Genomic DNA, 54,244 nt, shown 5'->3' on the forward strand with positions numbered 1-54,244 from the left:
CGTGCCCGAGATCGCCCAGGAGGCGGCGGCACTGCTGGTCGAGTTCGGCGCGCGGGACGATGCGGTGGTCGACGTACTGCTGGGTACGGCCACCGCACGCGGTCGGCTGCCCTTCGACCTGCCGTCGTCGACGGAGCATGTCGAGCAGAGCCATAGCGATGCCCCCTTCGACACCGCCGATCCGGTTTTCCGCTTCGGCGACGGAATCCTCGGCTGAGACAATCTCGAGACCCGAAACAGGTGAGCGCAGCTGAAGTCTGAAGGGAAAGACCGGGAGGTGGCGGGAGGGTTCGACGAACTGGTCGCGGAGGGTGCAGCCGCGGATGTGTCCGGATGGGATTTCTCCTGGCTGGAGGGCAGGGCCACCGAGGAACGCCCTCCGTGGGGTTACTCCGGCCAGCTCGCCGACAGGCTCGCAACAGCCACCGCGTCCCTGGACGTCCAGACCGGCGGTGGCGAGGTCCTCGCGAGCGCGACGCGGTTCCCGCCGACTGCGGTCGCGACGGAATCCTGGCCCCCGAACATCGCCCACGCGGCCAAGCTGCTCCACCCGCGCGGGGTCGTCGTCGTCGCGGACCCGGACGACCCTCCCCTGCCGTTCGCCGACGGGGCCTTCGACCTGGTCACCAGCAGGCATCCGGCCACGATCTGGTGGGAGGAAATCGCCCGTGTGCTGCGTACCGGAGGGACGTACTTCGCCCAGCACGTCGGGCCGGCCAGTGTCTTCGAGCTGATCGAGTTCTTCCTCGGGCCGCAGCCCGAGGCCCGTCGAGGCCGGCATCCTGACGATGAGACGGCGGCAGCACGCGCCGCGGGGCTGGAGATCGTCGATCTCCGCCAGGCGAGGCTGCGGATCGAGATCCACGACGTCGCCGCCGTCGTCTACCTGCTGCGCAAAGTGATCTGGTGGGTGCCGGGGTTCACCGTCGAGAAATACCGGGATCGTCTGCACGACCTGCATCGGCTCATCCAGGCGGAGGGGCCGTTCATCGCCCACTCCACTCGCCATCTCATCGAGGCCCGCAAACCGTAGCGGCGCAGACCCGGCAGGGAGACCCCGGACCAGAGAACTCCGGCCAGAGACCTCCGGCGCCGACGGGTCAACCCCGCGTCGCCCCTGCGGTGTCCTGCAAGTGAAGCCTGGCCGCATCCGCGAGCCACGACGTGTACCGCTCCTGCCCCCACCCGCTCTGCAGCACCAATTGCTGGTGTCCCTCCGGCGACCAGAGGAACGACAGGGTCGCCGCTGCTGTGCGGATATCCGTACTACCGCTGGCGACGCCGCGTTCCACGAGGGCCTCCACGAGGGCCTTGTAGTCCAGCGCGCGGCGTTCGAGCAGCCCGTTCAGGGCTTCCTCGATCTTCTCGTCGGCGTTGGCCGCGCTCATGAACTCACCCCACAGAATGCTCGTGCGGGCGTTGGCCGAGGCGACGAACGCCGCCACCTCGAGGAGCATCGCCTGGCCGTCGGCGATCCCCGCGATCCTCGCACCGGCCTCGCTCTCGGCGATTCCCCCCTCCCCCTCGGCGCCGGCGAAAGCCTGTTCGAAGGCGTTGAGCAGCAGGCCCCTCTTGGGTCCGTTGGCTTTGACGGTCTCGGGTGAGACCTCCGCTCGGGCGGCGATCCCCGGAAGGGAGGTCCCCGCATACCCCGATTCGGCGAAACATGCCGCGGCTGCCTCGAGAACGCGCCGCCGGGTCTGCGCCGCCTGCTCGGTCCGCAGAGCGGATCGGTAACTCCGTTTTTTCTCTTGTCGAGTCATGAGCCCTCACTATTGACAACCCTATTGGGGTGGTGAACACTTCACCAGTGTAGCCGATATTTCAGTGTATCGGCCCAGCCCTGAGGATCCGCCATGACTTCCGTGCTCATCACCTCCACCCCTGTCCGAGGCCACATCACGCCCCTCCTATCCATTGCCGAGGCTCTCGTCGCCGCCGGTGACCGGGTTCGCTTCCTCACCGGGGGCCGGTACCAACGGGAGGTGCTCGCCACCGGCGCCGATTTCCTGCCCCTTCCGCCCGAGGCGGACTACGACGACCGCGACCTCGACACGGCCTGTCCCGGACGCCGCGGGCGCTCAGGCCCGGCGGGGATCCGCTACGACATGATCGAGATCTTCCTCAAGCCGGTGCCAGCCCAGCTGCGCGCCGTCCGGGAAGCGCTCGGCTCAGAGCCCACCGACGTGATCCTCGCGGAGACCATGTTCGCCGCAGCCTCCGTCCTCGCCGACCTTCCCCGCTCCCAGCGGCCGCTGATCGCCAGCCTCGGCATCGTGCCACTGGCCTTCAAGCATCCGGACGTGGCGCCCTACGGGCTCGGTATCCGCCCGCTGCCGGGCCCCCTCGGCCGGCTGCGCAACGCGGCCCTGACGGTTGCCGCCGAACGGGGCGTCTTCGCGCCGGTGCAGCGTTTTGCCGACGATCTCACCCGGGAGGTCACCGGCCGCCCCATGCAACGGTTCTTCCTCGACTGGCCGGCGGGCTGCGATCTGCTCGTGCAGTTCACGGTGGCGGAGTTCGAGTACCCCCGGGCGGGGCTTCCGGATCACGTCAGATTCGTCGGCACGGTCTCCAGGTCGGCCGCCTCGACGATTCCCCTCCCGGACTGGTGGAGGGACCTCGACGGCCGGCGCGTCGTCCACGTCACCCAGGGAACCGTGGCCAACACGGAGTGGGGCCTGATCGGAACAGCTCTGGAGGCCCTGGCGGACGACGACGTGCTCGTGGTGGTCAGTACCGGCGGGCGCCCGGTCGACACCCTGCCCCCTCGCCTGCCCGGCAATGCTCGGGTCGCTCGTTTCCTGCCCTACGACTGGCTGCTGCCGAGGACCGACGTCCTGGTCACCAACGGAGGCTACGGCGGGGTGCACCACGCCCTCGAGCACGGCGTGCCGATCGTGACGGCAGGTCGGACCGAGGAGAAGGCCGAGGTCGGTGCCCGCGTGTCCTGGTCGGGCGCCGGCATCGACCTGCGCACCGACCGGCCTTCTCCCCGCAGGCTCCGCCGCGCGGTGCGAGCAGCGCTGGACGAGCCGCGTTACCGCGCTCGGTCAGCCGCCATCGGTGCGGCGATCGGCCGGTCGCCGGGGCCCGGCGCCCTCCACGGCATCCTCGCCGAGGCTCTGGACGCGGACGCCTCGACCGCCGAACACATCTGAGCTATCCAGCCACCATCCACACGCACCATTCGCACTCACCATCACGCAGAGGAATACGCCATGAACACCGCACCCCGGCAACCATCCACCGGCTCCACCGTCCCCGATACCGTCGGCTCCGGGACCAGCACCCCGCAAGCCGGCAACGACGGCGGCGACGGCGGCGACCGCGAGCTGCGCCCCATCCGCAACCTCGATGATCTCCGATCCGTTCTCGGCGGGCGTCTGTCCCGCCCATCCGATGCCGACTGGGACCAGGCACGCGCAGCCTGGCAGCTGCTGGTCGACCAGCAGCCGGCCGCCGTCGTGCACGCTGCGAGCCGGCACGATCTCGCCGTCACGGTGCGCGCGGCGGGTGCGCTCGGCATGCGGGTCGCGCCGCAGACGACCGGGCACAACGCCGCCCCGCTCGGCGATCTCTCCGCCACGATCCTGCTGCGCACCGGCTCCCTGGACGGCATCGAGATCGACGCCGCCGCGCAGACGGCCCGGATCGAGGCGGGGGTCAGCTGGGGCGATCTGGCCACGGCGGCGGCCCCCTACGGGCTGGCAACCATCGGGGGCTTCGCTGCGGGAGTCGGGGCGATCGGCTCGCTGCTCGGAGGCGGCCTGGGCTGGTTCGCCAGATCACGCGGGCTGGGCAGCTCGTGGGTCCTGGAACTGGAGGCGGTGACGCCGGACGGCGTCGTGCGCCGAGTGGCACCCGGGGATCCGCTGTTCGACCTGCTGCTGGACGGTGCCGACATCGCCGTGATCGCGGGAGCCACCCTCCAGCTGCACCCCATCGATACCGTGTTCGCCGGGGCGCTGTTCTGGCCCGCCGAATCCGCCGGTGAGATCTTCCGAGCCTGGACCGCCTGGACCACCGAGGTCCCCGAGACGGTCACGAGCCTGGTCAGGGTGCTGCGCATCCCGGACATGCCCGGTGTGCCCGAGGTATTCGCGGGCCGCTCCTTCGCCGTGGTCGAAGCGGCCATGGAACTGGCCCAGGAGCAGGCCGAGGCCGTGCTGGCTCCCCTGCGGAACCTGAACCCGCAGATCGACACCTTCGCGATCACCCCCGTCCCGGCGCTGGCCGCTCTCCACATGGACCCGCCGGATCCCATGCCGTCGCTCAGCTGCAGCGCCCTGCTGGCCGAACTGCCGGAGGACGCCGTGGACGCACTGGTCGATGCCGCCACCCGCGGGCCGGGGGCCATGCTCACCTCGGTCGAGCTGCGGCAGCTCGGTGGCGCTCTCGACCGTGGCCGGCGCAACGCCGTCGCGGGCTGCCGGGCGCTGCTCTACGCCGTGGCGATCACGCCGGTGCCCGAGGCGGTCGCGGCGGCACAGGCGGCTTGCGCCGCGGTGTCGGAGGCGGTGAGGTCGGTGCGCTCACCGATGGAGGTGAGGACGTTCACCGAGACACGCATCGCCCCCGAGCGCCTCTTCGACGACGACTCCGCCCTGGCCGCGGCGAAGCGCGAATGGGACCCCGGCGATCTCGTCCATGCAGCGCACTCCGTGCTCCCCCACCAGGAAGAGCTCCTGGTGTCCTAGCTCCAGCAGACCACGGACCCGCCGAGCAGCGAGTTGGGCCGCCCGTCAGCGCTGACGGGCGGCCCAACTCGCTGCTCGCTGGATCAGGTCCACCGGGTCGGAACTCCTCCCCCGGCGTCGCCGGGTCTGGACCTTCTCAAGGCCGATCCCCTGGCGTACTGTGCCACTCGTGAGCGACCCTCCTCCCCATGTGCCGCACCCGAACGCCGATCCCGACGGCGGCGCGGGCTTCAAAACCGACTTCCCGGCCACCGCCGCCGAGGAGATCGCGCTGACGGATCCCGGGGCCGTCGACCGCGCCCTGAGGAGCCCGCAGCAGCGCCACCACACGTTCCTCTCGATCCTGGTCAATACCGCGGTCGCCTCGCTCTCGACGAGCTATCTGTGGTTCGCCTGCACCTTCTGGATCTATCTGGAAACCCGCAACGTGATCGCCACCGGCGCCATCGGTGGCGCCTTCATGCTGCTGATCGCCCTGACCTCCATCAGTTTCGGGACGCTCGTGGACCGGTTCCGCAAACTCGACGTGATGCGAGCGGCCACGTTCTTCGCGCTGATCATGTTCCTCATCGCCGGCGTGGTCTATCTCATGGCCCCGGACGACGAGCTGCCGCGGCTGGACCGGCCGTGGTTCTGGGCCTATGCCCTGCTGATCCTCGTGGGGGCGGTGGTGGAGAATATCCGAGCCATCGCCCTGGCCACCACGGTGACCATCCTCATCGACCCCGACAAGCGAGCCAACGCCAACGGCCTGGTGGGCATGGTCCAGGGGATGGCGTTCATCGTGACCTCCGTCGTGGCCGGGCTGTCGATCGGCCTGCTCGGCATGGGGTGGACGCATCTGATCACGGTGGTGCTGACGGCGGCCACGCTGGTGCACCTGCTGTTCCTGAGCATGCCCGAGGAGCTCAGGCCCGCCGCCACCGATGCCCACGGCGGCTTCGACCTGAAGGGGTCGTGGCGAGCGGTGGCCGCGGTGTCGGGGCTGTTCGCGTTGATCCTCTTCTCCACCTTCAACAACTTCATCGGCGGGGTCTACATGGCCCTGATGGATCCCTACGGCCTGGAACTGTTCGCCGTCGAGGTCTGGGGAGTGGTCTTCGCGCTCGGCGGCACCGGCTTCATCGTCGGCGGCGCCCTGATCGGGAAATTCGGCCTGGGCCGGAACCCCCTGCGGACCCTGCTGCTGGCCGTCCTGGTGATGGGAGTGCTCGGGGGCCTCTTCACCGTCCGGGAATGGGCCTGGCTGTACGTGGTGGGGATCTGGCTCTACATGATGCTCGTGCCCGCCGTCGAAGCGGCCGAGCAGACGGTGATCCAGCGCGTGGTGCCGCTGGAGCGGCAGGGACGGGTGTTCGGCTTCGCCGGTGCGTTCGAGGCCTCGGCCGCACCCGTCACCGCCTTCGTCATCGCCCCCATCGCGGAACTCTGGATCATCCCCTGGTCTCGCTCGGCCGACGGCGCCTCCGCACTGTCACCGCTGCTCGGGGACGGGACCTCGCGTGGCATCGCCCTGATCTTCCTGGGGGCCGGGATCGTCATGGTGATCGCGGCGCTGGTGGCCTTCCTCACCCCCGTGTACCGCAGGATCTCCCGTGAATACGCCGTGGCGGCCGAAGAGGACGAGCACGCGGAGAAGGCCTCCGCCCCCGGCGCTGCGCCCGGCGAGCGCCCTTCACCGTCCTCGGGTGACTTGTAGGCGTTGACTAAGGTGAGGCCATGACGGATGTGACTCTGCTCGAGGACGGATCCTGGTCGCGGGTGCTGTGCATCGTGGCCCATCCGGACGATATGGAATACGGCGCATCGGCGGCGGTCGCAGCATGGACCGGCCGTGGCATCGAGGTGGCCTACCTGCTGCTGACGGCAGGCGAGGCCGGGATGCAGCGCCCGCCGGAAGAGACGGGCCCGCTGCGCGCGGAGGAGCAACGGCGTGCCTGCGCCGCCGTCGGCGTGGACGATCTGCGGATCCTGGACCACCCGGACGGGATGCTCGTGTACTCGCTGGACCTGCGCCGGGACGTGGCGCGTGCCATCAGGTCGTTCAAGCCAGACGCGGTGGTGACCGCCAACTTCGACTTCGAGGCGTACGGGAACCTCAACCAGGCGGATCACAGGGAAGCCGGCAAGGCCGTCGTGGACGGCGTGCGTGATGCCGACAACGCATGGGTGTTCCGCGAACTCGCGGAGGAGGGCCTGGAGAAGTGGTCGACCAGGTGGCTGCTGATCGCCGGTCATCCCCAGCCGACCCATGCCGTGGGACTCGACCAGGGTGCGGTCGACGCGAGCGTGGAATCGCTGAAGCGCCACCAGGCGTATCTGGCCGATCTGCCATGGCATCCTCGGCCCGAGGAGTTCATCCCGGAGATCCTGCGGGCAGGCGGCGTGGCGATCGGCACGGACTACGCGGTGACGTTCCGCGCCTTCGACCTGAACTCTTTCGGCGACGACTGAGGGGGTCCTCGCCCCTGCAGCCGGTTTCAACACGGAAAAGGGCGTTTCGCGGTTCGATTCGTGCACTTTTCCGTGTCGGGAACGCGGACCGCCCGCGTGAGCTCCGTCATCACGGCCGCGGAGGCGCCCAGTCCTGGAGCCGGTCCATCGCCGTGACCGCGAACGACGCCGGGACGGCTCGAAGGGCGGCGTCCCGCAGACGCGTCGCCGTACGGCCCGAACTCTGCGCGATCCGGCCCATCGTCCTGGATCGCCGCCAGATTCCGCGAGTACGCGCCCGGCGCAAACGGTCGTAGCGCCCGAGTACCGTATCGAGGTCCTGAACACGGGAACCCCGCAGGAGCGTCACCAGAGTCGCCGCATCCTCGATCGCCTGGCCGGCTCCCTGGCCGAGATCGGGGGTCATCGCATGAGCGGCATCGCCGAGCAGGGCGCCGCGGTGGCGGATGAACGATGCGGGGAATCCGGCGAGGTCGTAGATATCGTGCCGGAGGATCGACTCCGGTGCGGTGGCCTCGATGAGTTCGCCGATCGGATGGTGCCACTGGCCGAACAGGGTTCGAAGCGTCGCATGCGGGTCGGCGTCGTCCTTCCCCGGCGCGACGGAGCGCGTGGCGAACCAGTACACCCTCCGGTCGGGCAGGGGAACGATCCCGAAGCGTTGCCCGGCGCCCCAGGTCTCCCCCGCCTCATCGGCCAGATGGCCGCGCGAGGTCGTCACTCCTCGCCAGGCCGTGTACCCGGCATACCGCAGGCCGCCGTCCAGCCCCCACCGGCGTCGCGCGTCGCTGCGCAGCCCATCGGCGGCGATCACCAGGTCATAGCGTTCTTCGCACCCGGCCACGACGACCACCGGCGCCCCGGTCGAGGAGACGATCCCCTCCTGCCCTCGCCGGATGGTCGCGCCGGGGAGCTGGTCCACCAGCGCCCGGTGAAGGTCTGAACGATGGAGACTGCGCACCGAGGGCGCCTCCGACGGCGGCAGGGTGAGCAGCCAGCGCCCCGAAGGCTGGCGTTGCCCGGAGCGGAGCCGTCCCGCCGCATCGGTGCTGATCTCCCGGACGGCCTCGCCGAGGCCGAGCGCATCGAGGGCGGCGAAGGCATTGCCGAACAAGGTCAGCCCTGCGCCGACCGCCTGCGGAGTGGCCCGTCTTTCGTAGACGGCGACCTCGTGTCCATCCGTGTGCAGTCCAGCGGCAGCAACCAGGCCCCCGATGCCCGCACCGATGATCGCGATTCTCATACGCCCGGGCCGCCTGAGTCAGCGCTCGCGCGGCGGCCTGCGCGACCAGATGCCGGCGATGATCGAGCCGGAGACGTTGTGCCACACGGAGAAGATCGCCCCGGGCAACGCGGCCTCGGGCGAGAAGTGCGTGCGGGCAAGCCCCGCGGCAAGGCCGGAGTTCTGCATGCCCACCTCGATGCTCACCGCACGCCGCGCGCCTTCGTCCAGACCCACCAGGCGGGCCGCGAAATAGCCGAGCAGCAGTCCGATGGCGTTCAGCGCGATCACCACACCGGCCACCAGTAGCCCTGAGGTCAGGATCGTGGCGGCGCTGCCCGCGACGACGGCGAGCACGATGAGCGAGATCCCGGTGACCGAGATGAGCGGCATCCACTCCACGACGCGTTCGACGATACGCGGCAGGAACCGGCGCAGGAGGATCCCCGCAACGACCGGGATGAGCACGATCTGCACGATCGAGAGGAACATGCCGGCCGCATCCACCGGAAGATAGGACCCCGCGAGCCAGAGAACCAGCAACGGGGTCAGCAGAGGGGCGACGAGGGTGGAGACCGAGGTCATCGCGACCGAGAGCGCGACGTCGCCCTTCGACAGGTACACCATGACGTTCGATGCGGTGCCGCCCGGGGCAGCGGCCACCAGGATCACGCCGACGGCGATGGCCGGATCGAGCCGCAGCACGGAGACCAGAGCCCACCCCGCCATAGGCATGATGATGAACTGCGCGAGGATACCGATCAGCAACGGGACCGGACGCCGCGCCACGACCGCGAAATCCGCGGCACGCAACGTCAACCCCATGCCCAGCATGATGAGCATGAGCAGCGGGTTGACCAGGGCGCCCAGGGGCAGGAACGGGCCCGGGATGATCACCGCCACGGCACCCGCAGCCAGCACGATGAGCGGGAACCAGGTGCCCGCTACCCTCCCGATACGCACCCCGATGTGCTCAGGCCGATTCTGAACGTCGTCATTCGTAGCCACCGGCACAGTGTACGCGCGCCCTGCACGAGGGCGCTGCTTCCGCGGATGACCGGAACCCGGCCTACCGGCCGCCCAGCACCTGCTCGAGCGGAATGCTGTCGTCCTGCCACGGTGTCAGGACCCAGATCAAGAGGTAGAGGCCGATCCCGACGACTGGCAGCAGGAACGAGAGCAGAACCAGAAGGCGGACCAGCCACACGTTGATCCCGGTTGCCGCGGCGAGCCCGCCCGCTATTCCTCCGACAATGCGGCCCGGGCCACGACGGAAACCGAGGTTTCTGATGGAATCGAAGAGTTTTCGCATACCCCGACGATACGCCGGTGCAACCGCCCGAGCCGATACCTGGCTGAACTATGGCCTCTCCGCGCGGTCATTCGTACCGGCCCAGGAGGGGCCTGGGCCATCCCCCGAGCGCGAGCACGGACAGGCATGTCTGAACCAGGCCGGTGAAGAAGTAGATACCCTGCAGCGGCGACCAGACGAGCATGATCGCGATCTCCGCGAAGATCCAGATCATCATGGTCAGGCCGGCCATGGCATGCAGGCCCCAGGCCAGACGATATCCGCGGTAGTGCGCAGCGAGGGCGATGGCCTGCACGCCGCCCACGACAAAACCCAGGATGATCCCCGGCCAGAAATACGAGTCGAAGACGGTCCCGTCCAGCCATTGCAACGGTATGCCGACTCCCCCACCGATGGTGAGCCCGGCCATCCCCGCCAGCGCCGAGAGCAGGTTGAACCACGCCACGACAGACAGTGCGAGGCGGTATCTCCGAGGCGGGACAGGGGCTGACCTCATGGTTCCAGGATAGAGCCGCCGCAGCGGCTCCGCTCGATCGCCCGCTCCAGGCGCCTCATTCTGCAGAACATCCTTTCCTATCGTTTCTCTTGAAGAAAAGATCGAGAAACGATAGATTCTAATCGTCTAACGAGGAGGAGTCATGCGGAACCTATCGATCGTGGTGCTCAAGGGAGTGATCGCACTGTCCCTGGCGGGCTCGGTGTTCGTGCAAGTCGTCCTGCTTCCACTGACCTGGGTCGACCTTTCACAAGCCGGAGTGCCCCCATGGGGAAGGGTCGTGCTGGTCTCGATCGCCGCGGCCGTCGTGCTGACCATGCAGGTCTTCGCGATCTGCGTCTGGAGGCTGCTGACCATGGTGCGAGAGGGCTCCGTCTTCTCGCGGGGCGCCTTCCGCTACGTCGACGTCATCATCGGCGCGATCGCCACGGCGGCCGCCCTCGTCGTCGTCCTCGCCGTGGTGCTCGCGCCCGGTGACCTCGCCCCCGGCGCCGTCGGGCTCATCTGCGGCGCATCCCTGGTTCTCGCCGGAGTGGCCTTGCTCGTCGTCGTGATGCGGCAGCTTCTGGTCCAGGCCGTCGGCCGCGAGGTGGAAGCTCGTGCACTGCGCACAGAACTCAGCGAGGTGATCTGAATGGCGATCGTGGTGGACATCGATGTCATGCTGGCGCGCCGGAAGATGTCGGTCGGCACGCTGGCCGGGCTGATCGGGATCACGCCGGCGAATCTCTCCGTCCTGAAGAACGGGCGCGCGAAAGCCGTGCGGTTCTCCACCCTGGACGCGCTGTGCGAGGCGCTGGACTGTCAGCCGGGTGACCTCCTGAGATGGGCCTCGGACGAGGGGGCGCCCGCAGACTCCCACGAGGAAGCGCGTTCCGGGAGGTAGAGGCAGGAGTCACACGGGTCCACGGCAGGTCGGGCGGAGTGGCTGGCGAGCACTCGGAATCGCGCACCGCGGTCGTTAAGCTGAGGAGAAGCACTTCGAGGGACTTCCGAAGGAGGCCTCGCCATGAATGCGCTCTCCCCGCGCCTCACCGCGATCGTCGATGCTCTTCCCCTGGAACCTGGCATGCGGGTCCTTGAGATCGGCGGCGCCCCGGGCGCGGCGGCCAGAGCCGTCGCGCGTCGTATCAAAGATGGCCACATCGTCGTGATCGACCGATCCGCCAAAGGTGTCGCCTTGATCCAGCGCAACGCCGCCGATGAGATCGAAGCGGGCTTGCTCAGCGCCCGCTGCGTCGCCGCAGAGGAGTTCGTCCGCCTACCCGGCGAGGCTCCTTTCGACCTCGCCTTCGCCGTCCGGGTCGGCGCTTTCGACGGGCGGCACCCCAAGGCCGGCATCCTGGCGAGAGCGCGGGTCGCCGCCGCCCTCGCGCCCGGTGGGCAGTTCTTCATCGACGGCGGCAGCCCGCTCAAGAGAATCGACCTGACGGGCGCTCTTCCGGCCTGACCAGCAGCAATGGCCTTGACGACGGCGGGGATCCCGCTCTGCGACAATGGTGCGCATGGGCCATGACGATGCAGGGGCACAGCGGTTACGGGAGATCGTTGTCATCCGCAGGGTCCGTGATCGGATCGATCGTCAGTACGCCCAGCCGCTGAACGTCGAGGAGCTGGCCCGGGGTGCGCACATGTCGGCGGGCCACCTGAGCCGAGAGTTCCGCCGCATCTACGGCGAATCGCCGTACGCCTACCTGATGACCCGGCGGATCGAACGCGCGATGACACTGCTGCGCCGCGGGGATCTGAGCGTGACCGAGATCTGCTTCGCCGTGGGTTTCTCGTCGCTGGGGACCTTCAGCACCAGGTTCGCCGAACTGGTGGGTGTTCCGCCCAGTGTCTATCGCCGGGACCACTCCCAAGCCGTCGCCGGCATTCCTCCCTGCCTGGCCAAGCAGGTGACGAGGCCGCTGAGAGGCCGCTGAGAGGCCAAACGATCAGGAATCGAGAAGCGCCCGCGAGGTCGCCGCGTCTAGCGTGAACGGCATGAGTATCACCATTCACTACGCCTTCCTTCCGCACACCGATGCCCAGGCCGCGCTGGGCTTCTACCGCGACATCCTGGGCTTCGAGGTCCGCCAGGACGTCGGCTACGAGAACATGCGCTGGATCACCGTCGGACCGCCCGATCAGCCCGGCACATCCATCGTGCTCCACCCGCCGGCGGTGGATCCGGGGGTGACCGAGGCGGAGCGAGCCACCGTCATGGAGCTCATCGCCAAAGGCGCGTACACCGCCATCACCCTGGCCACGGACGACCTCGACGGCCTCTTCGCCCGGCTGGAAGCTGCCGGCGCCGACGTCGTCCAGGAACCCATCGACCAGGACTACGGCGTCCGCGACTGCGCCTTCCGGGATCCCTCCGGCAATCTCATCCGCATCAATCAGCTCACCTGAGTTCACCTGATGCCTTTCATCGAGGCCATCGCCTCGGGGCGGCCAGGATGGGTGCGCCGCTCAGACGTCCTTCGTGAGCGCGTCGATGAACGCCGCCCGGACCGCTCTCTCGTCGAGCTCGGCGATACGCGAGATACCGGCGCCGCCGGGTGCGCAGACCCTGGCGCGCAGCTCGTCCGGGGCCTCGGACTCGCGCTGCAGCCACGCGGCGCTCCCCGCCATGGCCTGCGCCACGAGCCGGCGACCGAGATCGCGGTTCACTCCGCGGATCGCCGCTGCCTCGATCATGGCGGCGGCCACGTAGAAGAAATACGCCGGTCCGCCGCTGCTGAGGACGCTGAGATCGGCCTGCTGTTCCTCATCGACCTCGAGGACCTCCCCGGATCGTTCGAACAGGGCGGTGACGGCATTCCTCTGCTCATCGGCGCATCCCCGCTCGAACGTGAGCAGCGTGAGCCCGGAGCCTACCTCCGCCGCCAGGCTCGGCATGGCCCGGGCGACGGACACGGTGCCGGGCAGCCCGCCGCGCAGATCCTCGAGGGAGATGCCGTCCGCGATGGACACGACGACGGCGCCGTCGGTCAGGTGGCCGGCGATCTCCCCCAGCACGTCCGGGATGCTCGCCGGACCTACCGCGAGGACGACGACGCTCGCGTGAGTGGCCGCTTCGGCGTTGTCGGTCGTGCCCCGTACGCCGTGGGCGGCCACGAGCTCGTCCACACGGCTCTGGCGGCGCGCCGTCACCCGCACGCTCCCGGCATCGAGCCCGCCGTCCAGCGATCCCTTCAACAAGGCACCGCCCATGGTGCCCGTCCCCAGGAACGCGACCATCGTCTTGTCGTCCATGTGCCCGCCTTTCGTGTCCACGCCCGTTCGTATCCGTCCGTTCGTGTCCATCTTGCACGGGTTCCTCCCTGCCGCTTCCCCGCGTGCCTGAGAAAATCGAACTGGAGGACATCACGAGTTCGGCAATGAGGCGGAGGGCGCTTCAGCGTCGCCCGGCCCGCCGCTCATCCCGGACGCCGTCTGCTGGGTGACGCTTCCGGCATAGTCGTTGCTCGGATCGCGGTAGATGGTGTGGATGTGCCCCCATCCAGCCGTGACGTAACCGTCGACATCGGCACCGGCGGAACCCTGTTGGTTGGAGAACTCGATGTAGACGTCCGGGCCGGATATCTGGAAATAGATCCCCTCTCCCTCCGTCATGTCGTAGACGGTGGCCCCGGACCAGTTCACGTAGGTCTCATCGAGCGTCGCCTCGATCTCGGCCAGGCGCGCGGCGGTCGTCTCCTCGTCGGACAAACCCACCCAGTTCGCGATGACGTCCAGGAGGAGCTGCTTCTGCTCGTCGGTCAGGTCCGCGCCGGAGAGCCCCGTGCCTGTCGGATAGTCGCAGGAGTCCCCCGGCGCGCAGGTCAGGTCGCCCACCTGCTCGCCCTGGTACAGCTCGGTCATCTGCTCTTCGGTGAGGCTGTCGTAGAACGCGAACGCGGTCTCGTACATCCCGGCCAGTGGCTGCACCTCGTTGCCGTCGTCGTCGGTGTAGACAGCCGGCTGGGAGCCCAGATGGGTCGGGGCGAAGGTGATCTCCTCGCTGCTGCCGTCCAGTGTCGCGTTGATCCCCAGGTGATGCCCGCCGAACTGCACGCTCCACGCGCTCGTGTCGGACGGGTCGCCGAAGAAGGCGATGTAGTACTGGCCCAGGGAGTCCTCCGTGCTGCTGCTGTTCTCCAGCAGGAACTCGTCGCCGCCGATGATGCCGGTGACGGTCTCGTAGCCCTCTTCGCTCAGCAGCGCTTCCAGGACGTCCATCGCCGCGGCTCTCTGCTCCTCGGTCAGGTCCTCCAGGTTCAGGCCGGCCCGTTCGACGAACGTGACCGGGAAGTTCGACCACGAGGTGCTCTTCGTCTCGTCGTCGTAGTCGTACACGAGCGACTCGCGCTGCTCGTCGGACAGCGTCGCCAGGAACGCCGTCGCCGCGGTCTCCGTGTCCGAGATGGTCGCCGCGGTCCCCGAGGAGGAATTGTCCGCGCCCGACGTCGAGGCCGCCGAAGCATCCGAGGACGTCGTACTCAGGTCCGTGGCCTCCGTCGTCGTCGCGGCGCATCCGCCGAGCAGCAGGCTGGCGGCGAGGACCGCTGCCGTGAATCTCGTTCTCCGACGTCCCGGGTTTGTTCGTTCATGTTTCGCGCTCTTGATCATGAAAGAGACGGTAGAAAGCGGAGCTATCGCCTGACTATGACCAGCCTGTGCCGGTGCATAGCTTTCACGCGAGACCCGATGGCGAGGCTATGCCCCGGCGGAAGCGGGAACGGTCACGATGAAGGTCGTCCCCTGTCCAGGAGCACTGTCCACGCTGATCGCCCCGTGATGGGCCTCGACGACTCCCTTGGCGATGGCCAGCCCCAGCCCCAGCCCGGGGATCGTGGATTCCCGCACGTTGGAGGAGCGGAAGAACTTGTCGAAGATCTGGATCTGCTCCTCCTCCGTGATCCCCCGGCCCGTGTCCACGACCCGGACATTCAAGGAGCCTCCTTCCTCCTCCGCCTCGACGGTGATCGAGTCCCCCGCCGACGAGTACTTGATCGCGTTGGAGATCAGGTTGTCCAGGACCTGGTGCATTCGATCGGGATCGAAGACGCCCCAGAGCGCCTGCGGCGCCCCGTCGACCAGGGTGATGCCCGCCGCCTCCGCCTGCGGCCGCGCGAGGTCGAGACTCGACCGGATCACGACGGCCAGGTCCGCCGTGCGCACCTCGATGGTCGGCCCGGAGGCCGTGGCCAGCAGGTCCGAGACCAGGGCGAGCAAACGGATGGCGTTCCGTTCTGCGACCCGCAGGCTGTCGTTGAGGGTCTCCGACGACGGCATGGACTCCGTTTCCTCCAGGGCGAGGTCGATGTATCCCAGGATCGAGGTCAGCGGAGTGCGCAGTTCATGGGTCACGCTGTGGAGGAAGCCGTCCTTCGCTTCCAGCGCCTCGACGAGTTCCGTCACGTCGTTGAACACGATGACCGACCCGGCCGGGGCGTCCGCGGAGTCCTTCATCCCGCTGGCGGAGGCCGAGAGCGCCCGCCGTCGATGGTGGTCCCCCATCCAGATCAGCTGATGGGTGAACGACGACCCGTCGATGGCCCGTCGCACCGGTCGCTCCGGGGCGGGGACCGCTGTGGTCTTGTCGCGGCCGAAGATCAGCAGCTGATCTTCACGCGGGTCCGGCACGTCCTCCGGGATCGCCAGCTCGTGGAGCTTGCGCTGGTGACTGTTCATCAGCTTGTCGTTGCCCTCGGCGTCCACCACCACGACGCCGACGGGAACGGTCTCGATGACGGCGTCCAGCAGCTGCGCGTGCTCTTCGCTCTTCGCCACCGCCTCACGCAGCTCCTCGTCCTTGATCCGGAGCTCGTCCTGCTGGGCGTCGATGCTCTGGCTCACGTTCACCGTGAACATCCCGACCACCCATAGCAGGACGGGAATCAGGAGCGGCGCGGCCAGGGTCTGCACGGTCAGCCGGTCCTGGTCGAGGAAGATGGGCAACCACACGATGACCAGGGAAGCGGCGAAGTTCACGGCGTGCACCGCCGCCGGATGCCTCGCGAACCACGCCAGCCAGATGACGGGGAAGACCGCGATCATGCTCAGGCCCAGCAGGACGTCCCCGCCACCGGCACGCAGCGCGGCGATGGCGGCGAACTGCAGCAACGGTATGAGCCAGTACAGCAGCGGGCCGAACGTCTGCCAGGAGAGGACGGCTCCGGGAAGCCTGCTGAGCATTGCGAGGGTGAGCCCGAGGAGGAAGAGGCCCTCCGAGAAGACACCCGGGGAGACGAGAAGCGCGATGACACACGCGAAGGCGACCGCGATGAGGAAGGGACGCTGGTTGGCCACGGCACGTTGTCCTTCGTCGAGGCTGTGCAGTTGCCTGCCGGCACCGATCAGGGCCGGAAACAACCGGAGCAGGGTATCTTTCATCGGGCCTCCGGACGCATAAGGTCTGTACGATACGAATACAAACACATTGAATTGGTTCGTTGGCCCAGAAAGCGGGTTCAGTGCACGACTCATACGACGCACAGACTGGCAGCGCGTCCCGCGGGGCGGTCGTCATCGAGGACGATCCGGATATCCGCGACCTGATCGCCACGGTGCTGCAGCAATCGGGCTTCACCGTCCACGGCGCCACGGGCGGCGCGGACGGGGTGGAGCTGGTGCTCCAGCACCGGCCCGCCGTGGTGACCCTGGACATCGGCCTTCCGGATATCGACGGCTTCGAGGTGGCCCGGCGCATCCGTCTGGCCAGCGACTGCTACATCGTCATCGTCTCTGCGCGCACGGACGAGACCGAGACCCTCATGGGCCTGGCCGCGGGGGCGGACGACTTCATCACCAAGCCGTTCCGCCCCAGGGAGTTGAGGGCCCGGATCGGGGCATGCTGCGCCGTCCTCGTGTCTTCGATACCGCTACGGCCACGGAGGAGCCTCCCCGTCACGAGGACGGCGGGGAAGAACCGGCCACGACCGGGGCGCCGGCGACCACGACGGCGCCCGGCGCCGTCTCCGCCGATACCGCTCCCGCACCAGGTGCCTCCGCGAACGGGACCGATGTGCTCGAACGCCAGGGCCTGCGCATCGACCCCCAGATGCGGTCCGTGTGGCTGGACGACGACGCCCTGGAGCTCACCCGCACCGAGTTCGACCTGCTGCACACGTTGATGGGCAGCGGCCGCCGGGTGCGGACCAAGGCGGACCTGGTCCGGCACCTGCGCGCCGACTCTCTGATGTCCGAGGCGTACGTCAGCGAGGCCGACGAGCGCAGCGTGGAGGTGCACATCGGCAACGTGCGCCGCAAGCTGGGACGCACGGGGCAGTCCGCCGTCTGGATCGAGACCGTGCGCGGCGTCGGGTATCGCATGGCGGCCGGCCCCGCCCGGCCCCTTAAACCGTGAATCCATGATGGCGCCGCACTGCCTTGCGGATCATCAGCAGGGTCATCACCAACGTGGTGATGTAGAGCATCGGCCAGCCGAGCGAGAGGATCCCCGACTGGATGGCCGGTGACTGCTGGAACCAGGCGTACATCGCTCCCCCGACCACGACGGCGCCGATCGCCAGCGGAGCCAGGTACGCCGCTTCGCGGCCGCGCTCGGCTTTGGCCTGGGCCGCCCAGTTGTCCGTCTGTGCCTTGCCGAAGAACTTCGCCCAGGCGCGCAGGAAGTGCCCCATCCGCATCCACAGGTAGATCTCCGCGGGGAAGAAGAGGAGCGCGAACCAGATGTCCCGGGCGCCACGGCCCTTGATGGACAAAGCGATGCGGAGATTCAGCAGGGTCGCTACAGCGGGCGGGATCAGCCACCAGGGACTGAAGACGAAGGCCCCGATGCTCAGGGAAGCACTGAGCAGCAGCAGGAATCCCAGGCGGATGGTGATGTTGAAGAACATGGACGCGTTCTCGATCCACCGCAGCCGGAGGTTCGGATGGAAGGGCTGCCCAGCGGTGGTGGAGCGCTGCCCCGGCCACATCAGGTCGATGGCCCCGAAGTTCCATTTGACCTGCTGCCCGTCGAGGGCGCGCACGGTGTGCATGCCGCCGACGGAGGCGCGCGCAGTGGCGCTGACCTTGGTGGCGGCACCGATGCTGCGCAGCTGGAGGGACAGCAGGGAGTCCTCGACCTCGCTGTCGCTGACCCAGGGAGTGGACTGCCTGTTGGCGGTCATCACGTCTTTGAGGGCCTGGATCGAGAACAGGGAGCACTGACCGCCGAGCACCGCCATGTTCCGGCCCCGCAGCAGGTTGTCCATGGTGAACGCGGCGAACTGAGCGCGCTGGCCCGTGGTGAGGAACGACGAGACCAGACCACGGCTGGAACGAGGGTCCACCGTGTAGATCGCGGAGATCCCGCCGATCCGGGACTCGGTCTCCGCCTCCGCCTCCAGGCGTTCGACGGCGTCGGGCTCAAGGATGGTGTCGCCATCCACGCCGAGCAGGTAGTCGAAGCTGTCCGCGACCTTGGCGAAGCCGTAGTTCAGGGCGCCCACCTTCTTGTCGAGATTCTTGCCGATGTCGTGGACGAACACGTAGGTGGTGAAGATGTCGTCGTGATGAGTGGAGACGTGCTCCCCGGCGTAGCGGCGGGCGATGTAGAAGGTCTCGTCGGTGGTGTTGTTGATCACCACGTGGATCACCTCCGGCGGGCGGGTCTGGCTCAGCAGTGCGTCGAGTACGCCGGCGATGGTCTCCTCCTCGTTGTAGGCGGGAATCACGCACGCGATCGAGTTGCGATGCACCAGTGCGAGATCCCATGCCCTCAGTGGTCACCGTGACGAATCCGCTGTCGATGGCCGTGGCCGTGATGCTTTCCATGATTTTCCCCCTTGCTGTCCTCCCCCCGGAGGACTTCATGATCAATCCTGGATCCCTCACCTCAAGATGAACCTTCATATAGACGCAAGATTCGGGCAAGAGTTCCGCAGGGAAAGCAGCGGCCCTGAGGATAAAGTTGGCGGGGTGACCTATTTCGATGCGCCCGTTCTGGAAAACGAGTTCGTGCGGCTGGAACCCCTGAGCCTCTCGCATCACGACGACCTCGTGGCCGCCGTGCGGGTGGGCGAGCTGTGGCGGACGTGGTACACGAGCATTCCGTCCCCCGAGGCCATGGCCGATGTCATCACCCAGCGCCTCGCACTGCACGGCAAGGGTGCCATGGTGCCGTGGGCGGTGATCGATCCCCGTTCGGGGGCCGCCGTCGGCATGACCACCTACCTCAACATCGATCCGGTCAACAGGCGCCTGGAGGTCGGGTCGACCTGGCTGGGCAAGGCGGCGCACGGGACCAGGATCAATCCCGCCGCGAAGGTGCTGCTGCTGAGCCGGGCCTTCGAGGATCTGGGCTGCGGCGCGGTCGAGCTCCGCACGCACTGGCACAACCGGCAGTCCCGCGCCGCGATCGAGAAGCTAGGGGCCAAACAGGACGGGGTGCTCCGCAATCACATGGTTCTCAGCAACGGCACCGTCCGGGACACCGTGGTCTACTCGATCATCGACGGGGAGTGGCCAGCGGTGAAGGTCGCCCTCCAGCAACGCCTCGGGATGTGAGGCGGAAGGAGGCCATCCGATGACCGACGGGACGCCGGGGCCCGGCGATCGGCAGGCAGTGCCGGCCACGAACGACGATGGCCGGCTGCCCCGAGCTGCCCGTGAAGCACTCGAAGCGGCGTACCGGGCCTATGCGGATGCCCCGGCGCGTTCGGCGGAGCAGAAACGATGGTCCGCGGAGATCTCAGCGCTGGCGGCAGCGGGGCGAGCTGCGGGATGGCCGATGCGCCTCCTGGCGCAGGTGTGCGGGGTGTCGGCGGAACGCATGCGCCAGTTCGCGGCCGGCCGACTCAGGGATCTGCCGCCCGAGGCGAAGGCGCTGTTCCCTCAGTACAAACGACCGCGCCCGGCTGCTCGCAAGGCCGTGGAGCGGGCGCATCTGAGCGTCGATGAGGCCGCCGAGCTGCGCGAACTGGCCAAGCTGGCCGGACAGAACACGGGGTCCCATGCTGCGGACTCCCCCGCCGCGCAGGCGAGCCGCCGCTTCACCGCGCTGGTCCGCGGCCATCACGACCGCGGCGTGATCTGGGCGGAGATCTCCGATGCCACCCGCATGTGGACGGCGTGGCCCTTGACCGAAGGAGAGACGGGTCTGGAGCCGCTCGTGCGGGTCAGCGGGCTGCGGCAGCGCATCGCGCGCGCCCAGTAGGGCTCCGAGGGAGATAATCCTCGTCACACTCCGCCTTGAGGCGCGTTTTCCCGGAAGATCGCACCGGCAGGCAACGTTGGAGTCGCCAGACCTACCACCGGCTAACCGCGAAAGAGTGATCTGGATGAGCATCGACCAGGCAGTTCTGCCCACCACCTTGGAGACCGCCGCATTGGACCGGCTGTTCAGCAGGGCGCACACGACGAACAGCTTCAGCGACGAGCCCGTGGACCCGCAGCTGATCCGGCGAGTATACGAGGATCTGCGCTGGGCGCCGACGGCCTTCAACGCACAGCCGCTGCGGCTGACCGTGCTCACGCCCGGCCCTACCCGTGATGCCGTCATCGAGCACCTGATGCCCGGCAACCAGGCCAAGACCCAGGCCGCACCGCTGACGATCGTGGCCGCCTACACCGCCGATTGGCACGAGTACATGCCCACGCTCGCGCCCCAGCGTGCCGGCGCCCGGGAGTCCTTCGCCGAGAAGGCCGGCATGCGCGAGACCGTGGGACAGCAATCGGCCGACATCCAGATCGGCTACCTCCTGCTGGCCCTGCGGGCGCACGGCCTGGAGGTCGGCCCCATGACCGGCCTCGATGCAGCCGGAGTGGACTCCGTCGTCCACCAGGAGAACGGGTGGAAGACCAGGGTGGTCATCAATGCGGGCCATCGAGCTCACCCCGACGACGAGACCGCCGTGGCGCCGCGCGGCGGCCGGCTCGAATTCACCGACGCCGCCCAAGTGCTCTGAAGCGAGTGCCCTGAGGCGCGGCGACGGCACGTCCTCGGCTCGGTTCGTTCTGGGCTTCCTGACCTGCTCGCGCCGGATGGAGCGGGCACGGATGTCTTTCCTGAAGCAGCGCGGACTCTCGGACGGGCGCATGGGCGCCCTGCTCGCGATCAGCGCCGCACCGGGGATCACTCCGACTGAACTGGCCGACCAGCTGGAGGTCACCAGGGCCACCGTCACGAGTCTTACAGAGGGCCTGGTCAAGCAGGGCTTGATCAGCCGCGAGATGCCTGCAGGCGATCGCCGCGCCCTGTCCCTGAAAACGACGGAGACGGGCGAGCAGGTCCTCGACGACCTGATTCCCGAGCTCCTCGAATGGCTCACAGGTAAGGCATCCGAGATCCTCGAGCAGGAGCGAACGCTCACGTGGGATGTCCTCGAGCGCCTCCAGCGCGGGCTCGACGAGACCGACGCGTCGTCGTGATTCCCGCCCAGGCCGCGGCGATCACCGCGATGCTCCAGATCGCCGCCGCCTGGGCGGGAATCCTCCTGGCCGGGCAATGGTGGATCGTCTTCCCGCTCCTGCTCGTCAGCTTCTTCGCGGCAGGCATGCTGCGATCCGTGGCGATCGGGATCAGCATGCGCTGGCTGGTCATCACCATCATTTTCCTGGCCTTCGCCGAATTCACGCCGACGCTGGCGGTCGAGCCCACCACCGCGCTGCTCTACTTCGCGGTCGGGGCTGCGATCATGATCGCCGCTCAGCTGCTACCGCCTTTCAGCTCCCGTCATTCCGGGCAGCGGCGCGCGGTGAGCGCCTTCTACCGGCAGATCGCGGCGGGCGGCCCCCTGGGGCCGGCGCTGTTCTCGGCCGATCAGAGCCTGGCCCTGCTCCATCGGCGCACCAGCGGCCGTGAGCTGGAGCGGCTGACCCAGCTCGTCGAACGCGGCGAGCAGATCGCCCAGCTCCTCCTCCTGCTGGACAACAGGTCCGAGGAGGAGGCCCGGCGCTGGCGCGATATCGCTTCGAGCAGGCTGTCCGAGATCGCCGAGCACATCGCCCGCGGTGACAGAGCGCCGCTGCCCGCACCGCCTGCGTGGGATCGCGAAGCGGCTGACCCTGCCGAATCCGCGCTCATGGAGGCCATCGATGCCGCCGCACGGGTCGCGGGCGGTCTCGGAGCCCAGGCGCCATCCGAGGAACGTCGTGCCCCCCGCCCCTGGGAGCTCGTCCGCGCCGAGCTGCGGCCCCGCTCCCCGATCCTCCACCATGCCCTTCGCCTGTCCATCGCCTGCGTGATCGCCCAGATCACCGGAATGCTGGTGGCGAGCTGGGTCGGGACCTCGGCCATGCTCGCAGGCCACGGGTTCTGGGTGGTCGTGGCCACCGCCCTCATCGTCTTCCCCGACTACGGTGACACCTTCTCCCGCGGTATCGGGCGCACCATCGGCACGGTCCTGGGCGCACTGCTGGGGATCGGGCTCTCTTTCCTGCCGCAGAACCCGTTGCTGCACATCATCATCCTGGTCCTGCTCTTCTTCGGCTACCTCGCCTTTCGCAGCTGCGGCCAGGCGTGGACGATGTTCTGGGTCGTGGCCTGGATCGCTGCACTGACCCCGGGGCCCCTGGGCGCGATCACACGCGGGGCGGACACTCTGATCGGCTGCGTGATCGGTTTCGCCGTCTTCCTGGTCGCTCCGACCTGGCACCGGAATCAGCTCAGCGACAGGCTCAAGGACTGGTCTCAGGCCGAGGGCGAGCGCCTGGAGTCCCTCAGCACTCTGTGGCAGCTGGATTCCGAGGAGCACCGCCTGGCCGTCGCGCATGCGACCGTCAGGAGCCGGGTGGCACGACTAGAGTTCTTCAACGCAGCGCACAGCGCCCGCACCGAGCCCCGCAGCAAGCGCGAGCAGTGGGAGAACGACGATCTTGATCCCGTGTCCGATCGTGTCCTGGAGGTCAGCCGGCAGGTCGCCGTCCTCTCGGTCTCCGTACCCCAGTGGCCCGAGGAGGCCCGCTCACGAGCCTGTTCGCAGGCCGACGCGTTGGCCACGGCACTGCGCCGGCTCGGGGCCGGCGAGCAGGAAGCCAGCGCCGACGGCGGGTCGCAGCGGATCCAGCCGGTCCGCACCGAGGAACCCGGCGGTCCGGGCGTTGCAGATGCGCAGCTGGCGTTCACGCGGGCAGCCGAGGCTCTCGACTGGCTCGCTCACGAAGAGTCGCGGCAAGCCCAGAGGGCCTAGTGTGTCGGATAAATGCTGTAACCAGGCGATGATGCCGTTGAGCACGACAACCGCTCGGTAACAGCATCGTGGCGCTCTGCGGGACCCTCAGTCGTGGTGCAGCAATTCGTATCCGCCCAGGAGGTTCTTCACGGCCGCTTCGGGGTGGCTACGGGAGATCGCGGCCAGCGCCTGCCGCGAGCGCACACCGTGAGCGCAGTACAGCACCACCGGCTGCTCGCTGGTGGATTCCTGCAGTCCTGGCAGGTCGGTGGAACCGTCCAGCACGGCCCCCAGCGGGATATTGACCGCACCGGGCACCGCGCCGGCCTGGTACTCGTGGGGTTCGCGGACATCGATGATCCGGCCGAGCCGCCCGGCCTCCAGTTCTCGCCGGAACTCCGCCGGGCTGAGGTCGTCGGGCTGCTTGGGCTCCCCGGTGAAGGGGTTGAAGTCCAGCTCCTCCGGTCCCGCGCCGGCATGGTCTTGGCGATCTCCGGCCGCGGTGACCGGATCCGCATCCGGTCCTGCAGGGGCCGGCACGGCGCAGGATTCTCCCGCGTCCTCGGTGTCGGTCATCTGCGTCACGGGTTCGCGCTGAGGATCCGGGCGCAGGTTCAGTGTCCGGAAGTCGGCTGTCAGGGCGTCGAAGGTGATCACGCGGCCCAGCAAGGACTCCCCGATCCCGGTGAGGTGCTTGATCGTCTCGGTGGCCATCAGGGAGCCGATCACACCGGGCAGTACGCCCAGCACGCCGGCTTCGGCGCAGCTGGGGGCAGCGTCGGCCTCCGGCTCCTCCGGGTAGAGGTCCCGGTAGGTCGGGCCACGGCTTCCGTCGGGCAAGCGGGACCAGAAGAGGCCGACCTGTCCGTAGAAACGCAGGATGGAGCCGGTCACCAGCGGCGTGCCCAGAATCTCGCAGGCATCGGAGACCACGTAGCGGGTGGTGAAGTTATCGGAGCCGTCGACGACGATGTCCGCCCCGGCCAGCAGGTCGAGTGCGTTGTGGGCAGCGATCCTCACCCGGTGCTCATGGACCACTACCTCTGGATGCAGTCCGCGCATCACCTCGGCCGCGGATGCGGTCTTGGGCCGGCCCAGGGACTCTTCGGAGTGGATCACCTGACGGTGCAGATTGGAACGTTCCACGTAGTCGTCGTCGATGAGATCGATGGTGCCTACGCCGGCGGCCGCGAGGTAGGTCAGGACGGGTGAGCCCAGCGCCCCGGCACCGATCACGGCAACCCGCGCTCGCAGCAGTTCGGCCTGGGCCTCGATGCCGAAGCCCGCCAGGGAGAAGTGCCGCTGGAACCTCTCCATCTGAGAGCGGTTGAAGGCAGAGAGCGCTGACATCAGGTGAGTTCCTCCACGGGATCGATCACGCCTTCGAAAGTACTCGAGGCCTGGGCATGCTGCCGGCGCGGAATGCGCCCGGCCGACCTGGAGTGCCAGCCGGCTTCGACAGCCCGGCGCACCGCATGGGCCATCGCGGCAGGCCTCTGCGCCCGGGTGACAGCCGAGGCCACCAGCACGGCCTCGCAACCGAGCTCCATGGCCAGGGCGGCTTCGGAGGCAGCCCCGATGCCGGCGTCGAGGATCACGGGCACCTGGGCGCGCGTGGCGATCAGCTCGATGTTGTGCGGGTTGAGGATCCCCAGGCCGGTTCCGATGGGGGCGCCCAGCGGCATCACGGCAGCCGCTCCCGCCTGTTCCATGCGCAGGGCGGCGGCCGGATCGTCCGAGGTGTAGACCAAGGGAGTGAACCCGCGGTCGGCCAGCTGCTCGGTGGCCGCCAGGGTCTCGATCACGTCGGGAAGCAACGTGTGCTCATCTGCGATGACCTCGACCTTGATCAGGTTCGTCTCCAGCGCCTCGCGCGCCAGCTCCGCGGTGAGCACGGTGTCCTTGACGGTGAAGCAACCGGCGGTATTCGGCAGAACATCGATGCCCAGGCGTTCCAGCATGGTGAAGACACTCGTCTTGAGCTCAGGATTGAACCGCCGCATGGCCACCGTGGTCAACGATGTACCCGATACCGCCAGGGCTTTCTCCAGCGCGGCCAGGTCGGTGATTCCCCCGGTGCCCATGATCAGCCGGTTCCGCAGTGTATAGGCGCCGATCTGCAACGCCGGCAAGGCGGTGTCGAACCCGGGGTCCACGCTCGTGGTGGTCTCGTGGGCGGAGGTCATGTCAGGCTCGCTTTCAGCGCCTTCCGGCGCGCAGAGACGTCAGACGATATTCGTGTGCCGGGCTCCGTGATCAGCCGCCCTGGACAGCGGTGACGATCTCCAGCTGGGCGTTCTCTTCGAGATCTGCGGCGGCCCAGAGGCTGCGCGGCACAACGGACCCCTCCAGCGCGACGGCCACGCCGAGGCGCCCGCCGTCGGCCGGGCGCCCCTCCGGGGTGAGTTCGCGCCCGGTGGTGTGCTCGACCGCATGCGCCACCGTGGCGCCCGGCGGCAGGTCGATGGACTGATCGTTGATGCGAACTGTGGGCATAGTGAGCCCAGTCTACGCAACGGCTGCGCCCCGCTCACGGTTCTCGCCCGTCGATCCTGAGGGCATCTGCTCATCGCGAGAGCGCCATGGCCTCCAGGAGTGCTGCATCGTCCACGCTCAGCTCGGCCCCTGTGACCAGGGCGGTAGTCAGCCTCGCCCCTAGAGGGGCAAGGAGAATCCCGTGGCGGTGAAAGCCGGTCGCGACGACGATCGGTGCTCCTGGAGTCCCTCCGCCGTTCTCCGTGAGCAGTCCCAGGTACGGTCGATCATCAGGGGTCCCGGGGCGAGCGCGAGTCACGATCTCGCTCAGCTGCATCTCCCGGACCGCTGGCAGAATCGCCGCTGCGTCCTCCAGCAGCTCCAGCACGCTTCCCGCGTGGGTGCCCTCGAGTCCGTCCTCACGAGAGGAGGCGCCGACGATCAACTCTCCATCGGCTCGCGGCACCAGATAGACGGCCCGTCCGGCCACCCGGGCGCGGATCACCGCGCCCAGCGGCTGGGTCTCCCCCGGTAGCAATTGACTCTTCGGCACGCGCAGGCGCAGTACATCGCCGTGCACCGGGCGCAGGGGCAAGGGATGCTGCTCGGGCAGCCCCTTGATCCGGCCGTAGCCGAGACCCGGGCTCAGCACGACGGCGGCGCATCTCAGCTCAGTGCCTTCGCACGTGGTGACCACCGCGGCGTCGCCGTCTCTGTCCACTCCCGAGACCGGCTCGTGGACCCATACGGCAGGCGGCCCCGCGTCGGGGAACCCGGCCGCCGGCAGCTCGGCGGACAGCGCTTCGGTCAGGGCCCCGGCCAGGCGGCGGGGATCCACCTGGTGATCGCTGGGCACGTCCCATGCTCTGGATACACCCGGGGCGAGAGAGGGCTCCCGCCGGCGCAGGGTCGATGAGCTCAGGGAGTGGACTTCCATGCCGTGATCCCTCTGGACGGAGACCAAGGCGGCCACCGCATCACGGTCTCCGGGATCAGCGGCCAAGAGAATGGTGCCGGTTTCGCGGTAGCCGGTCTCCGCCCTCACGGCTCGGGAAAGGGCCGCCATCGCCTCGGGGTACTCGGCCCGGGAAGCACTCATCAGCGGCCAGAGCTGCTGCTGGCTGTACTGGACTTCACTGATGGGAGCGAGCATCCCGGCGGCAGCGAACGTGGCCTGGGAAGCGGGGGCGGGATCCAGGATCGTGACCGCCCGCCCGGCCAGGCGCAGGTTCCAGGCGGTGAGCAATCCGATGATGCCCGCACCGACCACCGCCGTGCACTGAGCGGTTCCAGTGTGATTCGTCATGGAGCGGCTGGCGGGAATCGAACCCGCATCCTCTGCAGGATGAGCAGGAGCTTGGCCATCAAGCTACAGCGCCTGGCCGTCACCGGCGGCACGAGTGGTCCCCACCGCGACAGCCTGCCCCGCAGTCTACGGCCATCCGCAGGCGCAGCATGCCCGAGGCATCCGGGTCCGCGCACTTCCTCGCGGCATATGATCCCGCTCTTCTCCAGGGTCGCCGGCGCTTTCCCGGCAGATCGCGCACGGCCTGGAGGTCGGTCCCATGACCGGCCTCGATGCAGCCGGAGTGGACTCCGTCGTCCACCAGGAGAACGGCTGGAAGACCAGGGTGGTCATCAATGCGGGCCATCGAGCTCACCCCGACGACGAGACCACCGTGACGCCGCCCGAGTGCTCTGAGGCGCAACCTCTTCAGCCCGGCCGGGGGCCACTACGCTGAAGGACATGCCTCATCCCACCGTTCCTGCCGTCAGCGAGGTCGGCCGTCTGCGCCGTGACCGTCTGAAGGCCGCTCGTCTCTATGTGTGCACGGATCTCCAGCGATTCATCGCCCATCCTTGCGAAGACTCGGGAGACCGCCTGGATTTCAGCGCCCTGCGCGATTTCTTCTCGGCCGCTTTCTCCGGCGGGACCGACATCATCCAGGTCCGCGACAAGAAGGTCTCCGTGCAGACCGAGATCGCTGCGCTGGAGCTACTGCGCGAGGTGGCCGGTGAATGCGGTGGGCTCTCGGCCGCCAACGACCGGGCCGACCTGGCCGCGATCACCGGTGTGGACATCCTTCACGTAGGTCAGGAGGACCTCTCCACCGCACAAGCGCGTGCGGTGCTGGGCGAGGACGTGATGATCGGCCGGTCCTGCCGGACGGCGGACCAAGCGCACCGGGCCGAAACGGATGCGGGCATCGACTATTTCTGCACGGGTCCGGTCTGGGAGACGCCGACGAAACCCGGGCGGGCCGCCGTGGGCACGGAGCTGCCCGCGACGGTGGCCGCCTGGGAGACGCCCAAGCCGTTCTTCGCCATCGGCGGCATCAATGCGCGGAACATCGGCGAGGTGACCGCGACCGGGGCCGACCGGGTCGTCGTCGTCCGGGCCGTCACCGAAGCGGAGGATCCAGCGGCGGCAGCACGGGCGCTCAGGCAGCAGCTGCCCGCGTGACGTGGGCGCAGGGCGGGACAGTGGTACGACACTGTCCCGCCCGTTTCGGTCGTGCTCAGTCGATCTTCTGGATGGGTGCGGTGCCGACGTCGACCTGCGTGTCGACGAGATCGGTACGGACCGTCTCCTTGCTCAGGAGCAGGCCGATCAACGACATCACCCCGAGCAAGATCAGGAAGAAGGCGGGCGAGCTGGGGTTGCCCGTCGTCGCTATGAGCCAGGTACCGACCAGGGGCGCCACTCCCCCGAAGAGGGTTGCGCCGACGTTGAAGGCCAGGGCGAAGCCGAGGTAGCGCGACCTGGTGCCGAACATCTCGGTGAAGAACGACGGGAAGACGGCGTCGTTCATCGCGAAGAAGACGAGCGCACCGATCAGCACCGCAGTGGCGAGCACCACCCCGCCGAGCGAGAGCAAGGTCATGATCGGGTAGCTCAGCACGATGAACGCGACACTCGAGACGAGCAGGATGCGTTTGCGCCCGAAACGGTCGGAGAGGCGTGCGACGACGGGGATGAGCACGAGGTGGGCGACGAGGCCGATGGTGACCACGAGCGTCGCCCTCGCAGGGGCCATGTCGGCTTCCTCGATAAGGAACGTCGGTGTGTAGCTGAGCAGCAGGTAGTAGGCGCCCGCGTTGAGCGACATCACGAGCAGGATCTTCACCATCGAGGGCAGGCTGCGCCATGCTTCGGCCCGTCGAGCGGGATTCTTCTTGCGTTCACGCTGGGCGCTTTCGCGCTCGTTCTGCTCGATCTCCTGGATCCGCCGGAACTGCGGGGTGTCTTCGAGACGGGTCCGGAGCCACAGCCCGAGAAGCCCGAGGGGGCCGGCGATGAGGAACGGGATCCGCCACCCCCACTGCTCGATGAACTCCGTGGAGGAGCTCGCGTAGAGGATCGTGGTCACCAGAGAGGCCAGCAGGAAGCCTCCCGCCGCCGACATGGGCACGACGCTCGTCAGGAGACCGCGTCTCTTCGCCGGCGCGTACTCGGCGATGAATATCCCGGCACCGGCGTACTCGCCTGCCGCCGAGAAGCTCTGCGTCATGCGCAGGAGCAGGAGGAGCAAGGGGGCGGCGACACCGATGGCCGCGTAACCCGGAAGGAAGCCGATCAGCAGCGTCGCCGTGGACATGATGATGATGGTGGTGGCCAGGACGCTCTTTCGTCCGATCCTGTCGCCCAGGCTGCCCCAGACGAAGGCGCCGATGGGCCGGACCAGGAACGAGAGGGCGAACACGGCGAAGGTGCTCATGAGCGCTATGGCCCGGTCTTCCGCCGGGAAGAACACCACGGCGATCGTCGTGGCGAGATAGCTGTAACTGGCGTAGTCGAAGTACTCGATCAGTGTGCCGAGGCCACTGGCGATCATCACCCGGCGAAGCACCGAGCGGTTCTCGCGCTCTGACGAGGCTGTTGCGGTGGTCATCTCGTGGTTCCTCCGAAGGGTCGAGCACGGGCCGTACGGCCCCTGGTGTGCTCCCCACATATTTCCAAGGACGAACGACACGACCTATGGCCGCCTTGGCGAATCTTGTACGAAACATTCACCCGTTCGGCGAAGCCGATTCGATCTCTTGGAAGCCGCGCGCCTTCAGCGCCAGCCAGAGCTCGGTCTGCGCCTCGATGCCCTCGAGGTCGTGGCCGGTCAGCTGGGCGATCCGCTGAATACGGTTGCGGATCGTGTGCCGATGGACCCGCATCCGGGTCGCCGTCGCTTCGACCGACCTGCGCTCGATCAGCCAGGTGAAGAGCGTCCGGAGCAGGACGTCACCGTTGCGCGCGTGTTCGATCGGCGACAGCACCGCCTCGACGAAGGCCTCGAGGTAGTCGGGTGATGCCACCCTCGACAGGAATTCATGGGTAGCACCGTCCTGGTACTCGATCGGGACTCCGATCCGCTGGCTCGTCCCGAGCGCGAGCGCCGCCTGCCTCATGGAACGGGCGGCATGCCGCGGATGAACGGGCGTTCCGGTGCCCATCGGGACGTCCAGCTGATAGTCGAGGAGGGTCTGCCGTGGATCCGAGAACACGAGGCACTCGACGATGCGTCCGCGGTGCCGGATGAGCGTGGTGTTGAGGATCGCCGCGAGATCGTCGACCAGCACCTCGGCATGGGTCTCATGGCGAGCCTCTATCGCGAGTCCCCGCACCTCGTCCACATTGATTCCGAGGCCTCTGATGAGAGCCAGCGCCCCGCCGTCGTCCCCCAGTTCCAGGACTCTCCCGAGCTGTTCCGCACGTTTCCGCCTGGCGGGTTCGTCCAGCAGCCAATGCCGTTCGTATTCCAGGGCCAGCAGGGAGCACAGCGAGTCGACGGTGAGTGAGGCGCTCTCCTCCCCCGAGGCCACTCGTGCCAGGTAACCGCGCACCGTGTCGTTGCCGGCGAAGGAGACGATCTCCACCGCTTGGCCGGCGAGCGCTTCGGTGCCGGGGTGCAGGTGGATGGACCGGCCGAGGCGCGGCCGGGATTCGGCCAGCGCCTCGCCCACGGCCGTGAGGGTTTCGGGGAGGAACGCAGTGCTCCGGCCCAGTGGCCTTCCCAGGCGATCGAAGACGGCCACGGCTTCACCCGTCTGGTGCTGCCATCCGGTCAGCAGCCGCTGGACGCCTCCGCCGCGTGTCACGATGGCCGTGAGTTCCATCTGGAGACCGAGTGCGCGCTGCAGTCCTTCGACGGAGGCGATCCCAGGTGCGTCCTCAGTGCTCATGTCTTCAGGCTAGCAAGGGGGTGGCATGTACGACCGGGTGAATATAGAGGTCGAAGAGTGTTCAATAGGGCGATATTGAAAACCCCGTTCTCCCCCTAAGCTGCTTCCGCAGGCGGTGCGCATCGACCGCGCCGAAGCAACACACACGAGGGAGTGATCGCATGATCGGCCAGAACGAATACTACGAAGGACGTGTTCGTAGCCTTGAGTTCAAGAACAACCAGGGCAACTTCACTGTGGGTGTCATGGAACCCGGGGAATGGACGTTCGAGGCTCCGATCAAGGAGTGGATGCGCCTGGTCAGCGGCAGCTGGGATGTGCAGCAGCCCGCCGGGCAGGGCGAGTGGAAGACCTACCGCGAAGGCGAGGAATTCGAGGTGCCGGGTGGTACCGACTTCACGGTCCGCGTGACCGACACGGTCGCCTATCAGTGCCCCTACACCGGTGAGTTCCTGGGTCACCTGGATATGTGAGTGAGCGGGGCTGCCACCGTCATGGCGGCAGCCCCGTCCCGACGTCGACGGGATCTTTTCATCCCTCGATACTGAACGTCGCCGACAGCAGGTCCTCCGCTCTGGAGGACGGGCCGACCAGAAGCGTGAAGAGACCGGGCTCGACCACGCGCCGTCCGGCGGCGTCCACGATGGAGCAGTCGGCCGCCGGGAGCTCCAGGGCGACGGTCTTGGTCTCCCCCGGGTCGATCTCGACGATCCGGTAGGCCTTGAGCTCCTTGTCGGCCCAGCTCACCGAGGTGACCTCATCACGGATGTAGGCCTGGACCACCTCGCGCGCCGGCCGAGAACCGGTGTTGGTCAGACGCACCTCCGCACGAACGGTGGCTCCGGCAGGCACGCTGTCATCGGCCACGTGCAGATCCTCATAGGTCACGGTCGTGTACGAGAGCCCCTCCCCGAAGGCGAAGGCCGGGCTCTGCGTCAGGTCGGCATAACGATCGGCGTGCTGACCGCGGATCTGGTTGTAATAGGTGGGCTGCTGGCCGGCGTGCCGGGCGAAGGAGATCGGCAGCCGGCCGCTCGGCTCGATCAGCCCGAGCAGCAGTTCGGCCACGGCCCGGCCGCCGCGCATCCCGGGATTGGCGGCCCACACCAGGGCCGCGGCGTCCTGCACCGACGGCGGGAGGACGAGCGGCTTGGAGGCGAGCAGCACGACGACCACCGGTTTTCCCGTGGCCACGAGGGCATCGAGCAGGGCGATCTGCCCTCCGATGAGTTCGAGGGTCGCGGTCGAGCGGCCCTCGCCGACGAGTTCGATGCGATCCCCTACGACGGCGACGAGGACATCGGCGTCCTGCGCCTCGGCCACCGCGTCGGCGATCAACCGATCGTCCGGCGCCGCTGGTTTCACGATAGGCATCCGCGGCTGGCCGTCCGGGTAGGTCGGACCGTCGGGGTGCGGTTCGAGGGTCGCGATCTCCGCGCCGGGCGCGTATCGCACGGACCAGTCCCCCGGGACATGCTCCCGGAGCCCGTCCAGGACGGTCGTGATCATCTCGCGCGGCTGGCCGTCGAGCCAGCCGGCCTGCCCGGAGCCGCCCGCCCAGTCCCCGAGCTGGGTCTGGGCGTCGTCTGCGAGCGGACCGGCGACGGCGATCCGCAGGGGGTCTTCACCGGTCGGGACCGCCCGCCCGTCGTCGTCGGCCGTCAGCCCTCCCGCCAGGGGTAACGTCCCGTCGTTGCGCAGCAGCACGAGCCCCCGGCGCGCGGCTTCCAGGTTCAGCCGGGCATGCGCTTCGCTGCCGACGTCGGAGGCGATGCGCGCGCTATCGGGCCGGCGCGGGTTCTCGAACAGGCCGAACTCGAACTTCAGCCGCAGGATGCGCGTGACCGCGCGGTCCAGGTCCGCCTCGTCCAGCAGGCCCCGCTCGATCGCTTCGAGCGCGCCGTCGAAGAACCCGGGGGTGTTCATGATCATGTCGTTGCCGGCGCGCACCGCGGCCGCTGCGGCATGGGCGTAGTCGGGTTGCACCTTCTGCTCCCACACCATCCGGCCCACGTTGTCCCAATCGGTGATGAGGGTTCCGGTGTATCCCCATTCACCGCGCAGCACATCGTTGAGCAGCCAGTCGTTGACGGTGATCGGTACGCCGTCGATGCTCTGGTAGCCGAGCATGAAGGTGCGGCACCCTTCCCTGGCCACCCGTTCGAAGGGCGGCAGGAACCAGGAGCGCAGCTTGCGCGGGGACAGATCCGCCTCGCTGGCATCGCGGCCGCCCTGCGTCTCGGAGTAGCCGGCGAAGTGCTTGGCGGTCGCCAGGATCGCGGTCTCATCCGTCAGGCCGCCGCCCTGGTAGCCGCGGACCATGGCCGAGGCGAGCTCGCCGATCAGGAACGGGTCCTCGCCGAAGCTCTCGTCCACGCGCCCCCAGCGCAGGTCCCGGGCGATGCACAGTACCGGCGAGAACGTCCAGTGCACGCCGGTCGCCGAGACCTCGACGGCGGTGGTGCGAGCCACCCTCTCCAGCAGATCCGTGTCCCACGAGGCGGCCATGCCCAGCTGGGTCGGGAAGATGGTGGCCCCTTCGAAGAAGGAGTGCCCGTGAATCGCGTCCTCACCCACCATGAGGGGGATGCGCAGCCGGGTCTGGGAGACCAGTTCATGGGCGCGGACGAGCCGTTCGGGCGAGGTGTGCAGGATCGAGCCGACATGTCGCCGCAGGACCTGGTCCTCCAGGTCGTCGCGCGCATCGAGCTGCATCATCTGCCCGACCTTCTCCTCGCGCGTCATCCGCGCGAGGAGATCGGCGATGCGGTCCTCGACCGGCAGGGAGGGATCGGAGTACGGGAGATCGTCGAACATGGGAGCCACGGGAACTTCCCTTCAGGTGGAGGCGTCGGGTCAGGAATCCTCGATGAGGCTCATGCTACGCATGAAGGGCGGTCGAGGGACCGCGGATGAGCAGCGGACTGCCGCCGCACGACGATCGACCGCCTCGCCATAGCAACCATGGTTGACAACCTCACTTTGAGCAACATAGGTTGACATCATGGAGTCCTCACAGATCGCCCGGATCGCCTCGGATACCAGTGACCCCCGAGCGGGCCTGAGAGCCGTTTCCTCGCTCCGGGTGCTCGCGGAGACGCTCGAGCTGCGGCAGGTCGAAGCGGCGCTGCGGGCGGGCATGAAGTGGCAGGAGATCGCCGATGTACTCGGGGTGACCCGGCAGGCAGTCCACAAGAAGTACGCCAAACGCATCGACCCCACGATCCAGGTCCCGAGGAGGAACGCGTGAGCAAGTTGGTCCGCATCGCCCGGACGAGCCAGGAGCTCTCGCTGGCCGCGATGGAGGAGGCCTCCAGGCAAGGCCGGCGAGAGGCCGACCTCGAGCACCTGTTCATCGCCCTGGTTCTCACGGATCAGCCGGCCGGCCGCATCCTGCGCGGCCTCGGAATCACCCTGGACGACGCCCGGCGGGGGGTTTAAGACCAGCACGAGGCACTCCTGGCCTCGGTCGGCGTCTATACCGATCTACCCGCACCGGGCCGGATCGTGTTCCACGAAACCGGCGGATACGACTGGAGCCAGCGAGCAATCGACCTGATCGGCCGGGCGGGCGGCAAGCGCCGCGACGGAAGTGCGGCGGCAGTTCTGCGGGAGTTCATGGCCGAGCCGAGCGGGCTGATCGCCGACCTGCTCACGTATCTCGGGACCACCCCTGAGGCGATCGTCGAAGCCCTCGACCGGGATCCCTCGGTAACCCGCGTCGGGAGGACCTCCCGCCCGAAGGTGAAAGGGCGGGTCAGCGGTTCCTCCGAGTCGTTCGTACCGGCCCCGGTCGAAGAGGTCTGGGAGTTCCTGGCCGATCCGGCTCGCATCTGCGACTGGGAACCGGGCCTCGGTTCCATCGAACTCGGTGCCGATCACGACACCCGCGACGTGCACCTCGGGATGACCTGGGAGGCTCGCGCCATGACGGAGCGACCCGATGGGAAGCCGATGAAGGTCAAGGAGGCGTTCCGGCGCAGAGTGGTCGAACTGGTCATGGCGCAGTACCCGCACCGTGTCTCCTGGCGCTTCTCCTATCCCGACAACGAGCGGGGCAAGCCCGTCCTGATGGAGTTCCGCCTCTCCCAGACGGCAGGCGGCACCCAGGTGAACATGACGGTGTCCTGGCCGCGCCGGGAGGGGTGGCGATGGCTCGCCGGCGCTCCGTTGCGGCCGGCCCGGGTGTTCCTGACCTGGCTCCACCTGTTCCAGATCGGCGCCGCCATCAGCCGTGCCTTCTGCTGACCGGCCCGCACCCCGGACCCGACGAGAGTCTTCATGAACAGCCCTTCTGCAACCACCGATCCTGATCACGACGATGCCCGGCCCGCCGCTCCCGCGGTTCCGCTGCGGAAGGGGCTGTCGTTGCTGGGCTCCTACGCCCGGCCCCACGTGCGCACCCTCGCATTCGGGGTGCTGCTGGGTCTTTTCGCCACCGCAGTCGCCCTGGCCACCCCGCTGGCGACGAAATGGGTCCTCGATTCCCTGGGCACCGACATCGACCTCGCGGGCCCGGTCACGATGCTCGTCGTCCTCCTCGTGATCGGCACCGCGGCGGGCTTCGCCCAGACGGTGCTGCTCGGACGGCTCGCCGAGCACATCGTGCTCGACGCACGACGATCGCTGATCCAGCGGTTCTTCCGCGCACGGCTCGAGCCGATCCAGCAGTTCAGGACCGGTGAACTCGTCACCCGCGTCACCAGCGACACCGTGCTGCTGCGTGAGGCCGCAACCTCCAGCGTGGTCCAGCTGATCAATGGCACGGTCTCGCTCATCGGGACGGTCGTGCTGATGGCGGTCCTGGACTGGCAGCTACTGCTGACCACGCTGCTCGCCCTGCTCGTCATCGGCGTCCTGTTCGGCGTGCTGGTGCCCCAGATCGGCAAGGCCGACAAGCTCGCCCAGGACGCGATCGGCCGGCTCGGCTCCTCCCTGGAGGGCGGGATGCGAGCGCTGCGCACGGTCAAGTCCAGCCGGGCGGAGGACCGGGAGATCCACCGGGTCATCGAGAAGGCCGAGGACTCGGCCCGGCACTCGATCCGGTCGGTGTGGTACTCCGCGCTCATCTGGACCGTGGCCGGCGGCGGCATGCAACTGGCCATCATCGTCATCCTCGGGCTGGGCGCGTGGAGGGTGAGCCTCGGTGAACTCGCGGTCTCGACGCTCGTGGCCTTCCTCCTGTACGCGTTCAACATCATCGATCCCATCACCGCGCTCGCCGGGGCGTTCGCCTCGCTCCAGTCCGGGCTGGCGGCTGCCGCACGCATCCGCGAGACCGAGCATCTCGAGCTGGAGGACACCGCCGAGCGACCCATGACCGGGCAGGACCTCTCCACGGCCTCCACTGACGCCCCCGCACTCGCCTTGCGATCCGTGACCGCCGGCTACCGGGAGGCCACGGAACCCGCCCTGGTGGACGTGAGTCTCGAGATCCCGCGGACGGGCCATGTGGCGCTGGTCGGGCCGTCAGGTGCCGGGAAGACCACCGTGTTCTCGCTTCTGCTGCGGTTCATCGACCCGCGCACCGGCAGGCTGGAACTCGACGGCGTCCCGTACGAGCAGCTGAGCATCGACGACGTGCGCTCCCGCATCGCCTACGTGGAGCAGGAAACCCCCGTCATCCCCGGCACCGTGCGCGAGAACGTCCTGTTCCGCGACGACGATGCGAGCGACCATGAGGCCTGGGAAGCCCTGGAGGCGGTTCGCCTGGACCAGAAGATCCGTGCGTTCCCGGAGGGGCTGGACACCGCCGTGGCGGACACGATCCTCTCCGGCGGGGAACGCCAGCGTCTGGCCGTGGCGCGGGCACTGGTTCGCAGGCCCGGTGTCCTTCTCCTCGACGAGGCCACCGCGCAGCTGGACGGCACCACGGAGGCCGCGATCCAGAAGGTGATCGGCGAGGCCGCGCGCACCGGCGCCGTCGTGACCATCGCCCACCGGCTCTCGACGATCCTCGACGCCGACCGGATCGTTGTGCTCGACCACGGCCGTATCCGGGACACCGGCACCCATCGGGAGCTCCTGGCGCGGGACGATCTCTACCGGCAGTTCATCGAGGCCCTGCGGATCCACCCGGGCGCCTCGGCGTAACCCCGCCGCGCCGGGTCATGGTCTACGGCCGGGTCGCCATGGCCTGGCCGTTCTCGGGCACTCCGTCCGATGCACCGGGATCGTCCCCCAGCACGACGTCGGCGAAGACGAACGGCATGCCCTGCGCCGTCCTCAGGGAGACGCGGTCCATGAGCTGGGCGTGGACATGCGGCTCGGAGCTGTTGCCGGTGTTCCCGCACCGGCCGATCCGGTCGCCGGCCGTAACCCGGTCACCGGCCTGTACCTCCGCGGAACCGCGCTGGAGGTGCGCGACGGTGGCGAAGACCCCATCGTCGCTTCGGATGGTGACATGGTTGCCGACGATGAATCCGGGGCCGCCCAGTTCGCGCACGACACCTTCGGCCATCATGTAGAAGTAGCCGAGCAGATTCGACCGCGCCCGGTGGTCACGACGCCAATCGGAGGAGCGCACCACGACGCCGTCGATCATGGCGTACACGGGCTCCCCGAACGCCGGATACTCCTCGTTGGCGCGCATCGCCTCCTTGCCACCGAACTCCGGGCGCGGCCGGCCGTCGTCGGGTTCCGCCACGAGGTCGATCGCATGGGACTGCCCGTACATCCTGATGCCGTGACTGGGCACCTTGGAGGCGGGGCTGTTCATGGCCACCCACCTCCCACGGACGGGCGACTGCACACGGCGGGGCTCGTGGACCGGCGCCAGCCATCTGCCGAGCAGGATCAGGACGAGGCACAGCACCATGACGGCCAGGGCGCCATACACGATCACGGTCCAGACATCGCGGATCCCGTCGGACAGGTACCGGGCCGCGACGATGTTGGCCAGGAGCACCACTATGACAGGGATGTAGAGCGCCCCGCGGAGCCGGTAGAGCGCGAGCAGTATGCGTTTCATCGTTCCACTCCGATCATGCAGGCCAGTAGGGGCACTATGCGGGCTGCGGGAATCTGGTAGCTGCCACGGCCGCTCTGCCGCACCCAGCCGGCGGCCACCAGCTGCCTGAGGTGGTGGTGGAGCTGCCCGGTGGTGCCGAGGGTCTCCATCGCGGCCAGATCGGCGGTGGCGTGCACGCCGGAGAGGATGTGCCGGAGCAGCTCGATGCGCACCGGGTGGCCGAGTGCGGCGAAGGCGGCGGCGCGTTCGGACCAGTCGACCTCCAGGAGCCCGGCCGTGCCGGCGCTCTGCTGCCAGGAGACGGGGGCGCCGGTGGGCAGGGTCAGGGAACCGACGAGCATGACCTCCCCGTCGGAGGTCTCGGGATGATCCGCCAGTCGCGTCTCCAGTCCCGTCAGAGCCCAGAAGCGCTCCTCGCGCGTGGACGGGGACGAGGTCGCGGCCTCGACTGGAGGGGCTGCGGATTCGAGCGCCGCCACTCGCTCCGTCAATGCCTCCAACCGTTCGCGGAGCTGGTCCAGTTCTTCATCCATGGCTCCAATAGTACGTTATTACGTTTCTACGTACTAGCTCTAGATCGCAGGCATGGAATACGGAAGGGCGCTCAGCGGCTTCCCCATCAGAGAGCCCGATGGCCCACTGATGAAAGGACACCCCATGTCAACGATCGCAATTGTCGGAGCCGGACCCGGACTGGGCGCAGCGGTCGCCCGAAGGTTCGGCCGCGAAGGCTTCCAGGTAGCCCTCATCTCCCGCACGCAGGCGAATGTCGACAAGCTTGCCGAGGACCTGAAGGGCGAGGGGATCACCGCTCGCGGCTACGCCGCCGATGTGCGGGATCCCGACGCCCTGACGGCCGCGCTGAACGCCGCCGCCGAGGAACTCGGGGCCATCGACGTGCTGCAGTACAGCCCGATCCCCCACCGCGATTTTCTCAAGCCCGTCCTGGACACCTCACCGGAGGATCTGCGCGCCGCTGCCGAGTTCTCGATCCTCGGCTTCGCCACCGCGGTGCAGCAGGTGCTGCCCGGCATGCGGGGCCGTGGTCACGGCACGATCCTTCTCCCCAACGGCAACAGCGCGGCTGTGCCGAACGGCAAGGTGGCCGGAACCTCCGTGGCGTTCGCGGGCGAAGCGGCTTACGGAAAGATGCTGCACGACGAACTGGCCACCGAGGACATCCGCGTCGGCCAGCTCATCATCCCCCTCGCCATCGGCGGAGACGACGCCAACCACGCACCCGAATCCCTGGCGGACCGGCTGTGGGAGATCCATGCCCAGCCCGGTCCGTTCCGCACCGCGGTCGAACCCGCAGGTGAATGATCCAGCCGGGAAGGTAAGCCCATGCCCCGCATCCTGATCACCGGATCGACCGACGGCCTCGGCCGAGCGGCAGCACTGTCCCTACTGGAGGACGGTCACGAGGTGGTCGTCCATGCCCGGACGGAAGGCCGGCTGACAGCCGCCGACGACCTGATCGGGAGCGGGGCACGGAGCGTGATCGGAAATCTCGCGAACCTCGACGAGGTGCATGACCTCGCACGCCAGGCGAATGCCATCGGGGTGATGGACGCGGTGATCCACAACGCCGGCGTGATCAACGGGCCGGTCCTCGCGGTGAACGTCGTCGCACCCTATCTGCTGACCGCAGCCCTCGATCGTCCGGGCAGGCTGATCTATCTCAGCAGCAGCATGCACCGCGGAGGCAGCCCGGATCTGACCGGAGCCGACTGGGGCGGGGACGACGGCAGGCATTCCTACTCGGACAGCAAGCTGTTCGTCACAGCCCTGATGGCCGCCGTCGCCGAGCGGTGGGAAGGAACCATCGCGCATGCGGTCGACCCCGGCTGGGTACCCACCCGCATGGGCGGCCCCTCCGCCAGTGACGACCTCCGGCTCGGGCACGTCACCCAGGCATGGCTGGCGGTCAGCGACGATCCCGAAGCGCTGACCACCGGCCGCTACTGGCATCACCAGCGCGTCGAGACGCCTCATCCGGCCGTGTATGACACCGGCTTCCAGGAGCAGTTGCTCGAAGAGCTAGCGGAGCACACGGGCGTCGGCCTCCCGACCCGTGGCCGTTAGGCTCTGACCCCGGGTGCCATACTGGGGTGATGGCCCGAGCCCATCCGCGAACGGACTCCTTCCGCGCCACCGTCTCCTCCGTGATCTCGATGGTCTTAGTGATCGCCCTCGGGGTTGTGCTGACACATACGACCTCCCTGAATCTCGCCGATCCCCTGACCTCTCTGACGGTTACCTACGTGACCGTCTGGCCGCTCTACACGGCTCTGTACGTCGGCTGGAGCGCCAGGGTCTACGGACGGCTCGACGAGGACGAGCTCAGGTGGCTCGCCGTCAAGGAGGAACGCGACCGCCGCACATGGCTGCGGAAGCTCCTGGGCGAGGGCACCACGAACACCAGCATCACCGCAGCCTCCATCGCCGTTCTCGTGACCATCCTGATCGCGGTCCGGCCGGAGTTCCGCGGAGAGGTGGTCTACGTCGCCCTGGGTCTATTGACGGTCACAGCGTCGTGGGTGCTCATGGTGTTCTCCTTCGCCCAGGCGTATCTCCGGCTGGCACTGACGCGGGATGGCACCGACCATCTGCGATTCCATATCGACGGGCCGCCCGAGTTCTCGGACTTCGCCACCTTGGCCGTGCTCGTCTCGACCATGGCGGCGACCACGTCAGCTCAGGTCAGAACGCGCAAGGCCTGGAGGCTGGTGCGCACGAACGTCCTGATCGCCTTCGTCTTCAATTCGGTGATCGTCGCCATGATGGTCTCGCTGATCTTCGGCGGCCTGCTCCAGTAGGCGCAGCGCGGACTGGCGAGACCAGCGAGCATGACGGCGGTGAACTACGACGGCGGAAGTGCGTGTGCCGCTCGGAGCAGTCTCTCCTTCCCGGATCAGCTGCGTCATTTACCGCTGTAGACGGGGAAGGCGGCGTGCTCGCCGTAGTCCTTCTCGTCCAGGTCACGCAGCGTGTTCATGTCTTCGTCGGAGATGATGAAGTCGACCTCGGCGTTGGAGCGCATGTGCTCCGGATTCGCCGTCTTCGGCAGCGACACCGTGCCCAGCTGCAGGGTGTAGCGGATGCACAACTGCGGAACCGACACCCCGTACTTCTCCGCGATGGCAGCCACGTGCTCATTGCCCAGGATCTCCCCGTGGGCGATCGGCGAATACGCCTCCACCAGGATCCCCTTGCTCGCGCAAGAGGAGATCAGGTCGCTGGGGGTGTTGCCGGCGTGCACCAGGATCTGGTTCACGTGCGGGGCCACGGTGCCGTGCTCCAGGATGTTCTCCAGATCGCTCTCCAGGAAGTTCGACACCCCGATCGCGCGCAGCCTGCCCGCCCGGTGCGCCTCCTCCAGGGCCTTCCACGCGGCGAGGTTGCCCTCCGCGTAGTCGCCGCCGCGGAAGTCCTCCCAGGGTTGCGGAGCGTGGATGAGCATCAGATCGATGTAGTCCAGTCCCAGCTTCTCCAGCGAACCGTCGATCGCAGCCACAGCGGCGTCGTAGTCCTTGATCTCCGCAGCCAGCTTCGTGGACACGAACAGTTCCTCACGGGGGACACCGGAGGTGCGCACGCCCTCACCCACACCACGCTCGTTGCCGTAGGCCTGCGCGGTATCGATATTGCGATAACCGATCCCCACCGCCGCCCTGACGGCCTCGGCGGCCTTGTCATCGTCGATGAACCACGTGCCCAGCCCCAGCTTCGGAATCACCACATCGTTGGACAGGGTGTACGTCTCGTTGAGGGTGCTCATACGTTCTCTCCCTTCGTCGGCAGGGTGTTGTACTGCTCGTCGTCGACCGGTTCCAGCCATTCGTTGCTGACTCCCTCGCCCGGCGTGATGAAGGCGATGTGGGAGAACCACGAGTCCGCCTTCGCCCCGTGCCAGTGCTTGATGCCTGCCGGCACCCGGATCGTCGTTCCCGGCTCCATGCTGACGGGCTCCTCGCCCTCGGCCTGGTACCAGCCGCTGCCCGCTGTGCACAGCAGGATCTGGTCACCACCGCCATCGGCACCGTGGTGGATATGCCAGTTGTTCCGGCACCCCGGTTCGAAGGACACGTTGCTCACCGGCACGCTCCCGCCGGTCAGCGGGGCGAGGTAGCTCTGCCCGATGAAGTACTGCACGAAAGCATCGTTGGGCTCCCCGAGCGGAAACAGCTGGTCGAAATCCGTCTCTGCCATGATGGCTCCTCAATCCTTACTCGTTGTCGTCGGTGTTGTCGTCGGTGTTGTTGTCAGTGTCGTCGTTGTCCACGCCGTAGCGCAGCCACAAGCTCCCCGCGTCCTTCACTTCCGCGCTGATCAGGCGGAAGCCCTTCGGAGCATCGGAGGTGCGGCCGGCGGTCTCGAACAGCGCTGGGCTGTCCGACGCCCCGTCCGCTGCGGCGGCGATGACGACGCTGATCTCATCGCAGTACCCGGCCTGGACGAACGACCAGTTCAGGACGCCTCCCCCGCCGAGCATGAGCGTCTCGATCCCGAAGCTCTCCTTGAGCTTGTCCAGGAGGACGTCATAGTCGAGCTCATCCTCGCCTGCGACGATGTATGAGATGCCCAGCCGGCGCAGGAACGCCTTGTACGAGTTGCCGGCCCTCCCCGTGAGAACCTCCAGCACGTGCGCCCGGGTATCGCGGTAGCTCAGATCCGGGCTCTCCCACCCGAGCCTCCCGGACGGGTCGATCGAGACGTAGTACTTCCCCGCGTCCGTCACGGCCACGTAGTCGCCCTCGGGCACAGTCGCGGCGTTCTCGTCGAGAGCCGGTTCCTTGTAATGGGTGAAGTTGTCGTCCGTCGTCACCCGCCCGGAGAGCCACCCCTGGTGGCGGTAGTGCGGGGTGTCGCCGAACGCGAGGTCGTAGAACACGCCGCCTGCGGCCGAAGCCTCCGGGGTGCTCATGTACTTGCCGATGATCTTTCCATCGAGAGAGGTGAGCATGTGGCAGAAGATGAATGGCCTGTTCGTCATTCGGCGTACTCCTTCTTGTGCGGGTGGGTCTCATGTCCTCCGTGATCGAGGTACACGTCCTCCTCATCCCCGGCGGCCCATGAGGCGAGGAAGCGCAGTGCCTCGTAGGTGGGGCTTTCCGGTGGCGCGGTCCAGACCACGAGCTGCTGCTCGGCGTCGTGGGCTTCGACGAGAGTGTCCCAGTCGAGCACCAGCTCGCCGGCCACCCGGTGGTTGAGCGTCTTGGTGCCGGTGGTCAGGCTCTTGACCGCCCGGGCGGCCCACCACTGCCTGAACTGGGGGTCCTGCACGGACAGTTCACCGACAAGAGCAGTGAGGCGGGGATCGTCGGGGTACTTCGCCGCCTCCATGCGCAGCTGCGCTACCGCGGTCTGGGCCACTGACTCCCAATCGGCGTAGAGGGCGCGCATGACCGGGTGAGTAAACAGGATCCGCACGTAGTTGCGCTGCTTGGCGGGGATCTGTGCGAAGTCGACCATCATCGCTGCCGCGAGCCGGTTCCAGGCCAGGACGTCCATCCTGCGGCCCATCACGATCGCCGGGGTGGTCGGGAGATCGTCGAGAAGACGCTGCAGCTGCGGCTGGGCCTTCTGCGTCGTCCGCCGGGGAGCGCGCCTCGAGGGCTTGCCCGCGAGACTGAACAGGTAGCGGCGCTGGTCCTCGTCCATCTTCAGCACGTCCGCCAGGGTGTTGAGGACCGGTGCGGAGACCCTGATCCGGCCCTGTTCGATACGGGTGTAGTAGTCGGTGCTGATCGAGGCCAGCCGCGCCACTTCCTCCCGCCTCAACCCGGCGACTCGCCGCGCACCGGCGCCCTCCAGAAGCCCCGCATCACGGGGAGTGAGCTCGCCCCGGCGGGTCTTGAGGAACGTGCCGAGCTCGTTCATCTTCGTATCGCCAGCCATGCCTGCATTCTCCCCTTCCCCCCGCCGGATGTGAGGGGGAGAAAAACATCCCTGGATCTAGTCCCGTCTGCGCGGACATCTCCGCAGGAAGGTCAGGTCACTTGGCGACCAGCGTGGTCTCGAAGGCGTACAGGTCCGGGCGGTAGCAATGGGTGCCGTACTCGACCACGTCTCCTGGGTCGTCGAAGGCGATGCGCTCCATCGTGAGGACGGGGTCGCCGGACGCGATGCCGAGCAGGTCGGCCTCCTCCGCGTCGACGAGCCTGGCGCTGACGGCCTGATTGGCCACGCGGATCGCGACGCCGCGTGCGCGGAACAGCTGGTAGAGCCCCTGAGCAGCGAGCTCCCCAGCGCTGAGATCGAGGAAACCGCCGGGCAGATAGTTCTCGAGGATCGCGACCGGGCCGCCGTCGGAGGTCCGCAGGCGACGTATGTGGAGCACGTCGTCGCCCTCCGGGACCCGGAGTCTTTCCGCGATGGGCCCGGTCGCGGGAAGGACTTCATGAAGAAGCACCCGGGTAGCCGGGGCATGATCCGTGTCCTTGAGCTCGTCGTAGAGGCTCGAGAGCTCGAGAGGCCTCGGCACCTGCCCCTGCACCACCTGGGTGCCGATGCCGCGCCGGCGCACGAGCAGGCCCTTGTCGACGAGCGCCTGGATGGACCTCCTCGCCGTCGCGCGGGAGACCCCCAGGCGCTGGGCGATGGCGACCTCGTTCTCGAGCCGTGCCCCCGCGGGGATATCGCCGTCGCAGATGGCCCGCTCGAGGCGGGTGGATACCTGGTAGTAGAGGGGAACAGGGCAGTTGTGGTCGAGGTCGGTGAAGAACTCGTCGGGCCACACACGATCCAGCGGCACAGCGCCGTCGGCGGAGTGAGTCGTCGTCATAATGCCCCTTGTCGTGCGGATCCGCCCGGGCCCCGGACCCGCCCGTACTGCGCGGATCGGGCCGGGGCACCTGGCAGATGCCGTGCGGCTACTTGTTGACTATGTAGATCTGGCCGGTCGTCACGCCCACCTCGATGGATTCGAGCGTACGGCCTCGCGTCTCCGGCAGCAGCTTGAGCATGAAGAGCAGCGCAACGAAGTTGAACGCGGCCAGGAGGTAGAAGACCGACAGTCCCATGGCCGCCTCGAGCGTCGGGAAGAACAGGCCCAGGGTCGCGTTCGCGATCCACATGCAGAACACGGCGATTCCGATGCCGAGCCCGCGCATGTGCAGCGGGAAGATCTCCGAGAGGATCACCCAGGTCGCGACGTTCAGGAAGGTCTGCATGGAGCCCACGAACAGGACGACCAGCGTCAGGATGACGTACGGCTTGGCGGTGCTGTCCGGGAGGGCCAGTGCCGCGGTGCCGATGAGGATGTGGCACAGGGTGACCAGGCCGTATCCCGTGAGGAACATGGTCCGGCGGTTGACTCGGTCCATCAGGTAGAGCGACACGATGCTGCCGACCACGCCGATGAGCCCGGGGACCACGTTCGCGATGAGCGCGGCGTTGGCATCGAAGCCGGCCTGGATCAGGACGGTCTGGCCGTAGTAGACGATCGTGTTGATACCGGTCAGCTGCTGGAAGACGGCCACGCCGATGCCGATCAGCAGGATCCGGACCAGCCACTTGTTCTCAAAGACGGCCTTGAGCCCGATGGCGTGCTGCTTCTCCTCCTCCTCGGCCACGTGCTCGACGTCCCCGAGCTCGGCGATCGCCCGATCCTCGGGGCGGACGGTCTTCATCACGGCGAGTGCTTCGTCGTGACGACCTTTCTCCACCAGCCACCGCGGGGATTCCGGCATGCGCAGCATGCCGACGAACAGCCCGACGGCGGGGATCGCGCAGATCGCCAGCATGATGCGCCACACGCTGTCCATGTGTCCCCACAGATTGCCGATGAGGGCGTTCACGGCGAAGGCCGCGAAGGCACCGACGGCGATCATCACCTCATTGCGGCCCGCCAGGGAGCCACGGATCTCGTACGGTGCGAGCTCCGCCAAGTAGACCGGCACCACGGTGGACGCCCCGCCCACGGCGAGGCCGAGGACAATACGGCCGATGACCATGATGCCGAAATTCGGGGCCGCGACGACGATGATCGTGCCGGCCAGGAACGCCAGCGACAGCAGCAGGATGGTGCTGCGACGACCTCTAGCGTCGGAGAGCTTGCCGCCGAAGATGGCACCGAAGGCCGCCCCGAACAGCAGCGAGCTGGTCACCACTCCCGCCGTGAGCGGCGTGAGGCCGAGTTCCTCGGACATGGGGCGCAGGGCGCCGTTGATCACGCCGGTGTCGTAGCCGAACAGCAGCCCGCCGATGGTGGCGATCATGGCGACGATGCCCAGGCGCTTGCGATGGGGACCGTCCGTCAGCGGCGGGAGTTTGGTCCCCGCCGGAGTGGGTAATTCGGAACTCATGATGACTCCCTCGTCTGAGTGATAGAGCTGGCAGCGGTGTCGGCACTGACGATCGGCTGCCGGTGTGCGCGTTCTCGCACACGATCAAGGCGCTGGCCTGGGACGTTCGGTGAGCGTTCTGCCGCGGTCCCTGGCTAGCGGAATACGGATGGGCGCCTATCGGGCAGGCGCTACCGCGACGCCGGTACCGAGTCGGCTCGACTCGAGCGCGGCACCCACGACGTTCATCATTTCGGTGGCCGTGGCGAAATCGGTGTCCATCTGCCGGCCCGATGAGACAGAGCGCAGGAACTCCTGGATCTCAGCGGTGAAGGCCTCGGCGTAGCCCGTGCCCACACCGGCGCCGGGCATGGCCGCGACGTCGGTGAAGTAGGGGTGGGCCGGGCCCGTGAAGATCCGGCGCGGCCCGTTGTAGGCGGCATCGACCGCGCCGTCCTCGAACAGGTGGAACTCTCCCGAGGAGATCGAGTTGAACGACCCGCTCCCCCGGGTGCCGATGACCTCCACGGTCAGGGCATTCGGGGTGCCCGTCGCGATCCTGCTCAGCGCGATCTGTCCAACGGCCCCGCCCGTGAACCCCACGTTCAGCAGAGCCGTGTCGTCGTTGGTGACCGGGCCGGTCTCCGTCGAGGTCGATGCTCCGTGGCCGATCGCCCCCTGAACGGGGATCGGGCGCTCGGCGATCACGGTGCGCAGCGTGGCGCTGAGCACCTCGCCGATGGGACCGGCAACGAACTGGAGAGCGTCGATCGCGTGCGCGCCGATGTCCAGCAGCGCCCCTCCCCCGGACTGCTCCTGCGAGTAACGCCAGGAGAGCGCGCCGGCGGGGTCGGCCGCGTAATCCGCGTAGTAGGAACCGCGAACCGTATGGATCTCCCCCAGACGTCCTTCGCCGACCGCCTGTGCGAGCGCGGCGAGACCCGGGAGGCGGCGGAACGAGAAGCCGACGCCGGTCACGGCCGGGGACTGCTCGGCGAGTGCCTGCAACGATGCCGACTCCCCGGGGGTGCAGCCGATCGGCTTCTCGGCGAACAGGTGCTTACCCGAGGCGATGACCTTCGGCAGGATCTCGGCGTGCAGGAAGTTGGGCAGGGCCACGCTGATCGCATCGACGTCGCTGTCGATCAGTGCGTCCACGTCCGCCGTCGCGTTGCGGAACCCGTAGCGCCGCGCCACCGATTCGGCGAGGGCCAGGTTGGGGTCTGCGATGGTCACCAGATCGACGTTGATCTCGGATCCCACGGACATCATGGCGTTGCGGTAGCCGAAGGCATGGGCCTGGCCGGCCATTCCGGCACCGATGACGCCGACGCGGATGGGGGCAGTGGTCATGGGAGGACTCCTTTGTACGTGGAACGGGAATTTGTACATGGAACGGGAAGGGAACGGATGAAGAGATGGAGGAGGAACTGCGACGAAGATGCAGGAGAAGAGAGAAGTGTGGATCGACCACCGGAACTAGAGCGCGACAGCTTATGCGCGGACGTCACCGGAACCTGGCAGGTCCCCCGCAACCCTCGATGTACTCGCGCGTCCGGCGGGCGATCGGCAGGGGCTTGGAGAAGTCTCCGACCGGATACATGTCCTGTTCGATGACGGCGAAGATGCCGGGGGTATGCTGAGCGGCCTCGGAGAGCACCGGCCCGTATCCCGGCACGCCATGGGGTGGTTCGACCATGACGCCTTCGGCGACGGCCTCGGCGAAGGAGATGTCGTTCTTGAGCACGTGGGCGAGGTAGTCGGGGTCGACCTGCTTGAGGTGCAGGTACCCGATCCGGGACGGGTGCTCGCGGATCAGCCGCACGTTGTCGCCGAAGTAGTAGGCCAGATGACCGGTATCCAGGCAGAGATTCGTGTAGCGCTCATCGGTGCCCTCCAGCAGGCGGACGACCTCACGATAGGAGCCGATCGGGCTCTCGGCATGCGAGTGGACCTGCTGGCGCAGCCCGAACTCTTCGAGAAGTCGCCGGCCGATCTCGTCGTGACCGGCCAGGAAGCTGCTCCATTCGCCGGAATCGAAGGTGCGATGCCCGGTCACGCCGCCGTCGGCCGCACGCTCCCAGAGCTCGGGGATGGTGATGACGTACTGGCCGCCGAGGGCCTTGACCACACTCGCGACCTGCCGGACATCGGCCCAGGCACCCTCGATGGCTCCGGGTCCGCGGTGCAGCCCCGTGAAGACGGTGCCGGCGGAAAGAGCGAGGCCGTGACGCTCGAGGTCGTCTGCGAGCTTGTCCGGATCGGTGCCGAGGTAGCCGTACGGGCCGAGTTCCGTCCAGTGGTACCCGGCTTCGGCGACCTCGCGCAGGTACTGCTCGGGTCCCGGCTGAGCGTCGTCGACGGCGTTCCACACGCCCCAGGAATCGGGGGCGATGCCGACGCGCGGCGCGTCCTGTGGTGAGGTAGGCATGAGAATCAGTGAGCTCCTTTGCTGCGGCTGATGGAACGAATCTAGACTAGAGCGCTCTAGTTTGTACAGTCAATAAGGGTATTTGTCGAGAACGGATGGGCCCATGATGCGGATAACGATGGAGGACGTGGCCAGACACGTCGGCGTCTCACGGGCCCTCGTGTCCCTGGCGTACCGCAACCGCCCCGGGGTCAGCACCGAGACCAGGGAACGCATCCTCCACGCCGGCCGTGAACTGGGCTATGTCCCCAACCGCGTGGCGGCCAGGCTGGCAGGTCACGGCGGCAACACCCTGGGCGTGTTCCTGCAGGACCTGCACAACGACCTCTTCGCAGATCTCTACGAAGGCACGCGCGCCGTCGCGGATGAGGCGCACAAGCATCTAGTGCTCGGCGTCGGCGCCCTCGACGGCGGCCGGGACGCTGAAGCGCTCGAGACGCTCGCGCAGAGCCGGGTCGACGTCGTCGTCGCCTTCGGGCTGCAGCTACCCGATACCGAGGTACGGACGATCGCCGAGCGCGTGCCCATGGTGTGCGTGCTTCGGGGCGTCGCGGACGTGGACAGCGTCGTCTCCGATAACAGGCATGGAGCGCGGGCCGCGACGGAACACCTCATCGATCTGGGCCATCGCAGGATCGCGTTCCTGGCGAACCCGCCGTCGGACGGCTACATGGATCGCCGCCACGGATACATGGAGACCATCGCCGCAGCGGGACTGCGGCCCCAGGTGGTCCAGACCACCTACTCCCGGGAGACCGCTGCGAAGGACGCGGGGGCACTGCTCGACGGCGCCGACGCGCCCACCGCCATCTTCGCCCACAATGACCAGGCCGCCATGGGCGTGCTCGACGCCCTCGCGCTGCGCGGGCTCACCCCGGGACGGGACGTCTCCGTGATCGGATACGACAACAGCTCGCTGAGCAAGGCGCCGGGCACCTCGCTCACGACCGTCGACGTCGACGGTGTGGCCCTCGGACGCAGCGCCGCCGAACTCGCCCTGCGGCGGATCGAGGCACCGGGGGCGCCGTCCGAGTGGCGCACCTCGTTCCCCACCCTGGTGGTCCGCTCGACCACCGGAGCGCCGGCGGCCTAGTCCGCCCGGACGAGGACCTTCATGCGCCGGCCGGAGCGCAATGCGTGGAACGCGTCGACGACGCCGTCCAGGCTGACCTCGGAGACCCACCCCTCGGAGGTGTATTTCCCGTCGGCCATGGCCTGGATGACGGCGTCGAAGTCCTCCGGCAAGTAGGCGAGGGTGCCGCTGATGCCGGTCTCGCCCATGACGAACTGGGTCGGCTGGATCTCGGTGGGGCGCTCGTGGATCGCCACGACGATCGCCCGGCCACCGGGAGCCAGCTGGGTGAGCGCGCCGCTGAGCGCGGGCCCGATGCCTGCGGCGTCGAATGCGACGTCCACGCCACGACCGCCGGTCTCCTCCTGCACCCGCGCGGCGAGGTCCTGCGCCATGGGATTGACGACGAGATCCGCACCTACGCCCTCGATCGCGGCACGCCGCTCATCGCTCGGCTCGGAGACGATCACGGTCTCGACACCGTGGGCCCGAAGAGCGAACCACACCCCGATGCCGATCGGCCCGGCGCCGATGATCATCGCCGTCTGACCGGCCTGGATACCGCTGGCTTCCACGGCGTGCCAGGCGACCGCCATGGGCTCGACGAGTGCGCCCATTCGCAGATCCACGCCCTCGGGGAGGACATGGACCTTCGAGGCGGGAATGGTCGTGAACTCGGCCATGCCTCCCCCGTTCGAGCTCAGCCCATGGAACGCGATGGTGCGGCATATGTTGTACATGCCCTTCCCGCAGGCCGCGCAGCTCCCGCAGTAGTAGATCGGCCAGACCACCACGCGGTCACCGACCTCGACGCCGTCGACGCCGTCACCGAGTTCGACCACGGTGCCCGAGAACTCGTGACCGAGGACCTGCGGCGGCTTGGCGCCGGTAATGGGATGAGGTTCGTTGATGTTCACCCCAGATGCCTCCGGGGCGTAGTAGAAGTGCAGGTCCGAACCGCAGATCCCCGAATAGGCGTTGCGGATCTTCACCTCACCGGGACCGGGAACCGGTTCTTCGATGTCCTCGATGCGGAGGTCCTCTTGAGCGTGGAAACGAGCTGCCTTCATGATGGTTCTCCTCGAATGCTCCCCCGACGGGCCTCATTACCCGCCAGCGCGGGGGCCTGATCGGGGCTGCCCCGCATCCCCAACTATAATGCATGTGACTGATAAATAGGATGGAGTCATGGACCCCCGACAGCTCCGCACACGTCACCGGTTGCGCGAGACCATGTACCGGCTCGCGGCCGGAAAGCCGATCGAGCAGATCACCGTCGCAGAGGTGGCACGGGAGGCAGGAGTCACGCGCGACACCGTCTACCGGCACGGCGCGGACCCGGTGCGGCTGCTGGCCGGCTTCCTCGGAGAGGAGCTGCAAGAGCTCATCGCCCGCTCGACCACGGGCCTGCCCGCCTCAGTCGCCCGAGGCGGCACCGTCTTCGACGACGCCGAACGGGAACTGCTCGCACACATCGTGCGGCACGCGGAGATCTACCGGAACGCCCTCGGCTCCCGACTCATCGGCCCGGTCCGAGATGTCCTGATCGACAGCATCGCCGGCGGACTGCACGAGCACCTCGCGGCGCACCCCCAGATCGCCCCTTCTGCGGATCCCAGGATCCCCGCGGACCTGCACGCGAAGATGCTCGTGGCCTACGCCTCGGCGGGCACGGTCGCCGCGATCGAGGAGTGGCTGAGGACCGGTGATCTGAGCAAGGCCGACGCCGCCGCCCGCACCGTTCTCGCCGCCTCCCCCTCGTGGTGGCTGGGTGTCCTCAGCGCCGACCGTCCCGAATAGGCGTTCACCCCCCGTAGGCTATTTTGAGCAGAGTCAATACCTGGTCTATTCATGCGGAGGTCGAAATTCATGCCCATTGAAATGGGGGTCTGGCGCCTTGACGAGGACAAACCACGGCGCCTGCCGTTTGGTCATCTGCCGTCGGAAGCAGAACTGGAATCGTTCCTCGAACAGGACTCCTCACTTCTCGGCCAGCAATTATTGGTGATCGGTAGGCAAGTCCGGACTTCCTACAACAAATGGATAGACCTGCTGGCCATGGATAGCGACGGGAATCTGCACCTGCTGGAGTTGAAACGCGATCGCACACCTCGTGAAGTCGTCGCCCAGATCCTGGACTACGGCTTGTGGGCCACGGGGCTGGACCGGGAATTCATCATCGACCTCGCCAACCGCCATTTCCAGGAGATCGAAACTAACCTCGAGTTCGAGCAGGCCTTCAGCGAGCTGTTCGGTGCCCCAGCACCCGATGAGCTCAATAAGGACCTGGCCATGACGATCGTGGCCTCCGGCCTCGATGAGAGTTCCGAACGGATCGTGACTTACCTGCGCGGGTTCGGGGTACCGATCAACGCGGTCTTCTTCTCCTACCTGGAAGACGGCGAGCGGCGCTACCTGGCGAGGTCGTGGCTGGCCTCCGACGCCGAATCCTCGGACCAAGATTCCGGGCGCAAGGTCAGCAAACGGGCCGCGTGGAACGGGCAGGACTGGTTCGTCACGTTCAGCGACGATAACGCGCGGGACTGGGAGGACGCCCGGCGGTTCGGATTCGTATCAGCCGGGGGCGGTCAATGGTATTCGCGGACTCTGCGCAGCCTGCCGGTCGGCGCGAGAGTCTTCGTGCACGTCCCCAAGCACGGCTACGTGGGCGTGGGTGAGACCATCGGGGAGGCTGTGCCGTTCTCCGACGCTCAGGTCAATGTCGAGGGGAGCTGGACCCCGCTGGCGGACCATGACCTGACCGGCAAATATCAGCACGTCCAAGGTGACCCATCCACTGCGGACGAATTCTCGGAATACATCGTCCCGGTCCGGTGGGAGACCACCGTGCCGAAATCTCAGGCGTACTGGGAGAAGGGCATGTTCGCAAACCAGAACAGCGCCGGCAAACTACGCCAGAAATTCACGCTCGACAGGCTGGCGAGCCATTTCAACCTTGAGCAGGAGTGACCGGCTCACCCCTCGGTGAGAATCAGCGAATACTCGATCTGGCCCGTCTCCTGCACGCTCACGAAACCGAGGTCCGGAGCCTCGACGCCGTAGTCGGACCAGGTGAGGTCAGTGGCCCCGGAGACGGCCAGGGTTCCCTCCGGCGTGCGGGTGACGTGCAGCTCGACCTCGACCTGCTGTGTGGTGCCGTTGATCTCCAGTGATCCGGGGACGGTGACGGTCGCGCTGCCCGACTCGGCGAGGTCACCCAGGTCCCCCGGGCCATCGAGGGTGAACGTGGCATCGGCATGGATGGAGGTATTCACCGCCTGCGAGCGGAAGTACTGGTCGCGCTGATCCGAGTCGGTCGTGACCGTGCTCAGGTCCACGAGGACCTGACCCTCCGTGAGCGCCGAGTCGGTGATCTCGACAGTGCCGGTGACATCGCCCGTACGCCCCACCACCGTCACGTCCTCCCCGTTCAGGACCTCATCGACGCGGTACCCCGCCTCCGAACCGTCGGCCACCGTCCAGGACCCGTCGGCGCTACCGGGCTCCGCGTCGGGCAGCGCCGTGGAGCTCGCGAAGGCCTCCGGTGCGGCGTCGTTCTGGCTCGAGGCGTAGATCCGAGTTCCTATCACCACGCCCGCGATCAGCACCAGGATCACCGCGACGACAACGATCCAGGTGATCGGCCGGGTGAGGTACGAACGCGACGAGGACGTGGAGGGGCTCATACCAGGAAGTATGCGGCATCCCGCCCAGTCCATGGACCCGGCGCAGGCGAAACACGTCCTTAACCACGATCGCTCACACTCTTGATCCGGCCGGCGACCCCGGGCCGATTACGCTCTGCGTATATTCACTCGCTGGAATCTGCGACTCGCCCGCGCCCGCTCTGATCGGGGCGCGAACGGCTTCAGCATCGACCCCTTGCAGACGACCCTCTCTTGCAGACGACCCCTTGCACAAAGGAGCACAGCATGACCAGCACACAGCCGCCTCAAGGGCAGGCCACGATCAACCGCAAGGTCTTCATCGGAAGCCTCAGCGGCAGCGCCATCGAATGGTTCGACTTCTTCCTGTACGCCACCGCGGCGGCGATCGTCTTCGACAGGTTCTTCTTCCCTTCGGACGATCCGCTCGTCTCCCTGATGCTCTCCTACGTCTCGCTGTCCCTGACCTTCTTCATCCGCCCCTTCGGCGGGGTGATCTTCGCGCACATCGGCGACAAGATCGGGCGGAAGAAGACGCTCGTCATCACGCTCTCACTGATGGGTGGAGCGACGGTGGCGATAGGGCTGCTTCCCACCTTCGACCAGGTGGGCCTGCTGGCGCCGGTGCTGCTGGTGCTGTGCCGCATCATCCAGGGCCTCGCCATCGGCGGGGAATGGGGCGGCGCGCTGCTGCTGGCCTATGAGTACGCGCCCGAGAACCGCCGCGGCCTGTTCGGGTCCGTACCCCAGATGGGCATCACCATCGGCATGCTCCTGGCGACTCTCGCCTTCGCGGCCGTCAGCTCCCTGCCCACCGCGATGTTCGAAAGCTGGGGATGGCGCCTGCCGTTCATCGCCTCCATCGTGCTGGTGTTGGTCGGCCTCTGGATCCG

The 54,244-nt window shown here is 67.7% G+C and carries 59 protein-coding genes, 1 tRNA gene and 1 pseudogene (2 of these 61 cut by a window edge); 32 read left to right on the plus strand and 29 right to left on the minus strand.

What is annotated here, in order from left to right; genetic code table 11:
• Together FCK90_RS06650 and FCK90_RS06655 are read left to right on the plus strand one after the other, a co-directional pair.
• Window positions 1-217, plus strand: partial view of a glycoside hydrolase family 3 protein gene (locus tag FCK90_RS06650; RefSeq protein ID WP_246180046.1) — the final stretch only. The gene continues 1,559 nt to the left of window position 1, outside the view; 217 of the gene's 1,776 nt are visible here — the last part of the coding sequence; its start codon lies off the left edge, out of view; its stop codon occupies window positions 215-217.
• Between the two features lie 60 nt (window positions 218-277).
• Window positions 278-1,033, plus strand: coding sequence for a class I SAM-dependent methyltransferase (locus FCK90_RS06655; RefSeq protein WP_158033519.1), 756 nt, complete (start codon window positions 278-280; stop codon window positions 1,031-1,033).
• 67 nt (window positions 1,034-1,100) lie between these two features.
• Here the strand turns inward: FCK90_RS06655 and FCK90_RS06660 are convergent, their stop codons facing one another.
• Window positions 1,101-1,763: a TetR/AcrR family transcriptional regulator gene (locus tag FCK90_RS06660; RefSeq protein WP_158033520.1), complete on the minus strand. Its 663-nt coding sequence runs from the start codon at window positions 1,761-1,763 to the stop codon at window positions 1,101-1,103.
• A 93-nt stretch (window positions 1,764-1,856) separates the two neighbouring features.
• On the opposite strand from FCK90_RS06660, the gene FCK90_RS06665 reads away from it, so the two are divergent.
• From FCK90_RS06665 to FCK90_RS06680, 4 genes are all read left to right on the plus strand, one after another.
• Window positions 1,857-3,161: a glycosyltransferase gene (locus tag FCK90_RS06665; protein ID WP_158033521.1), complete on the plus strand. Its 1,305-nt coding sequence runs from the start codon at window positions 1,857-1,859 to the stop codon at window positions 3,159-3,161.
• 60 nt (window positions 3,162-3,221) lie between these two features.
• Complete coding sequence (locus tag FCK90_RS06670; protein WP_158033522.1) at window positions 3,222-4,700, plus strand: FAD-binding oxidoreductase; 1,479 nt, start codon at window positions 3,222-3,224, stop codon at window positions 4,698-4,700.
• 271 nt (window positions 4,701-4,971) lie between these two features.
• Complete coding sequence (locus tag FCK90_RS06675; RefSeq protein WP_246180060.1) at window positions 4,972-6,399, plus strand: MFS transporter; 1,428 nt, start codon at window positions 4,972-4,974, stop codon at window positions 6,397-6,399.
• Window positions 6,400-6,419: 20 nt separating this feature from the next.
• Entirely contained in the window at window positions 6,420-7,154 is a 735-nt protein-coding gene (locus FCK90_RS06680) for a PIG-L deacetylase family protein (protein WP_158033523.1), read from the plus strand.
• Window positions 7,155-7,263: 109 nt separating this feature from the next.
• Here the strand turns inward: FCK90_RS06680 and FCK90_RS06685 are convergent, their stop codons facing one another.
• From FCK90_RS06685 to FCK90_RS06700, 4 genes are all read right to left on the minus strand, one after another.
• Window positions 7,264-8,397 (minus strand): FAD-dependent monooxygenase, encoded by a 1,134-nt coding sequence (locus tag FCK90_RS06685; RefSeq protein WP_158033524.1) that lies wholly within the window; start codon window positions 8,395-8,397, stop codon window positions 7,264-7,266.
• 18 nt (window positions 8,398-8,415) lie between these two features.
• Window positions 8,416-9,384 (minus strand): bile acid:sodium symporter family protein, encoded by a 969-nt coding sequence (locus tag FCK90_RS06690; protein WP_158033525.1) that lies wholly within the window; start codon window positions 9,382-9,384, stop codon window positions 8,416-8,418.
• Window positions 9,385-9,445: 61 nt separating this feature from the next.
• Window positions 9,446-9,688 carry a PspC domain-containing protein gene (locus FCK90_RS06695; RefSeq protein ID WP_158033526.1) on the minus strand — a complete coding sequence of 81 codons (243 nt, stop codon included), beginning with the start codon at window positions 9,686-9,688 and terminating at the stop codon, window positions 9,446-9,448.
• 67 nt (window positions 9,689-9,755) lie between these two features.
• Window positions 9,756-10,133 carry a hypothetical protein gene (locus tag FCK90_RS06700; protein ID WP_220433290.1) on the minus strand — a complete coding sequence of 126 codons (378 nt, stop codon included), beginning with the start codon at window positions 10,131-10,133 and terminating at the stop codon, window positions 9,756-9,758.
• A gap of 193 nt (window positions 10,134-10,326) precedes the next feature.
• On the opposite strand from FCK90_RS06700, the gene FCK90_RS06705 reads away from it, so the two are divergent.
• From FCK90_RS06705 to FCK90_RS06725, 5 genes are all read left to right on the plus strand, one after another.
• Window positions 10,327-10,818 carry a DUF2975 domain-containing protein gene (locus FCK90_RS06705; protein WP_158033527.1) on the plus strand — a complete coding sequence of 164 codons (492 nt, stop codon included), beginning with the start codon at window positions 10,327-10,329 and terminating at the stop codon, window positions 10,816-10,818.
• Window positions 10,819-11,070, plus strand: a complete 252-nt coding sequence (locus tag FCK90_RS06710) for a helix-turn-helix domain-containing protein (RefSeq protein WP_158033528.1) — start codon at window positions 10,819-10,821, stop codon at window positions 11,068-11,070.
• Window positions 11,071-11,193: 123 nt separating this feature from the next.
• A complete protein-coding gene (locus tag FCK90_RS06715) occupies window positions 11,194-11,634 on the plus strand; it encodes a methyltransferase domain-containing protein (RefSeq protein ID WP_158033529.1) in 441 nt (146 codons plus the stop codon).
• 55 nt (window positions 11,635-11,689) lie between these two features.
• Window positions 11,690-12,109 (plus strand): helix-turn-helix transcriptional regulator, encoded by a 420-nt coding sequence (locus tag FCK90_RS06720; RefSeq protein ID WP_158033530.1) that lies wholly within the window; start codon window positions 11,690-11,692, stop codon window positions 12,107-12,109.
• Window positions 12,110-12,170: 61 nt separating this feature from the next.
• Window positions 12,171-12,581: a VOC family protein gene (locus tag FCK90_RS06725; protein ID WP_158033531.1), complete on the plus strand. Its 411-nt coding sequence runs from the start codon at window positions 12,171-12,173 to the stop codon at window positions 12,579-12,581.
• A 60-nt stretch (window positions 12,582-12,641) separates the two neighbouring features.
• Here the strand turns inward: FCK90_RS06725 and proC are convergent, their stop codons facing one another.
• The 3 genes from proC to FCK90_RS06740 form a co-directional block, all read right to left on the minus strand.
• Entirely contained in the window at window positions 12,642-13,478 is an 837-nt protein-coding gene (gene proC / locus FCK90_RS06730) for a pyrroline-5-carboxylate reductase (protein ID WP_220433291.1), read from the minus strand.
• A 60-nt stretch (window positions 13,479-13,538) separates the two neighbouring features.
• Window positions 13,539-14,783, minus strand: coding sequence for a DUF3500 domain-containing protein (locus FCK90_RS06735; protein ID WP_158033532.1), 1,245 nt, complete (start codon window positions 14,781-14,783; stop codon window positions 13,539-13,541).
• A gap of 87 nt (window positions 14,784-14,870) precedes the next feature.
• Window positions 14,871-16,550, minus strand: coding sequence for a sensor histidine kinase (locus tag FCK90_RS06740; RefSeq protein ID WP_181954222.1), 1,680 nt, complete (start codon window positions 16,548-16,550; stop codon window positions 14,871-14,873).
• A gap of 173 nt (window positions 16,551-16,723) precedes the next feature.
• On the opposite strand from FCK90_RS06740, the pseudogene FCK90_RS16000 reads away from it, so the two are divergent.
• Together FCK90_RS16000 and FCK90_RS16005 are read left to right on the plus strand one after the other, a co-directional pair.
• Window positions 16,724-16,942 (plus strand): annotated as a pseudogene (locus FCK90_RS16000) (response regulator); the annotation flags it as partial.
• A 65-nt stretch (window positions 16,943-17,007) separates the two neighbouring features.
• Complete coding sequence (locus tag FCK90_RS16005; RefSeq protein ID WP_425481691.1) at window positions 17,008-17,523, plus strand: winged helix-turn-helix domain-containing protein; 516 nt, start codon at window positions 17,008-17,010, stop codon at window positions 17,521-17,523.
• Here FCK90_RS16005 and FCK90_RS06750 read toward each other — a convergent pair.
• Entirely contained in the window at window positions 17,513-18,862 is a 1,350-nt protein-coding gene (locus FCK90_RS06750; RefSeq protein ID WP_246180047.1) for a glycosyltransferase family 2 protein, read from the minus strand. The genes FCK90_RS16005 and FCK90_RS06750 overlap by 11 nt on opposite strands.
• Window positions 18,863-19,082: 220 nt before the next feature.
• Here FCK90_RS06750 and FCK90_RS06755 point away from each other — a divergent pair, with 220 nt between their 5' ends.
• The 5 genes from FCK90_RS06755 (at window position 19,083) to FCK90_RS06775 (ending at window position 23,293) form a co-directional block, all read left to right on the plus strand.
• On the plus strand, window positions 19,083-19,670 hold the full coding sequence (locus tag FCK90_RS06755; protein WP_246180048.1) for a GNAT family N-acetyltransferase: 588 nt from the start codon (window positions 19,083-19,085) through the stop codon (window positions 19,668-19,670).
• A gap of 19 nt (window positions 19,671-19,689) precedes the next feature.
• Window positions 19,690-20,319, plus strand: coding sequence for a hypothetical protein (locus FCK90_RS06760; RefSeq protein WP_158033536.1), 630 nt, complete (start codon window positions 19,690-19,692; stop codon window positions 20,317-20,319).
• 124 nt (window positions 20,320-20,443) lie between these two features.
• Complete coding sequence (locus FCK90_RS06765; protein ID WP_158033537.1) at window positions 20,444-21,070, plus strand: malonic semialdehyde reductase; 627 nt, start codon at window positions 20,444-20,446, stop codon at window positions 21,068-21,070.
• A 91-nt stretch (window positions 21,071-21,161) separates the two neighbouring features.
• Window positions 21,162-21,533, plus strand: coding sequence for a MarR family winged helix-turn-helix transcriptional regulator (locus tag FCK90_RS06770; protein ID WP_181954223.1), 372 nt, complete (start codon window positions 21,162-21,164; stop codon window positions 21,531-21,533).
• On the plus strand, window positions 21,530-23,293 hold the full coding sequence (locus FCK90_RS06775) for an FUSC family protein (RefSeq protein ID WP_158033539.1): 1,764 nt from the start codon (window positions 21,530-21,532) through the stop codon (window positions 23,291-23,293). The genes FCK90_RS06770 and FCK90_RS06775 overlap by 4 nt, the downstream gene beginning before the upstream one ends.
• Before the next feature lie 87 nt (window positions 23,294-23,380).
• Here the strand turns inward: FCK90_RS06775 and FCK90_RS06780 are convergent, their stop codons facing one another.
• From FCK90_RS06780 to FCK90_RS06800, 5 genes are all read right to left on the minus strand, one after another.
• Window positions 23,381-24,625 carry a ThiF family adenylyltransferase gene (locus FCK90_RS06780; protein WP_158033540.1) on the minus strand — a complete coding sequence of 415 codons (1,245 nt, stop codon included), beginning with the start codon at window positions 24,623-24,625 and terminating at the stop codon, window positions 23,381-23,383.
• The gene (locus FCK90_RS06785) at window positions 24,625-25,461 is read right to left on the minus strand and encodes a thiazole synthase (protein ID WP_158033541.1); all 837 of its coding nucleotides are present in this window, start codon (window positions 25,459-25,461) and stop codon (window positions 24,625-24,627) included. Before FCK90_RS06785 ends, FCK90_RS06780 begins: the two co-directional genes overlap by 1 nt.
• A gap of 70 nt (window positions 25,462-25,531) precedes the next feature.
• Complete coding sequence (gene thiS, locus FCK90_RS06790; protein WP_158033542.1) at window positions 25,532-25,771, minus strand: sulfur carrier protein ThiS; 240 nt, start codon at window positions 25,769-25,771, stop codon at window positions 25,532-25,534.
• A gap of 70 nt (window positions 25,772-25,841) precedes the next feature.
• Window positions 25,842-27,056, minus strand: coding sequence for a glycine oxidase ThiO (thiO, locus tag FCK90_RS06795; protein WP_158033543.1), 1,215 nt, complete (start codon window positions 27,054-27,056; stop codon window positions 25,842-25,844).
• Window positions 27,056-27,128: transfer RNA gene (locus FCK90_RS06800), tRNA-Asp, on the minus strand. Before FCK90_RS06800 ends, thiO begins: the two co-directional genes overlap by 1 nt.
• Before the next feature lie 187 nt (window positions 27,129-27,315).
• Here FCK90_RS06800 and FCK90_RS15365 point away from each other — a divergent pair.
• A complete protein-coding gene (locus tag FCK90_RS15365) occupies window positions 27,316-27,492 on the plus strand; it encodes a hypothetical protein (protein WP_181954224.1) in 177 nt (58 codons plus the stop codon).
• A 5-nt stretch (window positions 27,493-27,497) separates the two neighbouring features.
• Complete coding sequence (gene thiE / locus FCK90_RS06805) at window positions 27,498-28,214, plus strand: thiamine phosphate synthase (protein ID WP_158033544.1); 717 nt, start codon at window positions 27,498-27,500, stop codon at window positions 28,212-28,214.
• A 55-nt stretch (window positions 28,215-28,269) separates the two neighbouring features.
• Here thiE and FCK90_RS06810 read toward each other — a convergent pair whose 3' ends face one another.
• Both FCK90_RS06810 and FCK90_RS06815 read right to left on the minus strand, forming a co-directional pair.
• Window positions 28,270-29,643 (minus strand): MFS transporter, encoded by a 1,374-nt coding sequence (locus FCK90_RS06810; RefSeq protein ID WP_158033545.1) that lies wholly within the window; start codon window positions 29,641-29,643, stop codon window positions 28,270-28,272.
• 118 nt (window positions 29,644-29,761) lie between these two features.
• Complete coding sequence (locus FCK90_RS06815) at window positions 29,762-30,925, minus strand: PucR family transcriptional regulator (protein ID WP_158033546.1); 1,164 nt, start codon at window positions 30,923-30,925, stop codon at window positions 29,762-29,764.
• Window positions 30,926-31,086: 161 nt separating this feature from the next.
• On the opposite strand from FCK90_RS06815, the gene ppnP reads away from it, so the two are divergent.
• Window positions 31,087-31,398: a pyrimidine/purine nucleoside phosphorylase gene (ppnP, locus tag FCK90_RS06820; RefSeq protein ID WP_158033547.1), complete on the plus strand. Its 312-nt coding sequence runs from the start codon at window positions 31,087-31,089 to the stop codon at window positions 31,396-31,398.
• 58 nt (window positions 31,399-31,456) lie between these two features.
• Here ppnP and FCK90_RS06825 read toward each other — a convergent pair whose 3' ends face one another.
• Window positions 31,457-33,742: an exo-beta-d-1,3/1,6-glucosidase gene (locus tag FCK90_RS06825; protein ID WP_158033614.1), complete on the minus strand. Its 2,286-nt coding sequence runs from the start codon at window positions 33,740-33,742 to the stop codon at window positions 31,457-31,459.
• A gap of 187 nt (window positions 33,743-33,929) precedes the next feature.
• On the opposite strand from FCK90_RS06825, the gene FCK90_RS06830 reads away from it, so the two are divergent.
• The 4 genes from FCK90_RS06830 to FCK90_RS06845 all read left to right on the plus strand — a co-directional run bounded on the left by FCK90_RS06830 (window position 33,930) and on the right by FCK90_RS06845 (window position 37,018).
• Window positions 33,930-34,175: a hypothetical protein gene (locus FCK90_RS06830; protein ID WP_158033548.1), complete on the plus strand. Its 246-nt coding sequence runs from the start codon at window positions 33,930-33,932 to the stop codon at window positions 34,173-34,175.
• A complete protein-coding gene (locus FCK90_RS06835; RefSeq protein WP_158033549.1) occupies window positions 34,172-34,366 on the plus strand; it encodes a Clp protease N-terminal domain-containing protein in 195 nt (64 codons plus the stop codon). The genes FCK90_RS06830 and FCK90_RS06835 overlap by 4 nt, the downstream gene beginning before the upstream one ends.
• Before the next feature lie 66 nt (window positions 34,367-34,432).
• A complete protein-coding gene (locus FCK90_RS06840; protein WP_158033550.1) occupies window positions 34,433-35,173 on the plus strand; it encodes an SRPBCC family protein in 741 nt (246 codons plus the stop codon).
• 33 nt (window positions 35,174-35,206) lie between these two features.
• Complete coding sequence (locus FCK90_RS06845) at window positions 35,207-37,018, plus strand: ABC transporter ATP-binding protein (RefSeq protein WP_158033551.1); 1,812 nt, start codon at window positions 35,207-35,209, stop codon at window positions 37,016-37,018.
• Between the two features lie 22 nt (window positions 37,019-37,040).
• Here the strand turns inward: FCK90_RS06845 and FCK90_RS15865 are convergent, their stop codons facing one another.
• Window positions 37,041-37,895 (minus strand): M23 family metallopeptidase, encoded by an 855-nt coding sequence (locus tag FCK90_RS15865; protein WP_158033552.1) that lies wholly within the window; start codon window positions 37,893-37,895, stop codon window positions 37,041-37,043.
• The gene (locus FCK90_RS06855; protein ID WP_158033553.1) at window positions 37,892-38,428 is read right to left on the minus strand and encodes an ArsR/SmtB family transcription factor; all 537 of its coding nucleotides are present in this window, start codon (window positions 38,426-38,428) and stop codon (window positions 37,892-37,894) included. Before FCK90_RS06855 ends, FCK90_RS15865 begins: the two co-directional genes overlap by 4 nt.
• 124 nt (window positions 38,429-38,552) lie before the next feature.
• On the opposite strand from FCK90_RS06855, the gene FCK90_RS06860 reads away from it, so the two are divergent.
• Genes FCK90_RS06860 through FCK90_RS06870 form a run of 3 tightly spaced genes read left to right on the plus strand, consistent with a single transcriptional unit; the run spans window position 38,553 to window position 40,714 of the window.
• The gene (locus FCK90_RS06860) at window positions 38,553-39,218 is read left to right on the plus strand and encodes an SDR family NAD(P)-dependent oxidoreductase (protein ID WP_158033554.1); all 666 of its coding nucleotides are present in this window, start codon (window positions 38,553-38,555) and stop codon (window positions 39,216-39,218) included.
• A 21-nt stretch (window positions 39,219-39,239) separates the two neighbouring features.
• Complete coding sequence (locus FCK90_RS06865) at window positions 39,240-39,980, plus strand: SDR family NAD(P)-dependent oxidoreductase (RefSeq protein WP_158033555.1); 741 nt, start codon at window positions 39,240-39,242, stop codon at window positions 39,978-39,980.
• 29 nt (window positions 39,981-40,009) lie between these two features.
• Window positions 40,010-40,714, plus strand: a complete 705-nt coding sequence (locus tag FCK90_RS06870) for a DUF1345 domain-containing protein (RefSeq protein WP_158033556.1) — start codon at window positions 40,010-40,012, stop codon at window positions 40,712-40,714.
• 104 nt (window positions 40,715-40,818) lie between these two features.
• Here FCK90_RS06870 and FCK90_RS06875 read toward each other — a convergent pair whose 3' ends face one another.
• The 8 genes from FCK90_RS06875 to FCK90_RS06910 all read right to left on the minus strand — a co-directional run bounded on the left by FCK90_RS06875 (window position 40,819) and on the right by FCK90_RS06910 (window position 48,614).
• Entirely contained in the window at window positions 40,819-41,676 is an 858-nt protein-coding gene (locus FCK90_RS06875; protein WP_158033557.1) for an aldo/keto reductase, read from the minus strand.
• Window positions 41,673-42,107, minus strand: coding sequence for a cupin domain-containing protein (locus FCK90_RS06880; RefSeq protein ID WP_158033558.1), 435 nt, complete (start codon window positions 42,105-42,107; stop codon window positions 41,673-41,675). Before FCK90_RS06880 ends, FCK90_RS06875 begins: the two co-directional genes overlap by 4 nt.
• Before the next feature lie 16 nt (window positions 42,108-42,123).
• Window positions 42,124-42,891, minus strand: coding sequence for a dihydrofolate reductase family protein (locus FCK90_RS06885; RefSeq protein WP_220433292.1), 768 nt, complete (start codon window positions 42,889-42,891; stop codon window positions 42,124-42,126).
• Complete coding sequence (locus tag FCK90_RS06890) at window positions 42,888-43,796, minus strand: helix-turn-helix domain-containing protein (protein ID WP_158033559.1); 909 nt, start codon at window positions 43,794-43,796, stop codon at window positions 42,888-42,890. Before FCK90_RS06890 ends, FCK90_RS06885 begins: the two co-directional genes overlap by 4 nt.
• 97 nt (window positions 43,797-43,893) lie before the next feature.
• Entirely contained in the window at window positions 43,894-44,682 is a 789-nt protein-coding gene (locus FCK90_RS06895; protein ID WP_158033560.1) for a GntR family transcriptional regulator, read from the minus strand.
• Between the two features lie 88 nt (window positions 44,683-44,770).
• Window positions 44,771-46,204, minus strand: coding sequence for a sugar porter family MFS transporter (locus FCK90_RS06900; RefSeq protein ID WP_158033561.1), 1,434 nt, complete (start codon window positions 46,202-46,204; stop codon window positions 44,771-44,773).
• 156 nt (window positions 46,205-46,360) lie between these two features.
• The gene (locus tag FCK90_RS06905) at window positions 46,361-47,536 is read right to left on the minus strand and encodes a Gfo/Idh/MocA family protein (protein WP_158033562.1); all 1,176 of its coding nucleotides are present in this window, start codon (window positions 47,534-47,536) and stop codon (window positions 46,361-46,363) included.
• 154 nt (window positions 47,537-47,690) lie between these two features.
• Window positions 47,691-48,614 (minus strand): sugar phosphate isomerase/epimerase family protein, encoded by a 924-nt coding sequence (locus tag FCK90_RS06910; RefSeq protein ID WP_158033563.1) that lies wholly within the window; start codon window positions 48,612-48,614, stop codon window positions 47,691-47,693.
• Between the two features lie 118 nt (window positions 48,615-48,732).
• Here FCK90_RS06910 and FCK90_RS06915 point away from each other — a divergent pair, with 118 nt between their 5' ends.
• Entirely contained in the window at window positions 48,733-49,707 is a 975-nt protein-coding gene (locus FCK90_RS06915) for a LacI family DNA-binding transcriptional regulator (protein WP_246180063.1), read from the plus strand.
• Here FCK90_RS06915 and FCK90_RS06920 read toward each other — a convergent pair.
• Window positions 49,704-50,756 (minus strand): 2,3-butanediol dehydrogenase, encoded by a 1,053-nt coding sequence (locus tag FCK90_RS06920; RefSeq protein ID WP_158033565.1) that lies wholly within the window; start codon window positions 50,754-50,756, stop codon window positions 49,704-49,706. The genes FCK90_RS06915 and FCK90_RS06920 overlap by 4 nt on opposite strands.
• A 118-nt stretch (window positions 50,757-50,874) precedes the next feature.
• Between FCK90_RS06920 and FCK90_RS06925 the strand changes: the two genes are divergently transcribed.
• Both FCK90_RS06925 and FCK90_RS06930 read left to right on the plus strand, forming a co-directional pair.
• Entirely contained in the window at window positions 50,875-51,486 is a 612-nt protein-coding gene (locus FCK90_RS06925; RefSeq protein ID WP_158033566.1) for a TetR/AcrR family transcriptional regulator, read from the plus strand.
• A 69-nt stretch (window positions 51,487-51,555) separates the two neighbouring features.
• A complete protein-coding gene (locus FCK90_RS06930; protein WP_158033567.1) occupies window positions 51,556-52,656 on the plus strand; it encodes a PDDEXK family nuclease in 1,101 nt (366 codons plus the stop codon).
• A 5-nt stretch (window positions 52,657-52,661) separates the two neighbouring features.
• Here FCK90_RS06930 and FCK90_RS06935 read toward each other — a convergent pair whose 3' ends face one another.
• The gene (locus tag FCK90_RS06935) at window positions 52,662-53,372 is read right to left on the minus strand and encodes a YceI family protein (RefSeq protein ID WP_181954225.1); all 711 of its coding nucleotides are present in this window, start codon (window positions 53,370-53,372) and stop codon (window positions 52,662-52,664) included.
• Window positions 53,373-53,618: 246 nt separating this feature from the next.
• Here FCK90_RS06935 and FCK90_RS06940 point away from each other — a divergent pair, with 246 nt between their 5' ends.
• Window positions 53,619-54,244 carry the beginning of an MFS transporter gene (locus FCK90_RS06940; RefSeq protein WP_158033569.1) on the plus strand. The gene runs 754 nt beyond the window's last position, so the window shows 626 of its 1,380 coding nt (coding positions 1-626); the start codon lies at window positions 53,619-53,621; its stop codon lies beyond the right edge, outside the window.

It is taken from the genome of Kocuria coralli, from assembly GCF_008831305.1.
Classification (GTDB): Bacteria; Actinomycetota; Actinomycetes; order Actinomycetales; family Micrococcaceae; genus Kocuria; species Kocuria coralli.

Excerpts from the sequence above, each read along its gene's own strand:
- FCK90_RS06660 (WP_158033520.1), bottom strand. The coding sequence starts at position 1,763 with ATGACTCGACAAGAGAAAAAACGGAGTTACCGATCCGCTCTGCGGACC.
- FCK90_RS06665 (WP_158033521.1), top strand. The coding sequence starts at position 1,857 with ATGACTTCCGTGCTCATCACCTCCACCCCTGTCCGAGGCCACATCACG.
- FCK90_RS06670 (WP_158033522.1), top strand. The coding sequence starts at position 3,222 with ATGAACACCGCACCCCGGCAACCATCCACCGGCTCCACCGTCCCCGAT.
- FCK90_RS06680 (WP_158033523.1), top strand. The coding sequence starts at position 6,420 with ATGACGGATGTGACTCTGCTCGAGGACGGATCCTGGTCGCGGGTGCTG.
- FCK90_RS06685 (WP_158033524.1), bottom strand. The coding sequence starts at position 8,397 with ATGAGAATCGCGATCATCGGTGCGGGCATCGGGGGCCTGGTTGCTGCC.
- FCK90_RS06695 (WP_158033526.1), bottom strand. The coding sequence starts at position 9,688 with ATGCGAAAACTCTTCGATTCCATCAGAAACCTCGGTTTCCGTCGTGGC.
- FCK90_RS06705 (WP_158033527.1), top strand. The coding sequence starts at position 10,327 with ATGCGGAACCTATCGATCGTGGTGCTCAAGGGAGTGATCGCACTGTCC.
- FCK90_RS06710 (WP_158033528.1), top strand. The coding sequence starts at position 10,819 with ATGGCGATCGTGGTGGACATCGATGTCATGCTGGCGCGCCGGAAGATG.
- FCK90_RS06715 (WP_158033529.1), top strand. The coding sequence starts at position 11,194 with ATGAATGCGCTCTCCCCGCGCCTCACCGCGATCGTCGATGCTCTTCCC.
- FCK90_RS06720 (WP_158033530.1), top strand. The coding sequence starts at position 11,690 with ATGGGCCATGACGATGCAGGGGCACAGCGGTTACGGGAGATCGTTGTC.
- FCK90_RS06725 (WP_158033531.1), top strand. The coding sequence starts at position 12,171 with ATGAGTATCACCATTCACTACGCCTTCCTTCCGCACACCGATGCCCAG.
- proC (WP_220433291.1), bottom strand. The coding sequence starts at position 13,478 with ATGGACACGAACGGACGGATACGAACGGGCGTGGACACGAAAGGCGGG.
- FCK90_RS06735 (WP_158033532.1), bottom strand. The coding sequence starts at position 14,783 with ATGATCAAGAGCGCGAAACATGAACGAACAAACCCGGGACGTCGGAGA.
- FCK90_RS06740 (WP_181954222.1), bottom strand. The coding sequence starts at position 16,550 with ATGAAAGATACCCTGCTCCGGTTGTTTCCGGCCCTGATCGGTGCCGGC.
- FCK90_RS16005 (WP_425481691.1), top strand. The coding sequence starts at position 17,008 with ATGCTGCGCCGTCCTCGTGTCTTCGATACCGCTACGGCCACGGAGGAG.
- FCK90_RS06760 (WP_158033536.1), top strand. The coding sequence starts at position 19,690 with ATGACCGACGGGACGCCGGGGCCCGGCGATCGGCAGGCAGTGCCGGCC.
- FCK90_RS06765 (WP_158033537.1), top strand. The coding sequence starts at position 20,444 with ATGAGCATCGACCAGGCAGTTCTGCCCACCACCTTGGAGACCGCCGCA.
- FCK90_RS06770 (WP_181954223.1), top strand. The coding sequence starts at position 21,162 with ATGTCTTTCCTGAAGCAGCGCGGACTCTCGGACGGGCGCATGGGCGCC.
- FCK90_RS06780 (WP_158033540.1), bottom strand. The coding sequence starts at position 24,625 with ATGTCAGCGCTCTCTGCCTTCAACCGCTCTCAGATGGAGAGGTTCCAG.
- FCK90_RS06785 (WP_158033541.1), bottom strand. The coding sequence starts at position 25,461 with ATGACCTCCGCCCACGAGACCACCACGAGCGTGGACCCCGGGTTCGAC.
- thiS (WP_158033542.1), bottom strand. The coding sequence starts at position 25,771 with ATGCCCACAGTTCGCATCAACGATCAGTCCATCGACCTGCCGCCGGGC.
- thiO (WP_158033543.1), bottom strand. The coding sequence starts at position 27,056 with ATGACGAATCACACTGGAACCGCTCAGTGCACGGCGGTGGTCGGTGCG.
- FCK90_RS15365 (WP_181954224.1), top strand. The coding sequence starts at position 27,316 with ATGACCGGCCTCGATGCAGCCGGAGTGGACTCCGTCGTCCACCAGGAG.
- thiE (WP_158033544.1), top strand. The coding sequence starts at position 27,498 with ATGCCTCATCCCACCGTTCCTGCCGTCAGCGAGGTCGGCCGTCTGCGC.
- FCK90_RS06810 (WP_158033545.1), bottom strand. The coding sequence starts at position 29,643 with ATGACCACCGCAACAGCCTCGTCAGAGCGCGAGAACCGCTCGGTGCTT.
- FCK90_RS06815 (WP_158033546.1), bottom strand. The coding sequence starts at position 30,925 with ATGAGCACTGAGGACGCACCTGGGATCGCCTCCGTCGAAGGACTGCAG.
- ppnP (WP_158033547.1), top strand. The coding sequence starts at position 31,087 with ATGATCGGCCAGAACGAATACTACGAAGGACGTGTTCGTAGCCTTGAG.
- FCK90_RS06825 (WP_158033614.1), bottom strand. The coding sequence starts at position 33,742 with ATGTTCGACGATCTCCCGTACTCCGATCCCTCCCTGCCGGTCGAGGAC.
- FCK90_RS06830 (WP_158033548.1), top strand. The coding sequence starts at position 33,930 with ATGGAGTCCTCACAGATCGCCCGGATCGCCTCGGATACCAGTGACCCC.
- FCK90_RS06845 (WP_158033551.1), top strand. The coding sequence starts at position 35,207 with ATGAACAGCCCTTCTGCAACCACCGATCCTGATCACGACGATGCCCGG.
- FCK90_RS15865 (WP_158033552.1), bottom strand. The coding sequence starts at position 37,895 with ATGAAACGCATACTGCTCGCGCTCTACCGGCTCCGCGGGGCGCTCTAC.
- FCK90_RS06855 (WP_158033553.1), bottom strand. The coding sequence starts at position 38,428 with ATGGATGAAGAACTGGACCAGCTCCGCGAACGGTTGGAGGCATTGACG.
- FCK90_RS06860 (WP_158033554.1), top strand. The coding sequence starts at position 38,553 with ATGTCAACGATCGCAATTGTCGGAGCCGGACCCGGACTGGGCGCAGCG.
- FCK90_RS06865 (WP_158033555.1), top strand. The coding sequence starts at position 39,240 with ATGCCCCGCATCCTGATCACCGGATCGACCGACGGCCTCGGCCGAGCG.
- FCK90_RS06870 (WP_158033556.1), top strand. The coding sequence starts at position 40,010 with ATGGCCCGAGCCCATCCGCGAACGGACTCCTTCCGCGCCACCGTCTCC.
- FCK90_RS06875 (WP_158033557.1), bottom strand. The coding sequence starts at position 41,676 with ATGAGCACCCTCAACGAGACGTACACCCTGTCCAACGATGTGGTGATT.
- FCK90_RS06880 (WP_158033558.1), bottom strand. The coding sequence starts at position 42,107 with ATGGCAGAGACGGATTTCGACCAGCTGTTTCCGCTCGGGGAGCCCAAC.
- FCK90_RS06885 (WP_220433292.1), bottom strand. The coding sequence starts at position 42,891 with ATGACGAACAGGCCATTCATCTTCTGCCACATGCTCACCTCTCTCGAT.
- FCK90_RS06890 (WP_158033559.1), bottom strand. The coding sequence starts at position 43,796 with ATGGCTGGCGATACGAAGATGAACGAGCTCGGCACGTTCCTCAAGACC.
- FCK90_RS06895 (WP_158033560.1), bottom strand. The coding sequence starts at position 44,682 with ATGACGACGACTCACTCCGCCGACGGCGCTGTGCCGCTGGATCGTGTG.
- FCK90_RS06900 (WP_158033561.1), bottom strand. The coding sequence starts at position 46,204 with ATGAGTTCCGAATTACCCACTCCGGCGGGGACCAAACTCCCGCCGCTG.
- FCK90_RS06905 (WP_158033562.1), bottom strand. The coding sequence starts at position 47,536 with ATGACCACTGCCCCCATCCGCGTCGGCGTCATCGGTGCCGGAATGGCC.
- FCK90_RS06910 (WP_158033563.1), bottom strand. The coding sequence starts at position 48,614 with ATGCCTACCTCACCACAGGACGCGCCGCGCGTCGGCATCGCCCCCGAT.
- FCK90_RS06915 (WP_246180063.1), top strand. The coding sequence starts at position 48,733 with ATGGAGGACGTGGCCAGACACGTCGGCGTCTCACGGGCCCTCGTGTCC.
- FCK90_RS06920 (WP_158033565.1), bottom strand. The coding sequence starts at position 50,756 with ATGAAGGCAGCTCGTTTCCACGCTCAAGAGGACCTCCGCATCGAGGAC.
- FCK90_RS06925 (WP_158033566.1), top strand. The coding sequence starts at position 50,875 with ATGGACCCCCGACAGCTCCGCACACGTCACCGGTTGCGCGAGACCATG.
- FCK90_RS06930 (WP_158033567.1), top strand. The coding sequence starts at position 51,556 with ATGCCCATTGAAATGGGGGTCTGGCGCCTTGACGAGGACAAACCACGG.
- FCK90_RS06935 (WP_181954225.1), bottom strand. The coding sequence starts at position 53,372 with ATGAGCCCCTCCACGTCCTCGTCGCGTTCGTACCTCACCCGGCCGATC.